Origin of the sequence: Uliginosibacterium silvisoli (genome assembly GCF_036017035.1) — a bacterium.
GTDB classification, from domain to species: domain Bacteria; phylum Pseudomonadota; class Gammaproteobacteria; order Burkholderiales; family Rhodocyclaceae; genus Viridibacterium; species Viridibacterium silvisoli.
This window is the reverse complement of the sequence record NZ_JAYXHS010000001.1, coordinates 477,915-535,256: the sequence shown is the minus strand read 5'-3', so window position 1 is coordinate 535,256 and position 57,342 is coordinate 477,915. Positions and strand designations below refer to the sequence as shown.

Here is a 57,342-nt window from a genome sequence, read left to right as displayed (position 1 = left end):
GCTGGAACCGGCGGCCGGCGCAAGCATTCGCGGGGCAGGGGCCATGCCGCCGGGACCTGCCATGCCAAGTGACTGCTTTCCGCGTGATCAGTCCCAGCGGACGCGGCCCATCTGGCGACGGTCCCGCTTGGTGGGGCGCCCGCGCATATCGTCGGCAGGTTCGTATTCGACCTTGCGGGCTTCGATACGCGCCAAGCGTGCCGCGATGCTCTCGGCGGTTTCTTCATAAAGCGTGCGCGCGATGGTGGCGGAGCCGCGCCTTTCGGCGAGCGCCTGCACGATCAATTCCCAGCGTTGCTCGCCAAGCACGAGATGGATGCGGTCACCGGGCCGGACATTGCGTGCCGGCTTGATGCGCGTGCCATTGACCTGGACGTGGCCGCCATCGACTGCGTCAGTGGCCAGCGTGCGCGTCTTGAAGAAACGCGCGGCCCACAGCCACTTGTCAATGCGGACGCCTTCGCCATCCTTTGCGTGCTCGTGCATAAGTCTTCAGGGCAGGACTGATTCGAGCGCGTAGAGGCTCTCGATGCTTTCGCGCTGGCGCACGAGGTGCATCTTGTCGCCATCGACCATCACCTCGGCGCAACGGCCACGCGTGTTGTAGTTCGAGCTCATGGCCATGCCGTAGGCGCCGGCTGAAAGGATGGCGATGAGATCGCCCTCGGCAAGCGCCAGCTGACGGTCGTGGCCAAGGAAGTCGCCGCTTTCGCAGATCGGGCCGACGATCTCGTAGCTTTGCGCCGTGGCCGTGCCAGGCTTGACCGCAACCATCTCGTGATAAGCGTTGTAGAGGGCAGGGCGGGCGAGATCGTTCATGGCCGCGTCGACGATCGCAAAATTCTTCGTCGGGCTGTGCTTGAGGTATTCCACCTGGGTAAGCAACAGGCCGGCATTGCCGACCAGCGAGCGGCCTGGTTCGAAGCACAGCTGTTCCTTGCGGCCTTCCATGGCGGCCAGCAGGGGTGCGGTGTAGTCGCTCATGCCGGGCGGTTGCTCGTCGTCGTAGCGGATGCCGAGGCCGCCGCCGAGATCGATGTGTTCCAGCGTGATGCCCTCGGACTCAAGCTTCTCCACGAGGCCACGGATCTTTGCTGCAGCTTCCGCCATGGGAGCCGGATCGAGCAGCTGCGAGCCGATGTGGCAGGCGATGCCGCTGATCTTCACATGCCTGGACGCGGCGGCCTTGCGATACAGCGCCAGCGCTTCATCGAAAGCCACGCCGAACTTGTTGTCGCGCAGGCCGGTGGAAATATAGGGGTGCGTTTTCGGATCGACGTCGGGATTGACGCGGAAGGCGATGGGCGCACGCACGCCGATTTCGGCCGCTACGGATTCGATGCGGTCCAACTCGGCAGGCGATTCCAGATTGAAGCAGCGCACGCCGGCGCGTAAAGCTTGCTGCATCTCTGCACGACTCTTGCCAACGCCAGAGAACACGACTTTGTCCGCCGCACCCCCTGCAGCCAGGACGCGCGACAACTCGCCACCGGAGACGATGTCGAAGCCGGCGCCAAGGCGCGCGAAAACATTCAGGATGCCGAGATTGCTGTTGGCCTTGACGGCATAGCAGACCAGCGTGTCGCGGCCGACGAGCGCCTTGGCCCAGTTCTGCCAGGCCATTTCAAGCGCGGCGCGCGAGTACACATAAGTGGGGGTGCCGAAGCGGGCGGCGATGTCAGCCAGCGCAACAGCTTCAAGTTGCAGGCCGGAGCTGCCTTGCGTGAGCGTGGCGACAGGAAAGGCGGAAGAACGGGTCATGGCAGGATTCGGAAACAAGTAGAAATGTCGGGGCCGGATCAGGGCTGGGATTTCGGAGCGGACTGTGCCGTGAGCGGGGCCGGTTGCACGCTTGCAGCGGTAGGTACCGTAGTGGCCGTGCTGGTACTGCCTGCTTTGCTATTATCAGGGGCCGTCGCAGGCGTTGCGGCAGCCGGGGGCAGTGGTTTTGGCAGATACAAACCACCTTTGATGCCGCAGCCGGCCAGCGCAAGGGCGCACACCGTTGCGAAGCAGGCGGATGCGATGGACGGAATCAGGCGGGAAAAGCGGTGAGTCAGGCGCATGGCTGGCCAGTCAAAGTAAAACACAATGGTAGCAAGGACTCAGACCAGCATGGATGAGAACACATTCCTGGACCTGGCCGACGCCGAAATGGCGAGGCTTGAGGCGGCAATCGAAAGAGCCTGCGACGCCGCTGACGTCGATATGGACATGGAGTCCAAACCGGGCGGCATTCTCGAGCTCGAGTTCGAGGACGGCAGCAAGATCATCATCAATCGCCACGCGGCGGCCCGTGAAATCTGGGTAGCGGCGCGTTCCGGCGGCTTTCATTACAAGCCCGATCCCAGGCCGGAGGGCACGCGCTGGGTCAATACGCGCGACGGTGAGGATCTTTACGTCGCGCTGGCACGTGTCATCGGGCAGCAGTCTGGCGCAGCCGTCAGCCTGAGCTAGTTGGCGGCGGGGGCGCTGGCCTCGCCAGCCTGCTCGCCGGGCAGGTTCTCCTCGTAGACAAAATCATCTGCGCCCTTGTCGGTCTTGACCCGAACGAGACCTGGCGGCGCTGTCATGCCTTGCTCCGGCACGCCCTTGAGCGCCTTTTCCATGTAATTGATCCAGATTGGCAGCGCCAGGACGCCGCCTGTTTCGCCTGAGCCGAGACGCTTGGGCTGATCGTAGCCAACCCATGCAATGCCGACCAGATTGGGTTGGTAGCCGCTGAACCAGGCGTCGAGGAAGTCGTTGGTGGTGCCGGTCTTGCCGGCCAGGTCGCTGCGCCCCAGCGACATGGCCTTGGCAGCGGTGCCGCGTCGTACGACGTCCTGCATCATCGAGTTCATGAGATAGACGTTGCGCGCATCCAGTACGCGCTCAGACTGCTTGCCCGCGACTATCGGATCTACACGGGCCACCACGCGGTCTTTCTCATCTCGGATCTCTTTCACCACATAGGGCTGGATACGGTAGCCGCCATTGGCAAAGATGGCATAGGCACTTGCCATCTGCCACGGTGTCACGGCGCCGGAGCCAAGCGCGAGGGTCAGGTAAGGCGGATTCTTGGCTGGATCGAAACCGAAGCGGCTGGTGACGTAGTCTTGCCCATAGGCGGGATCGATGGCTTGCAGCAGGCGTATCGCAACCAGATTCTTGGACTTTGTCAGCGCCGTGCGCAAGCTCATGGGCCCGTCATACTTGCCATCGTAGTTCTGCGGCGACCAGGCCTGACTGCCGGTGGCGGTGGCTGAGAAACTCAGCGGTGCATCGTCAAAAATGCTTTCCGGAGTGAAGCCCTTTTCCAGCGCTGCGGAATAGATGAAAGGTTTGAAGCTGGAACCAGGCTGGCGCCAGGCTTGCGTCACGTGGTTGTATTTATTGCGATTGAAGTCGAAACCGCCAATGAGCGAACGGATCGCACCCGTGTTCGGATCCAGCGAAATGAAAGCGGCCTCGACTTCCGGCGGCTGGGTGATCGCCCAGCCCTTGCCTGTTTTCACGACGCGAATCAGCGAGCCGCGCCGCACCTGTTTCTGCGCCGGTGCGTTGGCCGCCAGCATGGCGGCTGCAAACTTGAGGCTGTCACCACTTACGTCGGCCAGTTCGCCGCCACGCAGATAGATGCGCACTGTTTGCGGAGAGACGGCGAGCACAATGGCCGCCCTGATCTCGTCCTGGTCTGCATAGTTGTCCAGCAGGTCCTCGAGCTGCTCATCCTGCTCCGACTTGATGTCGGCAACATCCAGCTGCGCTTCGGCGCCCCGGTATCCATGACGTCGTTCGTAGTCGAGCACGCCACGGCGCAAAGCCTGATAAGCCGCAGCCTGATCAAGCTTGGTAATGGTTGTGATGACTTTGATGCCGCGTGTGTAAGCCTCGTCCTTGAACTGGTCTACAGCCATTTGTCGTGCCATTTCCGCCACATATTCGGCATGCAGCGAGATCAGCGGCTGCACGGACTGTTGCGTCTTGCTGATCGCCAGCTTGATGGGCTCGGCGACGGCTTTGTCGTGTCTCGCCGCATCAATATAGGCAAGCTGTTGCATACGCCGCAAAACATAATGCTGACGTTGCTTTGCGCGTTCCAGATTGACCACCGGGTTATATGCGGAAGGGGCTTTCGGCAGGCCGGCGAGCATCGCGCATTCGCCAACAGTCAAGTCTTTCAGATTCTTCCCGTAATAGATCTGAGCGGCAGCGCCAAAGCCATAAGCGCGTTGCCCGAGATAGATCTGATTGAGATAAACCTCAAGAATCTGGTCCTTTGACAGGTTTTTTTCGATCTTCAACGCAAGAAGTATTTCGTAGAGTTTACGACTGACGGTTTTCTCGCGGCTGAGGTAGAAATTGCGCGCCACCTGCATGGTTATCGTGCTCCCGCCCTGCCGACGAGCGCCGCCTAGCAGGTTGAGCGCGGTGGCACGGGTGAGTCCGGCAAAATCCACGCCACTGTGCTCATAGAAACGGTCGTCTTCTGCAGCAAGAATGGCGTGTTTAAGGTCGGCAGGCACATCCTTCATGGCAACATAGCTACGACGCTCTTCACCGTATTCGCCGATCAGTTCGCCGTCGGCGGTGTAGATGCGAAGCGGGATGCGCGGTTTGTAGTCGGTGATGGATGCAAGGTCCGGTAGTTTTGGCCACGCAAAAGCGGCGGCGATACCGACCGAGGAAATGGCAAGCAAGAAGAGACCGAGAAGTGCGGCGGCGGCGATAAAGAGTGGTTTGCGCATGGTGGCTCGTATGTTAGCTGGCCGATTATAGGCGGCAGACGCCCCTGATACTCATAAGCAGACCGTTCGGCGTCGGTTTGCTTTACATATCTGATAGCTTACTGCTAGGATTTAAAGTAGATTTGTGGTATTGCGTATAACCGCCTGATTTTAAACGATATTCCACAGGATGGCCTCGCGTGATTGATTTCGCTTCCTTGCTGGGAGGACGTTCCCGACCCTTGATTGGGCTGGATATTTCGTCTTCTGCAGTAAAAATGGTCGAGCTTACAGAAGCCTCGAACCAGTACCGCCTAGAGCGCTACGCCATCGAGCCCTTGCCGCGTGATGCAGTGAGCGACGGGAATATCGCCAGTCTGGATGTGGTGGCTGATGCCATCCGCAAAGCCTGGAAGCGACTCGGCACGAACACCAAGAATGTTGCGCTGGCCTTGCCGGCTGCCGCAGTCATTACCAAGAAGATCTCGCTGCCTGCCGGTTTGCGCGAGCTCGACATGGAAGTTCAGGTCGAATCCGAAGCCAACCAGTACATTCCTTTTGCGATCGAAGAGGTCAATCTGGACTTCCAGGTGCTTGGCCCGATGCCGGGTGGCGCTGATGAAGTTGAAGTCTTGATCGCAGCGTCGCGCAAAGAAAAGGTGGAAGATCGCGTTGCTGCCGCGGAGTCTGCTGGCCTCAAGGCGCTCGTGATGGATGCCGAGTCCTTTGCGGCACAGGCCGCCTTTGAATTGATCCGGCGCAAGCTCGACAAGGATGAGGGCGAGGGCAAGGTGGTTGCCATGGTCGATATCGGCGCGAACGTCATGAAAGTGGCGATCATGCGTGACGAAAATGTGCTGTATGCACGCGAACAGGCTTTCGGTGGTTACCAGCTTACGCAGGACATCATGCGCAATTACGGCATGAGCAGTGAAGAGGCCGAGGCGGCGAAGCGCTCCGGTAGCCTTCCAGAGAATTACGAGCACGAGCTGCTGCGGCCGTTCATGGACAGTCTGGGTCTGGAGGTGTCGCGTGCCCTGCAGTTCTTCTTTACATCCACGCAGTTCAATCAAGTAGACCAGATCGTACTTGCCGGTGGATGCGCGGTCGTTCCGGGGCTCGAGCAGATCGTTGCAGGCCGTACGCAGGTTGCTACCCAGGTTGCCAACCCCTTCGTCGGAATGTCGCTGGCACAGCGTATTCGCCCGAAGAATCTGGCGAGTGACGCGCCTGCACTGATGGTCGCCTGTGGCTTGGCCATGCGGAGGTTCGACGCATGATCCGCATCAATCTTCTGCCTCATCGCGAAGAGGCACGTAAACAACGCCGCACGCAGTTTTATACGTTACTGGGTTTGGTGGCCTTGTTGGGTGGTGTGGTCTGGTTTGTCGGCCATACCTTGATTGGCCAACGTATCGATGCGCAAGAGTCGTCCAATGATTTCGTCAAACGCGAAATCGCTGTGCTCGACAAGGAAATCGCTGAAATCAAGCGTTTGCAAGAGCAGACGCAATCACTTCTGTCACGCAAGCAGGTGATCGAATCCCTGCAAAGCAATCGCGCAGAAACGGTCCACATCTTCAATGAACTGGGCAAGCAGGTGCCTGAAGGTGTATTCATCCGCTCGGTCAAGCAAAGTGGTGTCCGCATCAACTTGCTGGGATATGCCCAATCCAATGCGCGCGTGTCGCAGCTCATGCGAAATCTCGATGCTTCTCCGATTTTCGAAAAACCGGAATTGGTAGAAATCAAGGCTGCGGATTTCAATCGGCGTCGTGTCGGGGACTTCAATCTGTTCGTGTCGATCGAGAGAGCGCCGATAGAAGATTCTGACCAGAACAAGTCCGCAGCCAAGGAGCCTGCCAAATGAACGCTCCCAAGGCATTTCAGTCCATGCGCGGCTTGAATTTCGAGCAGATCGTCAATGATTTCCGGCAGATCGACCCGAATGACCCGGGCGTCTGGCCGGTAGCCCCTCGTGTGGTGGTTCTGGCTGTTGTATTCATTGTGACCATCGGATGTGCTTGGTGGTTTGACTGGAGTACGCAGTTGGAAACACTTGATCAGCGCAAGGAAGAAGAGGTCAAACTGAAGGATGAATGGCTGGGCAAGAAGCGCCAGGCAGTCAACCTTGACGAGTACAAGCGACAACTGGCCGATATTGATCGACAGTTTGGCGCGCTGCTCAAGCAACTGCCTAATCGTTCGGAGATGGAGGCGCTGCTTGTTGATGTGAATCAGGCCGGGCGTGGGCGTGGGTTGCAGTTCGAGTTGTGGAAACCCGGCACCGAGTCGGTCAGGGAGTTTTACGCCGAGTTGCCCATCGCGTTGCGTGTGACGGGGACATATAGCGACTTGGGGAATTTTGCCGCGGACGTCGCCAAGCTGCCGCGCATTGTGACTTTGCGGGATATCGTGGTTGAGTCAGCCGGGGCTAATGGTCTGAAGATGGATGCAAGTGCCGTGACCTATCGTTACCTCGATGACGAAGAGGTCGCAAAGCAAAAACGCGAAAAATCTGCGGCGGTGAAGAAATGAGGACGGTGATGCTCAAGTGTCACTCAAGCTTTGGGGGCGGCCTTGCTGTCCTGACGCTGGCGCTACTCCTGTCCGCTTGTGGCGCTGACGAACATCAGGACATCAAGAACTGGATGCAGGCGGAGCAGGCGAATATGCGTGGTCGGGTGCCGCCGCTGCCGCAGCTGAAAACCTTTGCGGTTGTAGATTTTGATTCTGCAACAGTGGGAGATCCCTTCCTAGCATCAAAGCTGGATCCGGAAAAGCGTGGTGCAGGCGCTAACCGCCCAGACACGAATCGTCGTCGTGAGCCGCTTGAGGCATATCCGCTCGAGTCGCTCAAGCTGGTGGGGATGATGATTTCGAAAGACGGTAAGCCTGTTGCCCTGGTTCAGGCCGACAAGACTATCTACCAGATACGCACTGGTAACTATATCGGGCAGAACTTCGGGCTCGTGACCAAAATTTCTGAAACCGAATTAGCCCTTAAGGAATTGATCGAAGACGCCAATGGCGACTGGGTCGAACGGATGGGTACTATGCAACTGCAGGAGCAGGAGGCAAAGCGATGAAAACTTCTCAAAAAATCCAGGCGCTAGCTGTAGTTGCCATCCTTTCCCTGTTTGCAGGGGTGTCGAGTGCACAGCAGCCCGCATCTGCGGCTACTGTGTCTGGCAAGAACTCGATCGAAACGGTCAAGGCAAGCCAGGTCAGCGGCAATCTCGTGGTGCGGGTGACGCTCAAAGAGCCGCTTGGGGCGCAGGTCGGCAGCTTCAGTGTTTCCAATCCGTCGCGAGTGGCTATCGATTTTCCCGGCACATTGAACGGGACTGGCCGTACTGCTATTTCATTGAATGAAGGCGATCTGCGGAGCGCCAATCTGGTTCAGGTGGCGGATCGCACGCGGCTCGTGCTCAATCTGGCGCGTACCCTCAGCTATTCCACCAGCATTGAAGGCCGCGATCTCGTGATTACGCTGGCGGCAGCAACCGCGAAATCACCGGAAGCCACAACGACTGCGCGTTTTGCCGAGCAACAAGGAGGTCCGGATGCGCATAAGGTTCGGGATGTAAATTTCCGTCGCGGTAAGGACGGTGAAGGTCGAGTCGTGGTCGATCTGTCGGATGCCAATACCGGCATCGATATCCGCCAACAAGGTGGCAACCTTGTTGTTGAATTCCTCAAGACGGCTTTGCCCGACAATCTCCGCCGCAGTCTTGATGTGACTGATTTTGCTACGCCGGTAAATACGGTGGTCACGACGCAGAACGGCACCGCGGTACGTATGGTGATCAGTCCGAAAGGTCTGTGGGAGCACAATGCGTATCAGACGGACAGCCAGTTCGTAATTGAAGTCAAGGCTGTCAAAGAGGATCCGAACAAGCTGGTGCAAGGCAGCGGCCGGACGCCGAAGTATGCGGGCGAGAAGCTGTCGCTGAATTTCCAGAACATCGATGTGCGCTCTGTGCTGCAAGTGATTGCGGACTTCACGAACTTCAACATCATCACCAGCGATTCGGTGAGTGGTGCGCTGACGCTTCGTCTCAAGGATGTGCCTTGGGATCAGGCTCTGGAAATCATCCTCCAGGCCAAGGGGCTGGATATGCGCAAGAACGGCAATGTAATCTGGATTGCGCCGCGTGACGAACTGGCTGCCCGTGAGAAGCTGGAGCTCGATTCGAAGGCTCAGATTGCGGACCTGGAACCGCTGCGTACAGAGAACTTCCAGATCAATTACCACAAGGCTACAGCGATCTTCGACTTCTTGACCAAGAAGGAAAACACCATGCTGTCAAAGCGTGGCGTTGTGATCGTTGATGAGCGCAGCAATAAACTGTTCGTCACGGACGTAGCTGCGCGCCTCGAAGAATTGCGCCGCATTATCGGTGAGATCGACGTACCGGTGAAGCAGGTGTTGATCGAAGCTCAGATCGTCGAAGCTTCAGATAGCTTTGCCCGCAATCTGGGTGTGCGTCTCAGCTTCCTGGGCTTGCTGGGCAATACATATAACGGTCTGCCCAAAACTACTGTAGGTGCAGGTATCGGTTCTACGTCCTATCAAGCAGGTATCGTCGAAACCAAACCTAATTTCTTGACTGATGGTCAGGCTGTGAATTTACCCGCACCGGCAATTGCGGGGAAGGCTGCGGGTCAGATCTCATCGATTCTCTATAATGCTGCGGGAACGCGATACTTGGGCTTGGAGATTTCCGCGTTGGAGGCTGATGGCCGCGGCAAGATTGTTTCCCGACCCCGTGTCATGACATCTGACCAGATGGAAGCCTTGATTGAGCAGGGTGTTGAATTGCCTTACCAGTTGGCGACAAGTTCGGGTGCGACCGCGGTCTCTTTCCGCAAAGCCAATCTGTCGCTCAAGGTGAAACCACAAGTGACGCCTGACGGAAGAATCGCTCTGACCGTCGATGTGAACAAGGATTCGCCAAATACCTTGCTCTCCACCAGTTCAGGGATCGCAATCGATACCAAGCACGTGAGCACCCAAGTTCTGGTTGAAAACGGCGGCACGGTTGTGCTGGGCGGTATCTACCAACAGGATACGAAGAACATTACGAACAAGATCCCGTTGCTCGGAGACCTTCCGATCCTGGGCTATCTGTTCCGTGAAAATGAACGTTCTGACACCAAGACTGAGTTGCTGGTGTTCATCACGCCACGCATCCTGACCGAGCAGACAGCATTGCGCTAAGCGAGGTTGCCCTCGTAGAGCCGCTTCAGGCGTGAGCCTGCAGCGGCTTTATTTTTTGCCCGATCAGCGCGGACTGCTAGAATCGCGTCGTGAATATCCAGTCTGGCAACATCTACCTGGTAGGACTCATGGGTTCGGGCAAGACCACGATTGGTCGTGCCTTGGCGCGCCGCTTGGGCCGCCGCTTCATCGATTCTGACCATGAGATCGAGCATCGGACGGGCGTGCGCATCCCGGTAATCTTCGAGATGGAAGGCGAAGAGGGCTTTCGCAAGCGCGAAGCCTCCGTGATCGAAGAGCTGTCTCAGCATGCGGGCATCGTCCTGGCCACTGGTGGTGGGGCCATTCTGGACTCTGGTACTCGCAAGGTGCTGATGAGCACCGGCTGGGTGATCTATCTCGATGTGCCTACGCATGTCCTGCTGGATCGTACTCGGCACGATACCAATCGTCCTTTGCTGCAGGTGGCGGATCCACGAGCCAAGCTGGATGGTTTGCGGGAACAGCGGGATGCGCTGTATCGGGAAGTCGCGGACATCATCATTGATGGCGCACGCAACAATTCACAAGCGGCAGTTGGCCGCATCCTCAGAGAATGGGAAAAGCAGTGCGCACACTCGACGTAGCGCTGGGTAGCCGCGCGTATCCGATCCGTATTGGCCACGGTTTGCTATCGCAGGCAGAGTTGATCGTGCCGTATCTCAAGCGCCCGCGTGTGGCGATCGTCACGAACGACGTGGTTGGCCCAATCTATCTTGAAGCCTTGTCTGCGTCCTTGCGTGATGCGGGCGTGGCAGTCACTCCCATCGTCTTGCCGGATGGTGAGGCGAATAAAAACTGGGAGACGCTCAACCTGATTTTCACCGGGCTGCTTGAGGCCCGGTGTGAGCGTTCGGTGACGATGGTTGCCTTGGGGGGCGGCGTCATTGGAGACATGACCGGCTTTGCGGCGGCAGCTTACCAGCGTGGCGTGCCTTTCATTCAGGTGCCGACGACCTTGCTGTCGCAGGTCGATTCGTCGGTCGGTGGCAAGACGGCCATTAATCACCCGCTTGGCAAGAACATGATTGGCGCGTTCTACCAGCCCAAGCTGGTGCTCGCGGATGTTGGTACCTTGCGCACGCTGCCGATTCGCGAGTTACGCGCAGGTCTGGCAGAGGTCATCAAGCACGCTTTGATTCGCGATGCAGCGCGCGTGGATTGGCTGGAAGCGAACATGGACGGGCTTCTGGCCTGTGATGTGGATTTGCTGGCCGAGGCGGTTGAGTGGAATTGCCGCATCAAGGCAACGGTCGTGATTGCAGATGAGACCGAGCAAGGCGAGCGCGCGCATCTCAATCTGGGTCACACCTTCGGGCATGCCATCGAGACGGGCATGGGCTATGGCGCCTGGTTACACGGCGAAGCCGTTGCCGCCGGCACGATCATGGCGGCCGAGCTGTCCGCACGGCTTGGCATGCTCAGTGCGGCAGATGTTGAACGTGTGCGTCGCTTGTTTGCGCGAGCAGGCCTGCCAGTGGCCGGGCCTGCACTGGGTGTTGATCGCTATGTCGATTTGATGCGCCACGACAAGAAGGTCGAAGACGGACGCATGCGGCTGATCCTGCTGGAGCAGATCGGCCGTGCCGTGATTCGCGACGATGCGTCTCTTGCAGATATCAAGGCAGCTATTGCTGCATGCAGTGACTGAGATGAGTAACGGACTGCTCGCGCCCTACGCCGTGTCCGACGACAATAGTCATGGTCGTGCGGTGAACGAGCCGTCGCCTTCGTCCCGTAGTCAGTTCCAGCGCGATCGTGATCGCGTCATCCATTGCACGGCTTTCAGGCGCCTCGAGTACAAGACGCAGGTTTTCGTCAATCACGAAGGTGATCTGTTCCGTACGCGCCTCACGCACAGCATCGAGGTTGCGCAGATCGCGCGCTCGCTCGCGCGGGCGCTCCGGCTCAACGAAGATCTGGTCGAAGCGATTTCCCTATCGCACGATCTTGGCCACACGCCATTCGGCCATGCTGGCCAAGATGCCTTGAATGACTGCATGCGCGAGTACGGGGGCTTTGAGCACAACCTGCAGTCCTTGCGTATCGTCGATCTCCTCGAAGAGCGCTACGCAGAGTTTGACGGCCTCAATCTGACCTTCGAAACGCGTGAGGGCATCCTCAAGCACTGCTCGCTGAAGAATGCGGCGCTCCTCGGCGATGTCGGTCAGCGCTTTCTGGACAAGACGCAGCCTTCGCTCGAGGCACAGCTGTGCAATCTGGCCGACGCGGTGGCCTACAACAATCACGACGTGGATGATGGCTTGCGCGCAGGCTTGATTACGCTCGAGCAGCTCGAACAGGTGGAGCCGTTCGCGCGTCACAGCATGGCACTCAAGGCGCAATATCCGGGGCTTGCCGGGCGACGTCTGATTCATGAGACCGTACGGCGCATGATCAACGACTTCGCGCTGGATCTCATCAGTCAGACGACGCAGAACATTGCCGCTGCGGGCATAGAGACCATCGCTGATGTGCGTGCGGCGGCCCCGCTTGTAGCCTTCTCCGGCGCCATGCGTGAGGAGCTGTTGCAGCTACAGCGCTTCCTGCGAGAGAACCTCTACTGGCACTTCCAGGTCCTGCGTGAAATGAGCAAGGCCAAGCGCGTCATTACAGAGCTGTTCGAGGCCTTCATGGGTGATGTGCGCTTGCTGCCGCCGAAGTTCCAGCAGCGAGCCCGCGAAGACAAGGCGCGCGCCATTGCCGACTACATTGCCGGCATGACGGATCGCTATGCAATGAAAGAGCATCAGCGCTTGTTTGCCATCGGCTAGATCCGCCACCTGTGTTCGTTCCGTGTGGCACAGACCCTGGCCTGATCCGGGCTAACATCCCGCCATGAGTCGCCTCTCCCGCCTTCATGTTCCTGGTTTGCCGCAGCTGCTGCTCCAGCGCGGCAACAATGGCATCGGCATTTTCTCGGACGAAGCCGACTATGCTTGCTATCGCGATTTCCTGCGGAATGCAGCGCGCGAAGTAGGGCTGCCCGTGCATGCCTATGTGCTGATGCCCAATCATGTCCATTTGCTGGTTGCCGCAGGTGAGGAGGGGGCGGCGGGCAGCTTGATGCAGCGCCTGGGGCGACGCTATGTGCGCTACTTCAATGATCGCCATGGGCGTACCGGCACCCTGTGGGAAGGGCGTTATCGTTCGACCGTGATCGAGCCGAAGCAATATGTGCTGGCTTGCTATCGTTACATCGAACTCAATCCTGTGCGCAGCGGTCTGGTCACTGCGGCGGAGCATTACCCCTGGTCGAGCTGTCGCCATCACTTCGGTCTGACATCCGAGCCTCTTGTGACCGACCACGAGCGCTATTGGGCGCTCGGCAATACACCTTTCGAGCGACAGGCGACCTATCGCGCCATGCTTGAGGCGGGCGAACCGAACGATGAGCTGACTGCCATCCGCTATGCAGCCCACCGTGGCTGGATGCTGGGCGAGTCGGATCTGGTCAGCGAAGCCAGCGCCAACCGTCGCACGGCTCCCCTTCCCAAGGGGCGTCCCCGGCGCAGCGTTATTTCCTGAGTCTTTCCCGCGAGTGCGGATCAGAGGCTCTCCTCGAGTACATCGTGGCGTGCCGCCGTAGTGGTGGATCGGGTACGGTCGTCCTTTCTCCCTCAGCAAGCGCAATTTGCGCACCGTTAGAGCGCAAAATAATCTGTCCCTATTTAAAAACCGCACTGTCTTTGTGCTTTGTATATTTACACTCTGACCCCTATTAATAATCCTTGGAATGCATAGCGTCAGGTCTTATATTTCAAGCCTGTGTCAGTTGGTGCCCTTAGCGGCCCCGGCTGTTGAATCCGGCAAGGAGTAGCGAAATGACGATGGAAGCTCAGGGTCTTTACGATCCAGCCAATGAACATGATGCCTGTGGCGTAGGCTTTGTTGCCCATATCAAGGGCAAGAAGAGCCACGAGATCGTACAGGGCGGCCTGAAGATTCTGGAAAACATTGACCACCGTGGTGCGGTTGGTGCCGACCCGTTGATGGGCGACGGCGCCGGTATCCTGATCCAGATTCCGGACAGCTTCTACCGCGAAGAGATGGCCAAGCAGGGCGTGAAGCTGCCGCCGGCTGGCGAGTACGGTGTCGGCATGATCTTCCTGCCGAAGGAACAGGCATCGCGTCTGGCTTGCGAGCAGGAGCTCGAACGCGCTGTGCGTGCCGAGAAACAGGTCGTTCTGGGCTGGCGCGACGTGCCGGTCGACGCCGAGATGCCCATGTCGCCGCGCGTGCGTGCCAAGGAGCCCGCGATCCGCCAGATCTTCATCGGTCGCGGTCCGGACGTCATGGTCACCGAAGCCCTTGAGCGCAAGCTGTACGTCATCCGCAAGCTGGCCAGCCACGCCATCCAGCGTCTCGCGCTGAAGCACGGCGCCGAGTACTTCGTGCCGTCGATGTCGGCACGTACCGTCGTCTACAAAGGCCTGCTGCTGGCCACGCAGGTCGGCGTCTACTACAAGGACCTCGCCGACCCGCGCTGCGTGTCCGCGCTGGCGCTGGTTCACCAACGTTTCTCGACCAACACCTTCCCGGAATGGCCGCTTGCTCACCCGTATCGCATGATCGCCCACAACGGCGAAATCAACACGGTGAAGGGCAACTTCAACTGGCTGCGCGCACGTGAAGGCGTGATGAAGTCCGCCGTCCTCGGCGATGATCTGAAAAAGCTCTACCCGCTGGTATATGAAGGCCAATCGGACACGGCGACTTTCGACAACTGTGTCGAGTTGCTGACCATGGCGGGCTACCCGCTGGCCCAGGCAGCGATGATGATGATCCCCGAGGCCTGGGAGCAGCACTCGCTGATGGACGAGAACCGTCGCGCGTTCTACGAATACCACGCTGCCATGATGGAGCCGTGGGATGGTCCCGCAGCCATCGCATTCACCGACGGCCGCCAGATCGGCGCCACGCTGGACCGCAACGGTCTGCGTCCTGCGCGTTACCTCGTCACCGAAGATGACCTGGTTGTCATGGCCTCCGAATCCGGCGTGCTGCCGATTCCGGAAAGCAAGATCGTCAAGAAGTGGCGCCTGCAGCCGGGCAAGATGTTCCTCATCGACATGGAAGCCGGCCGGATCATCGACGACAAGGAACTCAAGGACGCTCTGGCCAACGCCAAGCCTTACCGTGAGTGGATCTCGCGCATCCAGGTCAAGCTCGACGAAGTCGACGGCCCGGAGCCGAAGATCGAAGAACGCGCTTCGTTGCTCGACCGCCAGCAGGCGTTCGGCTACACGCAGGAAGACACCAAGTTCCTGATGGCGCCGATGGCTCTGAACGGTGAAGAAGCGATTGGCTCGATGGGCAATGACTCGCCGCTGGCCGTCATGTCCAACAAGCTCAAGCCGCTCTACAACTACTTCAAGCAATTGTTCGCACAGGTCACGAACCCGCCGATCGATCCGATCCGCGAACAGATCGTCATGTCGCTCGTCTCCTTTATCGGACCGAAGCCGAACCTGCTCGACCTGAACAACATCAATCCGCCGATGCGCCTCGAAGTCTCGCAGCCCGTGCTCGACTTCAAGGACATGGCCAAGCTGCGCGACATCGGTACCTACACCGACAACAAGTTCAAGTCCTTCGAACTGAACATCTGCTACCCCGTTGCATGGGGCAAGGAAGGTGTTGAGGCGCGTATCGCCTCGCTGTGCGCGGAAGCTGAAGACGCAGTGAAGTCGGGCTACACCATCCTGATCATTTCTGATCGAAAGATGGATGCAGAGAACGTTGCCATCCCGGCACTGCTCGCCACGTCCGCCATCCACCAGCACCTGGTGAAGAAGGGCATGCGCACCAGCACCGGTCTCGTCGTCGAAACCGGATCGGCGCGCGAAGTGCACCACTTCGCGCTGCTCGCTGGCTACGGCGCCGAAGCGGTCCACCCCTACCTCGCCATGGAAACCATGCGCGACATGGCCAAGGGCATGCCTGCCGACATCGGTCCGGACAAGGTCGTCAAGAACTACGTCAAGGCCATCGGCAAGGGCTTGCAGAAGGTCATGTCGAAGATGGGTATCTCGACCTACATGTCCTATTGCGGCGCGCAGATTTTCGAAGCCATCGGCCTCAACAAGGAGCTGGTCGACAAGTACTTCCGCGGCACGCCGTCGAATGTCGAAGGCATCGGCATCTTCGAAGTGGCAGAAGAAGCCATCCGTCTGCACAACGAAGCTTTCGGCCTGTCGCCAGTGCTGTCCAACGCGCTCGATGCTGGCGGCGAATATGCCTTCCGCATTCGTGGTGAAGAGCACATGTGGACGCCTGACTCGATCGCCAAGCTGCAACACTCGACGCGCTCCGGCAGCTTCCAGTCGTATAAGGAATACGCTCAGCTCATCAACGACCAGAGCAAGCGCCACATGACCTTGCGCGGCCTGTTCGAGTTCAAGCTCGATCCGAGCAAGGCCATCTCCATCGACGAAGTCGAATCCGCCAAGGAAATCGTCAAGCGTTTCGCTACCGGCGCCATGTCGCTCGGCTCGATCAGCACGGAAGCGCACGCTACGCTGGCTATCGCCATGAACCGCATCGGCGGCAAGTCGAACACCGGTGAAGGCGGTGAGGATCCGAAGCGTTACATCAACGAGATGAAGGGTGTCTTCATCAAGAAGGGTGAGTCGCTGGCCAGCGTGCTGGGCAAGGACGTCATCGAGCGTGACGTCCCACTGGAAGAGGGTGATTCGCTGCGTTCGCGCATCAAGCAGGTCGCGTCCGGTCGCTTCGGCGTCACGGCCGAGTACCTGTCGTCCGCCGACCAGATCCAGATCAAGATGGCGCAGGGCGCAAAGCCTGGCGAAGGTGGTCAGCTGCCGGGTGGCAAGGTTTCCGAATACATCGGCAAGCTGCGCTTCTCCGTGCCGGGCGTGGGCCTTATCTCGCCACCTCCGCATCACGACATCTACTCCATCGAGGATCTGGCGCAGCTCATCCACGATCTGAAGAACGTCAATCCGAAGGCTGACATCTCGGTCAAGCTGGTGTCCGAAGTCGGCGTTGGCACGGTTGCCGCAGGCGTTGCCAAGTGCAAGGCCGATCACGTCGTGATCGCCGGTCACGATGGCGGTACTGGCGCATCGCCGCTGTCGTCGATCAAGCATGCGGGTTCGCCGTGGGAGCTGGGTCTGGCTGAAACGCAACAGACGCTGGTGCTCAACGGCCTGCGTGACCGCATCATCGTCCAGGCTGACGGTCAGATGAAGACCGGCCGCGACGTCATCATCGGCGCCATGCTGGGCGCCGAAGAGTTCGGCTTCGCGACTGCACCGCTGGTGGTCGAAGGCTGCATCATGATGCGTAAATGCCATCTGAATACCTGCCCGGTCGGCGTTGCCACGCAAGATCCAGAGCTGCGCAAGAAATTCAGCGGCAAGCCTGAGCACGTCGTTAATTTCTTCTTCTTCATCGCTGAAGAAGTGCGCGAGCTGATGGCGCAACTGGGTATCCGCAAGTTCACCGACCTGATCGGCCGCACGGACCTGCTCGACAAGAAGAAGGCCATCGAGCACTGGAAAGCCAAGGGTCTGGACTTCAGCAAGATCTTCCATCAGCCGGATGTGCCTGCCGATGCCGCGCGCTTTGCCGTCATCAAGCAAGACCACCTGCTGGAGAAGGCGCTCGATCTCAAGCTCATCGAGAAGGCCAAGCCGGCGCTGGACAAGGCTGAGCGCGTGTCCTTCATCTCGCCCATCATCAACGTCAACCGCTCGGTCGGCGCGATGCTCTCCGGCGAAGTGGCGAAGAAGTACGGTCATGCCGGCCTGCCGGACGACACCATCCACATCCAGCTCAACGGTACGGCGGGTCAGAGCTTCGCAGCTTTCCTCGCTCACGGCGTGACGCTCGACCTGGTTGGCGAAGGCAACGACTACGTTGGTAAGGGGATGGCTGGTGGCCGCGTCATCGTGCGCTGCCCGAACGACTTCCGCGGCTTCGGTCCGGAGCACATCATCGTTGGCAACACCGTGCTGTTCGGCGCCACCGGTGGTGAAGCGCACTTCAACGGCGTTGCTGGCGAACGCTTCGCAGTGCGCAATTCCGGTGCTGCGGCTGTCGTCGAAGGCACGGGCGACCATGGTTGTGAATACATGACGGGTGGCACGGTTGTTGTCCTCGGCGATACGGGGCGCAACTTTGCGGCCGGTATGTCTGGCGGCGTCGCGTACATCTACGACCCGCAAGGCATGTTCGAAGGCCGTTGCAATCTGGCGATGGTTGATCTGGAGCGCGTGCTGCCGACGGCTGAACAGACCGACAAGATGGAAAAGGCTATCTGGCACAGCCAGAAGCGCGGTAGCGCTCAAGAAGCCGACGAAGTCATCCTGCGCCGCATGATCGAAAGCCACTTCCGCTACACCGGCAGCTTCCGTGCGAAGACCCTGCTGGAGAACTGGCCAGAGTCGCGCGCTGCCTTCGTCAAGGTCATGCCGAAGGAATATCGTCGCGCACTCAAGGAAATCAACGCGGCTGCAACGCAGCCGGTTTCAGCTTGATCGGGGAAAACTGAAATGGGAAAAATTACAGGCTTCATGGAGTTTGAGCGTCAGGACGAAGGCTACGAAGCCGTCGAGACGCGCAAGAAGCATTACAAGGAATTCGTCATCGCATTGACGGACGATCAGGCGAAGGTTCAGGGCGCGCGTTGCATGGACTGCGGCATTCCGTTCTGCAATAACGGTTGCCCGGTGAACAACATCATCCCGGACTTCAATGACCTCGTTTACACGCAGAACTGGCGCGAGGCGATCGACGTCCTGCACTCGACCAACAACTTCCCCGAGTTTACCGGCCGCATCTGTCCGGCGCCTTGCGAAGCGGCATGCACATTGGGTATTCACGAACTGCCCGTCGGCATCAAGTCGATCGAGCACGCCATCATCGACAAGGCCTGGGCTAGCGGCTGGGTTGTGCCACAGCCTGCTACGGCGAAGACCGGCAAGAAGATCGCCGTCATCGGCTCCGGCCCTGCCGGCATGGCCGCTGCACAGCAACTCGCACGCGTCGGCCACGATGTGACCGTGTTCGAGAAGCGCGACCGCATCGGCGGCCTGCTGCGTTACGGCATCCCCGACTTCAAGATGGAAAAGTCGCACATCGACAAACGCGTCGAGCAGATGAAGGCTGAAGGCGTGACCTTCAAGACCAGCGTCTATGTGGGCGACAAGGATCTGCCCGGCGGCATCGGCAACGACGCCAAGGAAAAGATCACGCCGAAGCAACTCCTCAAGGACTTCGACGCGGTGATCCTCTCCGCCGGTTCCGAAGTGCCACGCGATCTGCCGATCCCCGGTCGCGAACTCGAAGGCGTGCACTTCGCCATGGAATTCCTGCCCCAGCAGAACAAGGTCAACGCCGGGGACAAGCTCAAGGATCAGATCAAGGTCACGGGAAAAAATGTCGTCGTCATCGGCGGTGGTGACACCGGTTCTGACTGCGTTGGCACCTCGAACCGCCAAGGTGCCAAGAGCGTGCTGCAGTTCGAACTGATGCCGCAACCTCCCGAGCAGGAGAACAAGATGATGGTGTGGCCTTACTGGCCGCTTAAGCTGCGCACCTCTTCTTCGCACGAAGAAGGCTGCGACCGTGCTTGGGCCATCACCACCAAGGAATTCCGCGGAGAGAAGGGCAAGCTCAAGGCCGTCGTTACCGCTGAAGTCGAGTGGAAGAAGGACGAGAAGACCGGCCAGATGAAGATGAGCGAAGTCGCGGGTTCCGAAAAGGAAATCCCGGCCGAAGCTGTCTTCCTCGCCATGGGCTTCACCAACCCGGTTGCTGGCCTGCTCGAAGGCTTCGGCGTCGACAAGGACGCACGCGGCAACGCCAAGGCCACCACGGACGGCGTCGGTTGCTACGCGACCAATGTGCCGAAGGTGTTTGCTGCAGGCGATACGCGCCGTGGCCAGTCGCTGGTGGTGTGGGCGATCCGCGAAGGCCGTCAGGCTGCGCGCGAGGTCGATGCATTCCTGATGGGTGACAGCGTTCTGCCGCGTTGATTCGTTCTCGAGGTTGTAGAAAACAAAGGGCACCAACGGTGCCCTTTGTCTTTTTCAGGTCAGATCAACCTTGTCACCTTTCTGCGGGAGGGTGATCTGCTCGTCGAGCTTCCGTCTGAGCAGAAGGATTTTTGGCCTCGCTTGACGTCTTGCACGCCACCTCGGTCAGGTCGTCGATGCGTTGAAACAGAAGATCTTTCTCCTTCATGTGCATTTTCCTGGCAATCGCTTCTTCCGGTGGACGCTTATAGGGCTGGGCAAGGCGGGCACCAATGCCAGTCAAGCCATCCTGGTCCGGTATCCACCCCCGCCGTCCGCAACTAGTCCACTCGAATCTGGCCGAGATATGCGTGGTCTCACCTTCTTGGGACGAATCGCGCTTGATCGAGCCCGGTTTCATTTTCATTGAGCCCGGAGCCACTCTTTCGAGCAAGATCAACTTGTCGTAGAGATCTGCGCTCACACCCGCGCGTTCGAAGATTTCCCGAAGATCGCGGCGGAAGGCCGCCAGTTGTTTTCGCATGGCTACGGCATATTCATTTGTAGCCGCATCACTTCCAAAAAATTGCTCTGCCTGTTCACGCGTCAGATTGCTGAAAGCAATGTCCTGCGGAGAGGCGTGGAAGGCGAGAAAAGCGTCGTCAGGCAGCACGCGCTCCTTCGCTGCAAGGAACAGGAATGCGCACGCCGACGCACAGTAATCCTTTACCTGGACCGTTATCCCGCGCTCCTGCACGATGTGCGCAACATCGATGAACTCTTCCGCTACGCCGCCTGGCGAGGTGATGATCAGGCGGCGCGTATCGGGGCCGAGTTTCTGGCGCAGCTTCTGCGCATCTCCCGGGGTAAAGCCCCCATACCAGTGGATGTCCGTGCCGCGTTTGCTGATCAACGTGCCGCATCCGCTGAGCATCAGAGGCAGCAAAATGAAAATGGCAAAAAGGGTTTTCATTCTTGTGGGTTCGAAATGTTGAGCGGAGCAAGTCGCCCCATCAGAACTGTATCCTGCGACAGTTCAACTTACTCGCCAAGTGGGGAGGCGGCCCCCTGCGTGGCGATGAGGGATCGAGCGCATCTTTGGCCGCGCGCTCGCGATGATGTTGCACATTGGCAGCGCATACGAGGGTGCCACGCCTTTAACTCATGAACAATTTCAACCCAAACCGTCCAGAATAGTCCTTCCTCCCAGCTGGAGCTTCGGCATGCGCCGCATCTTTGTTGCCTTGTTCTGCGTTCTTTCGACGTTTGCCAACGCAGCCTCCTGGCAGGTCGACGAAGCGACACGTGTGCGGCTCATCCAATCACTCGATGGCCGCTACGCGCGTCTGTTCGATCACGGCGAACTGCGCAAAGGACAGACCTCCATCGACACCGCAGCCTTCGCGCTCGACGCGGTTGCGGTGAATTACGACGCGCAGAAAATCACGCAGGCTTTGAACGCACTCGTTGCGATGCAGGACGCCGATGCGACGAGCCGCAGCTACGGCAATATGCACTGGTACCAAGGCGACCAGAAGCTTGTTGACCGCAATGGCGTCGAGTTCGTCATGCGTCGCCTCGCGCTCATCCCTTTACTTTTTCCGGACCGTCTCAACACCGTGCAAAGCGATGCCTTGAACAAGGTGATGACGCTCGCGAAAACTGGCATCACGAAACACGATGTGCGCATCAGCTATACAAATATCTTCCTCATGAAGACTTGGAACCTGATCGCCATGGGCGAGGCGCTGAAGGACGACGCACTCGCCACGCAGGGCCGCAGCATGTTGCGTGACTGGCTGACCTACACCGCGCGCACCGGCATCAACGAATTCCTCAGTCCGGCCTATTTCGAAGTCGACCTCGACAACCTATCGCTCATCGCCAACCTGTCTAACGATGCCGCCACGCGCCAGATGGCGAACGATGGTCTGGCCTTCTTCTGGCACGACATCGCGCTGCACTGGTATTCGCCCGGTATGCGGCTCGGTGGTGCGCACAGCCGCGACTATGACCGTCTGTTCAACGTTGCTGCCCTCAACACCAAGATGGCCGAGACAGGATGGTTCGGCAACGGGCCGATACGCCGCACGACGCAGGGTGGTCCCTACGAGTTTTACGCCTGGGCGCAGCCGCTTGACGCCGCACGCCAATGGCTCAGTGAAACTTTCCCGCGCTTCATCTCTGAACGCTGGGGCGAAGAGCCGGAGAAGCGCTTTGCGCACTACATGGGTCGCAATTTCGGCATCAGCTCCGCCGAGAGTGGTTACACCGCAGGCCACGACAACGCACCGCTGGTGATCAATATGGGCGGCGGCGCAGACGTGCCCATCATCGACTTCTTCGTGGACGGCCGCCGCGATCACTACGGCACCAACAAGACGCTCGAGACTGGCTCCGGCCACATGAAGGCCCTGCATCTCAAGCCCTTCCTGAGTAGCGTGCAGAACGACGGGGAAGTGCTGTTTGTCGCCTCCATCCAGAATGACATCGTCAACAACGCTGTACTCGAATCCATCATCACCCTGCCAGCCGATGCCGAAATGTGGCTCGACGACAAACCGCTGAAACTCTTCAGCGCCTCCAGCAAGTGGAACTACGACATCGCACCGAATGGCGACAGCACGCAGATTAGGATTGTGGAAAATGAGAGCGAAAAGAGCGGGCGCCCCGAAGTGTTGCTGAGCGACAAGGACGACAAGCTTGGTGTAGGCCTCTCGCGTCAGTTCGATGTCACACCCGGCAAGGACTATCGCATCGCCGCCTCCATGCAGGGCGGTGACGTCTTCCTCTACCTCAACTTCTACGACGCCGAGCGACATCTCATCGGCGGCGAGCATGCGCAGAAGGTCAGCGCGGGTGCGATCGACTTCGCCGAGCGCACCTACAGCTACACCGCGCCGCCCGGGGCCGTCTCGTGCAAGGCCTGGCTGTATTCCACCACTGGCAACAAGACCAGCTTGCGCATCAACGATCTGCGCTTCGAAGAGATGAGCAAGAGTGGGCTGGTGGCAAAACTGCTCGGCGGCTTTGACTTCCGAGAGTACAAGGCCGAGCAAGTCAGCGTGCCCATCGGCGCCACGCTCACGCTGCGCCGCGAAGATGTCGCTGTCGCGTTACGTCTCATCAATGCCTGGAATGTGCAAGGCCGCAACGTGCCTTTCACGCTCTACAACGACGGCCTGCAATACCACGCGATGCGACTCACCGCGCAGCATGCGGAAGGTGGCATGGCAGGTCGCGGCTCGATTGCGGTATGGGCGTATGCGGAGGAAGGCATTGGCAGCGACGCGGCCTTCGAGGCGTTCCGTCGCAAGGCTGCGGCGGTAAGTGCCAACTCGAAACTCGACGGTGATCAGATGGACGTCAGCGTGCGTGGCATTACGGGTTCATCACGCATCGTTGCGGATGTGGTGACGGGGCGACGTATCCTGCGCGAAGGCATGAAAGCCGTGCCAGCAGATGCGGTGATGTGGGTGAACGGGCGGGACGTGGGGCGCGAGATCTTGCGTGATCATGTGAGGCCATGAAAATGGTCCGCACTGTGTGCGGACTTGTCATTCATTGGCCTGCCCACGTTTCAAGTCCAGGCCTGCTCTTCCGCAGGAATCGCGCTATCAGAACGGCAGCGAGATTCCCAGCAGCGCTTCGGCTTGTCCCAGGCTGTTGCCCTGGATGGAGACGACGCAGCCGCCAGAGCAGAACATGCCGCCGCTGCCCTTGAGCAGGTTGCCATAGACGCGCCCTTCAAGCCGCACGGCCAGGTGCCGGGCAAACATCCACTGGTAGCCGAGGCCGAGATTGATCGAGGGGAATACTTCCTGGCCGTAACCAGGGCCGTCGAGCTGGAATATCGAGGCGCCGATGCCGCCAACGACGTAGGGGCCGGTGCCGATCGTGCCTTCGTAGAAATAGGTGCCCCCCACATGCAGATAGTCTACCGTCAGCGGCAGGCGCGATTCACCCAACGCACTGCTCTTGGGGGCGGCCACCTTGCTGAAATCCATGTGGGTGCTCTGGTGCGAGAGGAAAATCTGAACCTGGCGTTGCGGGTCGATGCCGATATCGACGGCCAGCGATGCTGCGCCGGAGTCCTTCACGTCAATCGTGTTGCCTGTGTCCTGCTCGGAAAAACTCCCGCCAGCACGGTAGCCGCCGTAAAGCGTGATCGCGTTGCGTGGCGCAGCGCTGGAAGGAGCTGCAGAGGGCGCCTGGGCGTGAGATGCACTACTCAGGATCATTGCAAGAATGCTGAATGAAAAATGACGCATGTGTTGTCTCCCGCGTGTTCTCGTCCCGGAATCCTAGCCCAAGCAGTTACAGACAGGCAGCCCCGTCGGTCTGAGCGCAGGCCCGTGATACACAATCAGGCTGGTTTGCCGCGAGCCGGCGTGTGCAGATCACCCCAGAGGGGAACGGGTCAGCACCAGCAAGGCCGCATTGCTGATGGCGTGCCCTGCGATGGCCCAGCGCAGGCCACCATGTTCATGGAGTGCGCCATACAGCACGCCAGCGAGCCCTGCGCCGATGGCAAAGCCCAGACCCCAAGGGGCGTGCACCGCTGCAAAAAGTAGCGCAACGAACGCGATGGCCGGCCATGGACCACATGCCCATCGTGCTTGCAGCCAGTGGCCGAGGCGCTGTTGTAGCAGGCCTCTGAAAAACACCTCTTCCGCGACGATCGTAAGGAACAGATTGCCGAGCAGCCACATTGCGGAGCCCGACAACCAGCGTGGGTCGAGTGTGGCGATGCCGCCGAGCAGTGCGGCTGATGTGAGCACGGCAGGGCACAGCATCAGCATGGCGATCAAGCGACGGTAGTCGCGGGTGCGCGGGGAGTTGGCGCATGCCATCAGCAACAGCAAGCCACCGATGCCCTTGTCGGCATGCCATGTGAGCGTGTGCGCAGCATCCCGGCCGAAGTCATTCATCAGCACCTGCGGCTTGAAGCCAGGCACTGCATGAAAACCGAGTGCAAGCGCAAGTAGCGCCAGCAGCACGATGCACGGCGTGCGCCATGATCTGGCTGATGGCCTGACGGCAAGGTGGTGCGACAGTGCGGCGAGAAGCAAGCCCGCAAGGGCGAGTGCTGCGCCGGGTGTCGTGACAATCCCTGCCGCGCAGCCGGCAATCAGGGTGATGAAAAATGAGGTGGCGATGAATCGCCATGGCATGCCGCTTAGAGCGCTGAGCTGCGAGACGAAAAGGCCGAGAAAGGTGATGGCACTGGCTGTCGTGAGCATGCAGCGAAGATTAGCAGGGAGGGGCTTTGCAACTTACCCTTGTTCCGCTGCTGGTGTTGCAGTGACCGAGGTCTGTCTGATCTCTATCCAAAAAATGATCTACGTGCTTGATGCCCCCCGGACTCCGTCATTCCCACCCCTCGACAAGCTCAGGACAGACTGACCTGCGGTCGAGCGGGAGCCGAGCGGCTTTGGGGAGTGGGTGAGCGGCGCTGGATGGGAATGACGACGGCTTGGGCATGACCAGGGCCTCAGCATCAAGCCCGGGGACTCAAGTATGCAATTCCAAAAAAAAGGCGCCGCGATGCGGCGCCTTCTGGCGAGAGTTGCTGCCCGCTCAGGCGCTGCGGCGACGGGCGATGAAACCGCACAGGCCCAGACCTGCCAACAGCATGGCGTAGGTTGATGGCTCGGGCACCGCCGCGATCGTCCAGCCCAGGTCCTGCAGCTGGCCGAAGGTCAGCGCGTCGGCCGAGCGGCTCACGCCTCGGAGCGGGCCGTAGGACATCAGGGTTTGCTCGACGGGATCTGCCCAGACTTCGGCATTCGGGTCGATCGTCTTGTCCGCTTTCAATGGCAGCGTGTTGAGTTTCAGGAAGTCGCCACCATTGGCCGCTTTCGCATTGGTGCCCATCCAGTAGAGATTGCTGCCGGTCAGGGCCGACACGCGCTGTGTGTCAGTCATCGCGGTCAGATACAGGAAGCTGTTATCCGCTTGTTTCTCTGCCACGAGACGATCGTAGGCCGACGGAATGCCGCCGAGGAAAGCGCCCTGGCTCGCGAGGCCGGTGGTGATCCGGCTTTCAAGGCCGAGAATATGGGCCACGTAGCGCTTGGAGTAAGTCAGCATGTCGAACTGGTCTGGCGGTGGATTGCCATCTGTTCCGAGGTAAGTCTGGCTTGTCATGCCGGCGGTGAAGTTGTAGATCAGTCGGGCATCAGCACCGGTCCCCGCGGAGTTTGTTGCATCAGCCGCAGTGGTCAGATTGACGCCGAGCTTGTGCTGCGCCATAGCTGCGTCGTACTGCGTGCCGTTGATCGTGTAGTAGGCCAGCGAAGCATTGGCCGAGCCGGGGCTGCTGGAGGTGGAAGCAGGGTCGCTGCCAGCGTTGAGAGAGATCGTTTCGCCCGCGTAGCCGGCGACCAGCAGATTGCTCCAGTAGCTGACGGCTGTTTCCAGCACGGCCTTGCGTTGCACACCGTAGGTGGCGTCGTTGAAGCCGACGCCAGGTGCATCGACATAGTTGATGACGAAGCTGACATTGGCAGCTTGCGAAGCTGCGGTCGCGCAGAGCAGGGCTGCGGCGGCAGCCAGCGTCTTGAACTTCATATTGATTCCCCCGGGCCTTTGAATTTGGTTATGGCGCGATGATGCGCGGCGAGTATAAGGGATCTCGCCGAATGTAAATCCGTGCAAATTTATCGCTTGCGGCCATTTCGCGATCGAGCTGCCCGGAAGGGCAGTGCGATGTGCCGCAGGTCGAAACGGATTGCTTGATGCGGCCACTCCCGGCCATTCAGGCCATGCCGTTGTCGCGCATCCGTATGCCTTCCTTCCGCTCCAGCTGATCGTAGAAATCGCTGAGTCGCCGGCCTTTCTGGTCGGGAAAAATCGCGGGCTGCACAGCAACGGTCTGCACGCGGTCGACGCGGAAGTGACGGAAGTCGCCGCGCAGTTCGCACCAGCCCACGAGGGTCCAGTTGTGCCCCCAGAAGAACAGACCCAATGGCCAGAGCTCACGCTGCGAGGGTGTGCCATCTTCTTTCTGATAGTCGATCTGGATGATGTTGCGGCGACGTACGGCGTGGCGTAGCTGGCCGAGCCAGGGTGGGCGGCCGCGCGGATAGTTCGGGACGAAGAGGCGTGCCAGCGAGGCTTCGCGCCTGCGGGCTTCCGGCAATACATTCTGGATCTTCGCCATGGCAGCGAGCGCAGCCCGTTCGAGTTCCGGATCGGCCCAGGCCTGGACCATGCGCGTACCAACGAGCAAGGCTTCGATCTCGTCGATGTCGAAGGTAAGCGGCGGGATGTCGATGCGGTGCTTCAGGCGATAGCCAACGCCGGCCTCTCCCTCGATGGGCACGCCGGACAAGCTCAGATCAGTGATGTCGCGGTACAGCGTGCGCAATGACACCTGTAGCTGGTCGGCGAGCCAGGCCCCAGTGCAGGACGAGCGGCTGCGCAGGAGTTCAACAAGGCGGAAGAGGCGGTCGGCGCGGCGCATGGCGATGGTGGCGTGGGAGGCTGACTATTCTAGGCGCACCGTACTTCTGGAAACAGGGCGCACTGCGGGTGGGGTGCCATCACTGGCTGGGCGAACGAGGTGTCGTCCGCATCTGCGACATCGGGAATCACGACATGCATCTGCGTGGCGATGATCTCGAAGTCCTCACGCGAAATCTCGATGTGACCGAAACGGAAGGCATAACCCCAGCGTGATTTGTCCCGGATGAAGTCGAGTCGCGGAATGAGCGGTCGGATGTCGGCTTCCTGCGCTTCATGAAAGCGCGCCTTGCGACGATGCGGCACGAACCAATGGCTGATCGCATGAGCATAGACGTCGCCCGCTTGCACTTCGCCGATGGCGGTGAAGCGCTGACAGGGCGTACTACCGCTCATTTCCTCCCTGGGCGAGTAATAGATGATCCAGTCGCCTGCTGACATGCGCCGCAGGGGTTGGGCCTTGCCGTGACAGAGCTGGCAGAAGCCGCCTGTGATGCCGCGTGCAACATGGTCGCGCGAGGCGACGCCGATCCAGTAGCGCATGGGTATTCCTTCGTGTGGCGGTGGCGAGGAGCGTCATCCCGGCGAGCGCCGGAATGACTGCAGGCTGACGGGCTCAGTTCGGGGAATGGAGCCCGATGACATTGCCTTCGCTGTCCGAGAACATGCCGATATGGCCGATGTCCTCGCGCAGGAATGTCTTCGGCATGACGACGCTGCCGCCTGCTGCGGGCACACGCTGCAGGATCGCGTCGAGATCGGCGCCTGCGTTGAGGTAGATGCGCGTGCCGTCTGCGTGGGGGCGCGCTTGCGGCATCTCCACGACGGCACCACCGATGCCTTCTCCCTGCGTGTAGGGAAAGACGGCGAGTTTGGTCCCCATGCTGCCGTCGATGTGAAGCGGCGCCGCGAGGATCTGCTCATAGAAACGCGTGGCACGTGCGAAATCGGTAGCGGGAATTTCGAACCAGTTGATGGCATTCATGACCTTATCTCCTTCGGGTTTCCGGCTGAGGTAGCGCCGGCGTGGTGGGTTGGAGCGCTCATGATGGAGAGGGGCTACTGACAACGTGGTGTCAGCAGGGATGGCAGCAGCCACGCTGTGGTGCCTCCCGCTGTCGGAATTCATCCGGCTTATGCCTTATTCATCTGGCGGAGCAGTTCTTGCTGCGCGAGGGCTCCGTCCGTGCCGCAAGTTTCCAGGAGGCCACCATGAAGCTGCATTCCCGACTCATTGCTGCCGTGCTTGCGGCGGGCTTCTCATTTGTCGTGCAGAGGGCTGACGCGGTGCTCATCTCCGGGTCATTCACCGGCAACGCGGTGCGTGTGAGCGGCCTGAATCCACCCTTTCTGTCCGTGCGCGCAGGCGACGTGGTGACAGGATCCTTCTCGCTCGACACGAGCCCTTTCGAGTTGATTGGCGGAGATGGCAGCACCAGCGCGGGCTTCTGGTACAGGGACCTTTCTTTCCCGCCACGCGTACCGCAACCACTGCACATCGTCTTTGAGGTGCCTGCGAGAGCGGGGTCGTATGAACTCGCCGGGCCGGCGGCTGACGTGACGCTGACGCAGACCTCGTCCGGGCAAGGGCTTGAACTTCTTACCGGCTACGGCGGCAATACGCCCTGGCTCGCCTTGACCTTGTTCGGTGGCCCGGCAGCCTTCTTCCCTGCGCTCGATCTGTCCGGCCTGCACGGCGGCGACGTGGACCTGAGTCGCTCGTATGGCGCCTTTGGCTCCAGAGCGTTGAGCTTTGATGTGGTTTTTTCCAGCTTCAGCTTCGACCCCCTCTCTGTGCCGGAGCCCGAAAGCCTGCCTCTCGCAGCAACGGCTATCGCCGCGTTGATCCTGGCCTGGCGTCGGCGTGCACGCGTGTAGCTGCCGGTCCTTCGCCGGGCAGTGCCTTTGCGTTTCAGGTGCGCGATACTCTCCGTCTCTTTCAATCGCAAACGGATCCCGCATGCGCACGGAGCACAACGAACTCGGACAGCCGATCGGTCGAAGACTGGAAGAATGGGCAGCCTGCCAGCTACCGCCGCACGTTACGTTGAACGGGCGATATTGCCGCCTGGAGCCGCTCCAGGCCGGTCATGCAGAAGCGTTGCATGCCGCCAACAGCCTGGATGCGGAGGGGCGCAGCTGGACGTATCTGCCTTACGGCCCATTTGCGTCCTTCGATGAGTATGCGGCCTGGATCGAGTCGCAACGGCAGAAGAAGGGTGTGCTGTTGTATGCCATCGTCGATCTGGCGACAGAGAAAGCTGTCGGTCTCGCCGGCTATCTGCGACCCGACCCGGACAACGGCGTGATCGAGATTGGTCATCTCAATTTCTCACCCCTGCTACAGCAAACACGCGCAGCAACCGAAGCGCTCTATCTGCTGGCCGCATACGTGTTCCGTTGCGGCTATCGTCGTTGTGAATGGAAATGCAACGATCTGAACGAAGCGTCGCGTCGCGCGGCGTTGCGCCTCGGTTTCCAGTTCGAGGGCATCTTCAGGCAATTGCTGGTGGTGAAGGGGCGCAATCGTGACACCGCCTGGTTCTCCATTCTCGATGGCGAATGGCCCGCGTTGAACGAGGCCTTCGAGACCTGGCTGGCCGCGGACAATTTTGACGACAGAGGGCGGCAGAAGCTGGCGCTGTCGGTCCTTACCGCCAACGCCCGCAGCGTGCTGGCGTAGTCAGGCTTCTTCGAGGTCGCGCAGCGCGCCACGCGCGCGCATGCCGACCATGGCGGCGCTGACGCCGACAATGCACAGCGCGAAGGGCAGGCCCGTGGCCTGCGCCAGCAAACCGATCAGTACAGGGCCGCACAACAGCCCCATGTAGGCGATACGTGCCATGGCCGCGATGGCTTCGGACGGCGGAATGCCTTTGGCATTTGCCGAGGCGGCGAACAGTACCGGCATCATGTTCGAAGCGCCGAGGCCGATCAGTCCGCAACCAATTGCCGCCGGCAAGGGCAGGGGTAGCAGCAGGGCCAGCGCGATGCCGGCCACGCACAGGCCAGCACTCCATTGCAGGATGCGTACGCTGCCCAGTGCGCCGCGAATGGCGTCGCCCGCGAAACGGCCGCCGGCCATGCCGGCCGAGAATGCCGCATAACCGGCATTGACCCAGGCCGCCGACGCGTGTGCATGGTCGCGCATATAGACGGCGCTCCAGTCGTACATGGCACCTTCGGCAACCAGCCCGAGGAAAGCCAGCATGCCGAGGCGTCGCAGATGGCGGCCGACCTGGCGCTTGTCGCTCGCTGATTCATGCGACTCATGAGGTGGGTCTGTGCGCAGCGCCGGGCGAGCCAGAACGCAGCTGATGGCTGTGATCACGGCGACGAGGAGCATATGACTCGTGACGCCCGCGCCCAGCCCGAACCAGATCGCACCGAGCAGTGCCCCGGCGAAGCCACCGAGACTGAACAGGCCGTGCATCGACGACATGATGGGACGCGCGTAGAGATTCTCGACGATCGCCGCCTGCGAGTTCATGGCGACATCCAGCGCGGCATTTGCCGCACCGAACAGCAGCAGCCAGATGACGAGCAGGGTGTAGTCGGGCATGACGAGGATCAGCCCGGCGCTGACGGCGAGCAACAGGCCGCTATAGAGGCTCGTTCGTGCGCTGCCGAGCTGTGCGCTGAGCGAGCCGATGCGACGCATGGCCAGCACGGCACCTAAGGCCACGGAGAGCATGGCGATGGACAGCGCGCCCTCGCCGAGCGCGAACTTGTCCTTGATGGTCGGGATGTGCACGCCCCATGAAGCGAACACGAAACCGCTGCAGAAGAACAACGCCATCGTGGCGATGCGGCTGCTGCGCAAGCTGGCAGTGAAATTCATCGGGTGGGTTTCGTAGCGATGGCTGGTCGGGATCAGAGTTCGCCGATCTCTTCCAGTTCCGCCTGGATTTCCAGCCAGCGCTCCTCGCCTTCGTCGATGCCTTGTGAGAGCTCGCCCTGGCGCTTGATCAGCTCTGGCACCTGCTTGCTGTCAGGGCCGTTGTACAGCTCTGGATCGCCAAGCTTCGCATCGAGTTGCTTCTTCTCTTCCTGCAGTTTCGCCAGCTTGCCTTCGAGCTTCTCCAGCTCTTTCACCAGCGGGCGGCGGCGCAGCAGCTTGGCCTGCCGGTCGGCGGCAGTATCGGCGCGTGCTTGCAGGCGGCTGGCCTTGTCGCTCGCGGCTTGCGTGTCGACGTTGGCAGTCGCTTCGCGTGCGCGACGGGCGCTGAGCCATTCGAGGTAGTCGTCGAGATCGCCATCGAAGGGCTGGGCCTTGCCGTCGGCGACCAGCAGGAAGTCGTCGCAGACGGTGCGTAGCAGTGAGCGGTCGTGACTGACGAGGACCATGCTGCCGTCGTACTCGGCGAGCGCCTTGGTCAGCGCGTGACGCATGTCGAGGTCGAGGTGATTGGTCGGTTCGTCGAGCAGTAGCAGGTTTGGTTTGTGGCGGATCAGCAAGGCCAGCGCGAGGCGCGATTTCTCGCCGCCTGAGAATGGGCCGATCGGCGTGTCGGCCATGCCACCACGGAAGTCGAAGCCGCCGAGGTAGTCGCGCAAGTCCTGCTCACGCGTCATCGGCTCCTGACGCACGAGGTGTTGCAGCGGGCTTTCCGCAGGGCGTAGCTGTTCGAGTTGGTGCTGGGCGAAGTAGCCGAGCACGACGCCCTTGCCGAAGAGCGATTGGCCGCCCTGGGCGGCGAGGTCGCCCGCAAGCAGCTTGATCAGCGTCGACTTGCCCGCACCATTCGGGCCGAGCAGGCCGAGGCGTGCGCCGGGGCGCAGTTCCAGTTTTACGTTCTGCAGGATCGTCTTGTCGCCGTAGCCGAGTGTGATGTCGCGCAGCGTGACCATCGGGTCGGGCGCGCGGTCGGGCTCCGGGAATGAGAAATCGAATGGCGTGTCGACATGCGCGGCGGTGACCTTTTCCATGCGCGCCAGTGCCTTGATGCGGCTCTGCGCCTGACGGGCTTTCGTGGCCTGCGCGCGGAAGCGGTCGATGTACTTCTGCAGGTGCGCCGCTTCACGCTGCTGCTTCACGAACATCGCCTGCTGTTGCGCCAGTTGCTCAGCGTGTTGATCCTCGAAGGAATCGTAATTGCCGCTGTAGAGCGTCAGTTTCTGGCTGTCGAGGTAGGCGATATGCGTGACACATGCGTTGATGAAATCGCGGTCATGCGAAATCAGCAGCAGGGTGCCGCGATAGCCGGCCAGCCATTTCTCGAGCCAGACGACGGCGTCGAGATCCAGGTGGTTGGTCGGCTCGTCGAGCAGCATCAGGTCGGAGCGGCACATCAGCGCCTGGGCGAGGTTGAGGCGCATGCGCCAGCCGCCGGAGAAGTCCGACACCGGGCGTTGCAGGTCTTCCATGGAGAAGCCCAGCCCGGCGAGCAGGGCGCTGGCACGGGCGCGCGCGCCGTAGCCGTCGATCTCCTGCAGGCGCGCATGCAACTCGCCGACGCGATGGCCGTCGACATGTTCGGCTTCGAGCTTCGCAAGCTCGCGTTCGATGGCGATCAGCTCGGCGTCGCCTTCGAGTGCGTAGTCGAGTGCGGGTATGGCGAGTGCGGGCGTTTCCTGCGCAACCTGCGCAATCACCCAGTTCGCCGGGATGTCGAGATCGCCCTGATCTTGATGCAGTTCGCCGCGCAACAGGGCGAACAGGCTGGATTTGCCGCTGCCATTGGCACCGACAACACCGATGCGCCAGCCGGGATGGATCTGCAGGGAGAGGTTCTCGATCAGGCGGCGGGCGCCGCGGGCGAGCGTGAGTGCACGAAACTGGATCAAAACTGGATCACTTTATCGGGAGCTGGGACAATGCCGGCGAATCCGACATTTTACGTGGGGTGTGATGACACGCGCTCCGGAGACACGAATACATGCAAAGAAAACTGATGGGCTTGTTGATGTTCGTGGCAGTCAGTGCGTATGCCCAGAACTCTGCGCCGCTGACAGAAGACGATCCGGCGGTGTGGGAAGCCCGTGCGGCGCGTGCCAAGAGCCTGCGCCAGGAAGCAGGCGAGTTGCGCCACGCGGCCGACGCACAGCGCGCGCAGGACGATATCGTGTGCCGCAAACGCTTTTTCGAGAATGCCTGCAAGGATTCGGCCCGCGAACGCTGGATCGAGCGTATCAACAAGGTCCGCACGCTGGAGATCGAGGCTGTTGGGCTCGAACGCAACCAACGGGCGCATGAGATCGCCATCAAGGAGAAGGAACGGGCAGCCAATCCGCCGCGGCCTCCCCTGATCCTGCCGGAAACTTCCGCGCCGCTGGCTGCGCCGGAGGCGTCGCCCCGCCCGGCGAAAGCCATGACCCCGGCCCAGTCTGAAGCCATTGAAAAGCCCAAGCCAGCGGGCAAGCCGATCGACAAGCGCAAGCAGGCCGAGCACGATGCCGAGCTCAAGAGCCGGCGTGCGCAGCAGTCCAGTGAAGCGGCCGTTCGCGCCGAACAGGCCAGAAAAGATGCCGCACGCTACGACGAGCGCGCCGCAGAGCACGCGCGGAAGCAAGCCGAGAAAAAGGCAAAACAGGACGCTTCGGCGCCTGCGGCACAATCGGCGCCCGCCAGATAGATCGTCCAGTGCTGAGAATGCAGGCGTAAAAAAACGGGAAGTCAGTGATGACTTCCCGTTCCCAATTCAGGAAACCCGAAACCGGATTTCCCTCCCCCTAAACCCCGTTGGTCTGTTCAGACCCTCTGTAAAACACGCCTGATCGCACGATGGCGTTTGCGGGCGCTGCGTCGATACTGCTATGGGACGAGTTTTACAGAAGACCTGCTGCGGGTGCTCATGCTGCAGGGGTGCTACTAGCCGGGCCTGAGGGGCCCGGCTTGCTACAGCGAAAGCTACTCAAATATCGCTTTGGTCGCTGATTCCGGGCGTTGGTCCCGGTAGCGGCTCAGTCGGCTCACTGTCTTGCAGCGGCCTTTGTTGTCTCCTACATCCTCGCGGTGTGCCTGGCGCATTGCGCGGAGCTCAGTCCGTGGATGCGAATTCTCACATATCACGAGAATTTATGTGCGGATTAAGTAGGTTTTTTTATTAAAAGTTTTTGATGGTGCACTGCAAGTAAGGGTAATCCCTTATTCCCGTCAGCATTGGCTTTGCGGCGTGTTGCGGTGCATCTGCAAGCTGCTCCGCGAGCTGTGCTGGAGCCCGCTCAAGGCTGCTTTTTGGGGGCCATCAGGCGCGTCGTGATGGTGCGCCACTCTTCGGCATCGACGGGAGTGATGGAGAGGCGGTTGGCTTTCTGCAGGACGCGCATGCCGGCAAGCGTTTCCTGTTCTTTCAGCGTGGCCAGATCGACAAAGGGGGTTTTCTCGACAAGGCGCACATCCACGTTGTGCCAGCGCGGCTCTTCCTGAGAAGACTTCGGGTCGAAGAAACGGCTCTTCTCATCGAATTGCGTAGCGTCCGGGTAGGGGGGGCTGGCAACGCAGACAATGCCGGCGATACCCGGGCGCGGGCAGGAGGAGTGATAGAAAAACGCGAGATCGCCTACCTTCATCATGTCGCGCATGAAGTTGCGTGCCTGGTAGTTGCGGACGCCATACCAGGCAACCGTCTGATTTGGCATGGCAGCAAGATCGTCGATGGAGCAGTCCGAGGGTTCGGACTTCATGAGCCAGTAGCGCATCTGTCAGTTTCGGGGGCGAGGGTGATTCAAGATTGACCGCGCGGCAAAATGCAGTCAACTGACTTTTAGGGCAAGGCGATGACACGACTTGCCAGAAATACGCCTCTGAAAACACAAACGCGGCCGTAGCCGCGTTTGTGTGTGCTGGGTTCCCCCGCCTGTGCCGTTAGGTCATGGTCCTGAACCTGGGTTCAGGGGGTCGCATCCGGAACCGCATCAGGTGCACCCGGCTTAGGGGCGCTCACAACAGCGGCTTGTTCGGTAGCAACCATGTCGCTAGACATTGGTTCAAGGAGTTAATGACCTTGACGAACACTGCAGGGGAAAACTTTTCCGGACGTCATTGCCTTGCATGCAATGGCAACGCCATCCGATTGAATCTCTGGATCAGAACAACTTTTCCTGCTTGGCCAGCGCTTGTTCGAAACGCTCTCCAAGTGAATTTATTCTACGCCGGTAGTCTGGCAGATCAAGGCCTCCGGCACGCTGATGTGTAACAAATTCGTTCGCGATATCCAGCGCCGTCATCAGCGCAAGGGCTTCGCCACCGCTGGACGATTTTCCTGCCAGCTTGCGCAGGCGATCATCTACCAGGGCCACTGCTGCAAGCAGCGTCTCTTTTTCTTCGGGTTTGACGGACACGCTGTACTGGCGCCCCATCAAATCGATGTCGATCTTGTCCTGGTCAGGCACGCTATCAGGCATCTTCGCGCTCCGGTAGGCGGGCGATGAGGGCCTCGACGCGCGCGATGCATTGCGCGAGTTTGTCGCGCAGACGCGTGTTGTCGGCCTCGAGCGCATCGAGACGCGTATGCAGGCCGCGATTCTCGTCGCGCAAGCTCTGGTACTCGTTGAGGAGGCGCGCAGCGCGTTCTTCGAGTTGGCTGATTTCCTTGTCCATGAGAGTGATGGTAGGCCCGCGCCGGAAATCCGGTCAAGGTTTCAGCCGTGCGGTGTGTGCGATTGCGCAGGCGCAACCCGTAAAGTGGCTAAGGGGGCTGGCCTCCGGTAAGATGCCAACGCGCTTCAGGTGCTTCAGACGGCATTCGCCGCGAGGAGTGAAACGGGAAGTCGGTGCGGGACGTCCTCTTCAGGACAGATCAATGCCGACGCTGCCCCCGCAACGGTAAGCGAGTCGTTTGCAGCAGGAGTCCTTGTACTCCAGCCACTGTACCCCCGGTATGGGAAGGTGCTGCATCAGGATGGTTGTCGTCGACAACTACCGCTCGTGAGCCCGGAGACCGGCCTGGCGTTCAACGTGGTGCATTGCGGTGGGCGATGCGGACCTTGCATGCCTTGCCGGTTTTGCTCTGTCTCCTCCCACTCCTTGCGCGCTGCCCATTTGTCATATTCCGTGCGGGCGGCACGGACGGAGTCAATCTTGAAGAAATACAATCTCCTGCCTGCAGCCTTGCTGCTGGGCGCATCCCCTGTGCTGTTCGCACAACAACAGGCCGAGCCTGAAGCGCCGACGACTGTGGTGACGGCCAATCGCGTGGCACGTACCGTCGATGAAACGCTGGCGCCAGTCACCGTCATCACGCGCAAGGACATCGAGCGCTTGCAGGCGCAGTCCGTTCCGGACGTGTTGCGCGGCATGCCCGGCGTGACTTTCGTTAACAACGGTGGCCCGGGCAAGCAGACCTCCCTGTTTGTGCGCGGCACGAATTCGGATCATGTGCTGGTGCTGATCGACGGCTTCAAGGTCGGCTCGGCCACCAGTGGCGGTGCTTCGTTGCAGGACATCCCGATCGATCAGGTCGAGCGAATCGAACTGGTGCGCGGCCCGCGCGCGAGCGTATGGGGTTCCGAGGCAATCGGCGGCGTGCTGCAGATCTTCACGCGCAAGGGCGCACAGGCGCCTGGCTTCGCCGTGACGGGGGGTAGCCGGCATACCTTTGGCGCCTCTGCGCAAGCGGGTGTCGGTGACAAGGATCTGTGGGCTTATGCAGGGGTGCAGCGAAACAACACCCGCGGCATCAATGCCTGCGAGGGCAACAAGTCCAAGGGGTGTTTCAACGATGAGCCGGACCGCGACGGTTACGAGAACACGGCATTCAATCTGCATGCAGGCATGCGTGCCGGCGAGATGTTCAGCGGTGAGCTGATTGCCCTGCAGGCGGATACCCGCAACGAGTTCGATGGCTCGTCGCAGAACATCACGGACGGCCGTCAGCAGTTGTTTGGCGGGGTGGTTAACTTCACGCCTGTGGATGCCTGGCTGTCCAGTCTGCGCCTCGGCCAGACGACCGACGATTCGCGCAACTATCTGGGTGAGGTATTCAAGTCGCGGTTCACGACACGTCGCAACATGGCGACCTGGCAGAACGACATTACGATTGCCAAGGGCAATCAGATCGTTGCCGGCGTCGACCTGATGCGTGACGAAGTGCTGTCAAACACCATCTACTCGGTCACCAAGCGCTCCAACAATGCCGTCTTCGGGCAGTACCTGCTCGATGCAGGCGGGTTCAATGCGGAGCTGTCCGGCCGCTATGACGACAACGAGCAGTTCGGTTCGCACAACACAGGTGGCATCGCCGCCGGGTATGCCTTCTCGCGCTGGTTCCGCGTCAGCGCTTCGTACGCCACGGCCTTCAAGGCTCCGACCTTCAACCAGCTGTATTTTCCCAACTACGGCACGCCTGGCTTGAACCCCGAGACGTCGCGCAATCGCGAGCTGGATCTCAAGGGCGAGGTGGGCAACGGGTCGTGGCAGATCAGCATGTTCGATAACCACGTTGACAACCTGATCGCCAGCAACCCGTCGACCTTCCTGGCGGAGAACATTTCGCGTGCGGTCATTCGCGGCGTCGAACTTTCCGCTTCGCAGAAGTGGGGCCAGACCAGCGTAGCCGCCAACGCGACGATCCAGAATCCGGAGGATCGTTCCGGCACGGCAACAGACGGCAATGTGCTGGCACGCCGTCCGCGCCAGACTGCCCGCGTAGACGTGGATCAGGATATCGGTGCCTGGAGCGTGGGTACGTCGTGGGTTGGTGTGGGCGAGCGCTTCGATGACGCCGCCAACAAGACGCATCTGGGCGGCTATAGCACCTGGGATCTGCGCGCTGATTATCGCTTTGCCAAGGACTGGCGTGTGCAGGTGCGTGGCGAGAATGTCTTCGACAAGCAGTACCAGACGGCCTATCTCTACAATCAACCGGGTGCGGGCGTCTTCCTGACGTTGCGCTATCAGCCCAAGTAACCGGGCTTTGCGCACGGACGTTCACGCGTCTGTGCGCAGCTCGTCTTGAAGGAGGTCGGGATGTCCAGCGATATGTCCAGTAACGTGGAGCGCGAAGCGCGACACAAGGCGCGCATGCAGCGCAAGAAGGCAGTCATCGACAAATCCATTGAGGCCGCCAGCGAAGAGCGCGGCCTGTTCCTGATCAACACCGGTACTGGCAAGGGCAAGAGCAGCGCGGCGTTTGGCGTCTTGGCGCGCGCGTTGGGGCATGGCATGCAGTGCGCGGTGATCCAGTTCATCAAGAATCGCTCGGACACGGGCGAGGAAGCTTTCTTCCGCACCCATCCCGACGTGCGCTGGCACGTGATGGGCGATGGTTTTACGTGGGAGACGCAGGACGATGCCAAGGACAAGGCGACGGCCCGCGCAGCCTGGGACCAGGCCAGCGCCTACCTGCGAGATGAAAAGATCGATCTGCTGATCCTCGACGAATTCACCTACACATTGAAGTACGGCTGGCTGACGCTGGAGGAGGTTGTACCGGTGTTTGGCGAGCGGCCGTGGATGCAGCACGTGATCGTGACCGGTCGTGCCGCACCGGATGGTCTGATTGAGGAGGCCGACACCGTTACGGACATGAGCCTGAAGAAGCATGCCTATCACGCCGGCGTGAAGGCGATGCCGGGCATCGAGTGGTAGAGGGCGTCGTCACAATGCTTATGGCATCATCGTACTTCCTCGCAATGTGCGCGCAGTCCGCTCTGGAGCGATTCGCCTGGCGCCTGACGCAGTGCGTCCTTCAATGAGCGGGCTCTCCGACAGCAAGCAGAACGCTTGTCGCGCGGTGTTGATTGCCGCGCCGGCTTCAGGCCAGGGCAAGACCACGGTCACTGCAGCGCTGGCGCGGCAGGCACGGGCGCGTGGCGAACGCGTACGTGTGTTCAAGACAGGCCCGGACTTTCTCGACCCCACGATTCTTGCGCAGGCCAGCGGGGCGCCGGTGTATCAGCTCGATCTGTTCATGGGAGGGGAGGCGCATTGCCGGGCTCTGCTCGCCCAGGCTGCGCGCGAGGCCGACCTGATTCTTGTCGAAGGCGTAATGGGCCTGTTCGATGGCGCGCCGTCGAGCGCCGATCTCGCGCAACGCCTGGGTCTGCCTGTGCTGGCCGTGATGGATGGCAGCGCGATGGCACAGACCTTCGGTGCGCTCGCGCATGGGCTCAAGCACTTCCGTGCAGGCTTGTCTTTTGCAGGCGTGATCGCCAATCGCGTTGGCAGCCAGCGGCACGCAGACATGCTTTTCGAGTCCCTGCCTGCCGATATCCCTGCCGTGGGATGGCTGCCACGTGACGCAGCGCTATCACTGCCCGAACGTCATCTTGGACTCGTTGCGGCGAGCGAGCTGGCCGACATCGGAGTGCGCCTCGACCGCGCTGCTGCCGCGCTTCAATGGTTCGGCACTGAGCTGCCCGTGGTCGCATTCGAGAGCCTGGCTGCCGCGCAAGTGCCCGCAGCTTCGTTACATGGCAGGACGATTGCCATCGCACGCGATGAAGCCTTCGCGTTCACCTATCCGGCGAATCTCGACACGCTGGCAGCACTCGGTGCGCAATGCGTGTTCTTCTCGCCGCTGAACGACGTCGTGCTTCCCGCGTGTGATGCGGTGTGGTTGCCCGGCGGCTACCCCGAGTTGCATGTGTCAAAGCTGGCCAGCAATGCAGCCATGCGAAATGCATTGCACGCACATCACGCTTCCGGCAAACCCTTGCTGGCCGAGTGTGGCGGCATGATGAGTCTGTTCGAGGATGTCGAGCTGACGGATGGGACCCGGCATGCAGGCTTTGGCTTGCTCCCCGGCCATGTGCGCATGCAGAAGCGTTTTGCGGCCTTGGGCATGCAGGCAATCGACTTGCCGGAAGGCACGCTGCGCGGGCACAGTTTTCACTACTCGACGCTGGACACGGCGCTGCAACCGATTGCGCGTGCCACCAATCCAAACGATGGCCCGACCCGCGAGCCCGTGTATCGACAAGGAAGGCTGACGGCCAGCTACATCCATCTCTACTTCGCGTCGAACCCGTCGGCCGTCGCAGCATTGTTCGGTGCATGACTGCCGCAGTCGCGCTCATTCTCGGTTGTCTGCTCGATGCCGTACTGGGTGAGCCGCGCCGTGCGCATCCGCTGGTGTTTTTCGGGAAATATGCAGCCGGGCTGGAGCGCAGGTTGAATCGCGTCGTGCGACCACTGCTGGCGCGCGCGTGTGGCGTACTGGCCTTGCTGCTGGCCATTGCGCCTTTCGTGGCGATGGCCTGGTGGCTGGCGCGTGTGCCGCTGGGGTGGCTGGCGGATGCGGTGTTGCTGTATGTAGCGCTGGGTGCTCGCAGCCTGGGAGAACATGCGCGGGCCATCGCAATCCCGCTGGCGTCGGGCGAGCTTGCTGCGGCGCGTGCGGCGCTGTCACGCATTGTCAGTCGCGATACAAGCGGGCTCGACACACAGGGGGTGGCTGCGGCGACGCTGGAGTCGGTGCTGGAGAATGGCAACGATGCGGTCTTCGGCGCATTGTTCTGGTTTGCGCTCCTTGGGGGGCCGGGGGCTGTGCTGTTCCGCCTTGCCAACACGCTGGACGCGATGTGGGGCTACCGTACGCCGCGTTTCCTGTATTTCGGTTGGGCGGCGGCGCGCTTCGACGATGCGCTCAACTATGTGCCGGCGCGCCTGACGGCCTTGTCATACGCTCTGCTGGGGGAGTTTCGCCAGGCGCTCGGATGTTGGCGTAGCCAGGCAGCCGCATGGGATAGCCCGAACGCCGGCCCCGTCATGGCGGCGGGCGCCGGCGCGCTTGGTGTGCGGCTCGGCGGGCCGGCTCGCTATCACGGCGCATGGGAGGCGCGCCCGTTGCTGGGCTGTGGCGCGCGACCCGTGGCGAGCGATATCGAGCGCGCGATTCGCCTGGTGCGGTCTACCCAGTTGCTCTGGTGCGTGCTCATATGCGCAGCGCTCGGTCTGAAAGTTATTTGAAAGCGGCTCATGTCTGACAATTCACCTTATCCAGCAGGACATCAGCATGGTGGGCGCGTACGTGCCGTTGCGCACGAATACCGCATCGCCGCACGGCACTGGCTCGACCTGTCGACCGGCATCAACCCCCAGGGCTGGCCGGTGCCCGCCATCCCGGTGGAAGTGTGGCAGCGCTTGCCTGAAGATGAGGATGGCCTGTACATGGCGATGGTCGCGAGTTTTGGCACGACTGCCGTGCTGCCGGTTGCGGGTACGCAAGCTGCGATACAGCTCTTGCCACGCCTGCGTCCTGCCTGTCGCGTTGGCGTCGTGTCACCGACCTATGCTGAGCATGTGCATGCCTGGCTCGCTGCCGGCCACAAGGTGCGCGAGATCGCGCTTGCCGACGTGGAAACCGCGCTCGACGAGGTCGATGTGCTGGTGGTGGTGAATCCGAATAATCCGACCGGTGATCTGATGGCTCCCGAGCGCCTGTTCGACTGGAACAAGCGTCTGGCTGCGCGTGATGGCTGGTTGGTCGTGGACGAGGCGTTCATCGAGGCGACGCCGGCATCCAGCATTGCGGGTGCGGTGCCTAGGGCGGGGCTCATCGTCTTGCGGTCGCTCGGAAAATTCTGGGGGCTGGCCGGCTTGCGCATGGGTTTCGTGTTGGCCGAGCAAAGCCTGCTGGATGCCCTGCGCGTGGAGCTGGGCCCATGGCATGTCAGCCATCCGGCACGCTGGATCGCGCAACGTGCTCTGGTCGATCTGCCCTGGCGCGAGGCGACGGTGCAGCGCTTGCAGCGAGACAGTGCACGGCTGACTGCCTTGCTGGACAAGCACGGGTGGCATACGCCGACGGGTTGTGCGCTGTTTCGCTGGGTGCCGACCGTGCATGCCGCGAGCTTGTACGACGCACTGGCAAAACAGGCTGTGCTGGTCAGAGGCTTTGGCGAGGGTGTGCGTTTTGGCCTGCCTGGTAGCGAGGCCGCATGGATCAAGCTGGACAAGGCGCTCGAGCAGGCAGGGAGTTTGTCATGAGTCAGACGACGCAAAGACCATCGCAGTCGGCAAAGGTCCTGATGGTGCAGGGCTGCACCTCGGATGCGGGCAAGAGCACGCTGGTGACGGCAATATGTCGCTGGCTTGTGCGCCAGGGCGGCAGTGTCGCACCGTTCAAGCCGCAGAACATGGCACTGAACTCTGCCGTCACGAGCGACGGCGGCGAGATCGGCCGTGCGCAAGCCGCACAAGCCATGGCCTGTCGCATCGCGCCCCATACCGACATGAATCCGGTGTTGCTCAAGCCGAATACCGATGTCGGTGCGCAGGTCATCATCCAGGGCCATGCCATCGGCAATATGGATGCGCTCGACTATCACGCCTACAAGGCGACGGCGAAGGCCGCCGTGCTCGAGTCTTTCGCGCGTCTGGGCGAGCAGTACGAGTACGTGATCGTCGAAGGGGCGGGTTCGCCGGCGGAGATCAATCTGCGCAGCAATGACATTGCCAATATGGGCTTCGCGGAGGCTGTCGATTGCCCGGTGATCATCGTTGCCGATATCGATCGTGGCGGCGTCTTCGCGCACCTCGTCGGCACGCTGGCCTTGCTCAGCGAAAGCGAGCAGGCGCGCGTGAAGGGCTTCGTGATCAATCGCTTCCGTGGTGATATTGCGTTGCTGCAGAGCGGCCTCGACTGGCTGGAGGCGCGCACCGGCAAGCCGGTGCTGGGCGTGTTGCCGTACCTGTACGGCCTGCAGCTCGAGGCCGAGGACGGAATCAGTCGCGAAGCGGTGCGCGACGTCGCGGGGGCCGCGCGCGCGGGTACGCGCTTGCGTGTGATCGCGCCGGTCACTCCGCGCATCTCGAATCACACCGACTTCGACACGCTGCGCCAGCACCCGCAGGTGGACTTCCGCTTCATCGGGCCGGACGAAGACATTCCGCCCGCCGACCTCATCATCCTGCCTGGTTCGAAAGCCGTGCGTGCCGATCTGGCCTTCCTCAAGCAGCAGGGCTGGGACGCAGCGATTGCGCGCCATCTGCGCTACGGCGGAAAGCTGATCGGTATCTGCGGCGGCTTCCAGATGCTGGGGCGCGAGATCAGCGATCCTCTGGGGCTGGAAGGCACGCCCGGCACCGCAGTGGGCCTGGGCTGGCTCGACGTGACCACCGAGCTGCAAGCCGGGAAGCAGTTGCGCAACGTGCAAGGCGTGCTGAGCCAGCATCTGGCACATGGCCGGCCGGATCCCTTGCTCCTGCCCCTGGCGCCGATGGGTGAGGGCACGACGCCGCAAGACCTGTACGACGACATTCCCGTTGCAGGCTACGAGATTCACGCAGGTGTGACCCAAGGCGCGGCGCTGGACAACCCGGCCCTGCATCTCGATGGCGTGCCGGATGGCGCCATCAGCGCTGACAACCTGGTGCTCGGCACCTATCTGCATGGCCTGTTCGATTCACCGGCCGCTTGTGATGCCTTGCTGGCCTGGGCGGGCCTGGCAGCGCCACGCTCACCGGACATCGCGTTGATGCGCGAGCGCAGCATCGAGTGCCTTGCTGACATGGTGGGCGAACACATGGACACGCAGAAGCTGATGGCCATCCTGGAGAAGAGAGTGGAGCGCAGCGCGTGAGGCTCAAGCCGCCTCCGCTCGCGCTGGCCGGTTTGCTTGCCGCACTGCTCGTCCCCGCTGCCATCCTGATCGGCCTGCTCAGCGGCTCTTCGGGCTGGGGCTGGCCGAAGGGCGACATCCTGTGGCTGATCCGCGTGCCGCGCGTGCTGGCCGCATTTGGCACGGGCGCCGCACTGGCCCTGTCTGGTGCACTGATCCAGCTGGTGACGCGCAACCCGCTGGGTGATCCGCATGTGCTGGGCGTGACCAGCGGGGCGTCAGTAGGTGCCTTGCTTGCCTTGTTGCTCCTGCCCGCTGGCTTCTGGCTGGGGCCGGAGGTCGGCGCGATGTTCGGCGCACTTGCCAGCATGACGCTGGTCTTCTCGCTGACCTGGCGCAGCATGGGGCGCGGGCTGTCGCCGAGCGCACAGCCGGGCACGGTGGTCGTGCTGCTGGTCGGCGTGATGATAGGTGCAGCCTGCGGCGCTTGCGTCTCCTTCATGTTGGCGATGGCCAATGACGCACAGCTGCGCAACATCGTCTTCTGGCTGCTCGGCGATCTGAATGGTGCCTCGATGTGGTGGCCGGTGTGGGGCGCGCTGGCGATCACGTTCGCGATCTCCTGGCCGCAGGCCCGGCAGCTGGACTGGCTGGCGCGCGGCGATGCCTGGGCGTGGACGCTAGGCGTACCCGTGGCGAAGCGGCGTCGCCTGGCGATTCTTGCCGCCTGCATTGCGACCGGCGTGGCCGTCGCGACGGCGGGCAGCATCGGTTTCGTCGGCCTGGTCGGGCCACACGTGGTGCGTCTGACGGGGCTGCGCAATGCGCGCATGCTGTTGCCATTCTCGGCGCTGTTTGGTGGCGTCTTCCTGGTGCTGGCCGATACCTTCGCACGCGTTGTCATTGCGCCCGCACAGTTGCCGGTAGGGGTTGTGTCGGCAGGCTTTGGCGTGCCCTTGTTTCTGATGCTCTTGTTGCGGAGGCGAGCATGAACGCCTTGCCTGTGCAGCTACAGAATCTCTCCTTGCGTGCGGGCGCCAGCCCCGACGGACGCGTGCTGTGCCGCGATCTCGATCTGACGATTGCAGCTGGCGAGCGCTGGGTTCTGCTCGGCCCGAATGGTGCGGGCAAGTCGACCTTGCTGATGAGCATTGCCGGGCTGGTCCAGCCCGCCACCGGCAGCATCAGACTCGGTGGTTCGGTACTGTCTGAATGGCGGAGCGAGGCGCTGGCGAAGACGCGCGCCTGGTGCCCGCAGTTCTGGCTCGACCCCTTTCCGGTGAGTGCTTGGGAAACCGTGGCGTGTTCCGTGCTCGCGACGCAGCCCGAGCTTGCCGCGGACAAGGTTGAGCAGATTGCCCGTACGTGGTTGGGCAAGCTGGATGTCGCGCATCTCGCCGACACCGATGTGCGTACGCTGTCGGGTGGCGAGCGCCAGCGCGTGGCGTTGGCGACGGCGTGTGCGCAGGCTGCGCCGCTGTTACTGCTCGATGAGCCGACTTCGCATCTGGACTGGTCGCATCAAGCTGTCTTGCAGCGACTGCTGAAGACATGGTCGCAGGATGGCGGCACCGTGCTGGCTGCGGTGCACGATCTGAATCTTGCATGGACGCTGGCGACGCATGCGCTGCTGCTTGACGGCAGGGGCGGTGCGAAGTGGGGCAGGCGTGAAGAGGTGCTGACAGTGGATGCGCTGACGGCGGCTTATGGCGTGCCGGTGAGCATCATTGAAGAGGGTGTGGCGCGGTGGTTCAGGATTGATCTGGGGGACGGGGTGTGAGGGGTGTTGTGAATTGTGGCATCTCTCCTCTCCCGGCCCTGACGAGCCACCCTCTCTCCGGGAAGAGGGAATGGCTGAGGCCTGCCGGTTTTCGTTGCACCGGCACGTCTCGCTCGCGTAATGCACGTTGCAGTTCGCTCCCCTGAGAGGGGCGAGCCCGGTCGGGCGGGAGAGGGGAAATGGTAGCGCCCGACCAAACTTTCGAATATCAGATTCATCAGGAGAACCTCTTGCAACAAAAAGCATTTCACGTCTTCTTGACCGTCGTCTGTGTGTTCTTCACAAGCGCCGCATACGCCGCCCCCGTCAAGGACGACGCCGGCCGCACGCTCGACCTGCCGCGTCCAGCCATGCGCGTGATGACACTCGCGCCCAGCCTCACGGAAATGCTTTACGAAGCAGGTGGCGGTGACAAGCTGATCGGTACCGTGGAGTACAGCAACTATCCGCCAGCCGCCCAGAAGGTGGAGCGTGTCGGCAGCAACCAGAAGCTCGATCTGGAGCGCATCGCCGCGCTCAAGCCCGACGTGGTGCTGGTCTGGTATCACGGCAATGCGCTGCGCGAGATCGAGCGTGTTGGCGCGCTCGGCATCCCGCTGTTCTACGTCGAGCCGCATACCATCGCCGACATCCCCGGCGTGCTGGAGCGTCTTGGCCAACTCGTTGGCACTGACAAGGTCGCGCAGGAGGCTGCACAGCGCTTCCGCAATCGGCATGCGGCCCTGCGCACGCAGTACAGCAATCGCGGACCGATCAATGTGTTCTACCAGATCTCCGGCAAACCGCTGATGACCATGAATGACGAGCAGATCATCTCTGACGTGATCCGCCTGTGCGGGGGGCGCAATGTGTTCGGCAAGGAGCCGATGCTGGTGCCGCGCCTGTCGACAGAGAGTGTCGTGGCGATCGACCCGGACGTCATCATGGCCTCGCGCCTTGGGTATGGTGATGGGGGCGCAGTGCGCGACCCGGACGCCGTCAACGTGAAGTCGTGGAACGAATTCACAGGCATGAAGGCGGTGCGCAACAAGCAGATCTGGCTGATCCCGGGCGACCAGATCAGCCGCCATGGGCCGCGTATTCTTGATGCGGCGCAGGCGGTCTGTACGGCGCTGGACGAAGCGCGGAAGTTCAAGTGAGCGCGCACCTCGTCATTGGTGGCGCGCGCTCGGGGAAGAGCCGATTCGCACAAGGGCTGGCCGAAGCGCATGCCGGTGATGTCACGCTGATCGTCACCGCAGAGATCTTCGATGCCGAGATGGCGGCGCGCGTCGCCCTGCATCGCGCGGAGCGGCCTTCCCATTGGCAAGTCATCGAGGCGGCCTCGGATCTGCCCGAGGCAATCATCAAGGCCTGCACGGCGGGCCGCTTCGTGCTCGTTGATTGCCTGACCTTGTGGCTGTCGAATGTCTTGTGCACCCAAGCTGAGCAGCTGGAGCGTCGCGTGCATGCGCTGTGCGATGCCATCAGTACGGCGCAGGGTGATCTGGTGATGGTGTCGAACGAGGTGGGCTGGAGCATCGTGCCGGAGAATGCGCTGGCACGCAGCTTCCGCGACGAGCAGGGGCGGCTGAATCAGCGCGTGGCGATGCTTGCCCAACGCGTGACGCTGGTAGCGGCTGGACTGCCTCTGAAGTTGAAGGACGCAGCATGCAGCTGAAGCAACGCGATCCGCGCATCGAGGCCTATCTTGATGCCTCCGACATTATTGATTTTCACGACTCTGCCATTCAGGACCTGGCGGCTCAGTTGCGTCGTGACCACGCAGACAGCCATCAACTGATAGCTGCGAGCTTTGAATGGGTGCGCGACCGGATTGCACACAGCTGGGACGCACGGCAGGGGCCGCTGACGTTGCGGGCATCCGAAGTGCTGAGAAGTGGCTATGGCTACTGCTATGCCAAGAGTCACCTGCTTGCCGCACTCCTGCGTGCCAATGGCATTCCGACCGGCTTGTGCTACCAACGCCTCTCCAGCGGTGAGCAAGGCGAACCGTACTGCCTGCATGGGCTCAATGCAGTCTTGTTGCCTCGGCACGGCTGGTTCCGTGTCGACGCGCGCGGCAACAAGCCAGGCGTCCACGCGGTGTTCGCGCCGCCCATCGAGCAACTGGCTTTCGCGTTGCAGGATGCGCACGAAAGAGACTTTCCGGATGTGCTGGCCGATCCTTTGTCTGTCGTGGTTGACGCATTGCGTACGCAATCGGATATATTCGCGCTCCACGATAATCTGCCGGATGCCATAGGAATATAAGCGCATGAGTGAGAACGCTGTAATCGAAACCCTGCTGACGGCGCGCCTTGTCCTGCGAAGCCTGCGGCGGGAGGATGCCAGCGTATTTCGCGATTACGAACTGCGTAACCGCGAGCGCTTTGCCCCGCATGGGCCGCTGCGTACAGACGAGGACTTCCTGCCCGCAGCGTTTGACGCGCGTGTCGAGACGATGTTGCGCGACGTCGACAGCGGTGCCTCCTGTCGCTGGGTGATGCGCCTGCGCGACGAGCCGCAGGCAGTGATTGGTCATGTCGTGATATCAGCCATCCAGCGCGGTGTGCGGCATGCCGGATTCCTGGGCTACGGGCTCGACGCTGCACACGAAGGTCAGGGCCTCATGAGCGAGGCCCTGGTGGCAGCACTGGCTCACGCATTCGACGTGCTCAACCTGCATCGTGTGGAGGCGACGCACCGCCCGGAGAACATGGCCAGTGCGCGGGTACTGGCAAAGCAGGGCTTCGTGCGCGAGGGGCTGGCGCGCGACTACATCTGCCTGGATGGCGTCTGGCAGGACTCCGTGCTGAATGGATTGTGCAACCCGCGCTGGCGTTCATCGCCCGTGGTGAATCAGGAGAAATGACGTTGAAATTTTCGATCCATCCCTTGGACCGCACGCTCGCCGCGACGGTACAGGCCCGTCTCGATAGCCGGACCAAACCGCAGGGCAGTCTTGGTCGGCTCGAGAGGCTGGCCTTGCAGGTCGCCCTGATCCAGCGACGCGAACGGCCCGAATTGAAGTCGCCGCGCATCGTTGTTTTCGCTGGCGATCACGGGGCGGCGAATGCGGGCGTGTCGGCTTTTCCGCAGGCAGTGACGGTACAGATGGTGGCGAACTTCCGTGCCGGCGGCGCGGCGATCAATGTGTTGGCGCACCAGTCCGGACTGGCAATGAGCGTGGTCGATGCAGGGGTGGCCAGCAGTTGCTTCGGCCCCGACCGTAGCGAGGTCGAGTTCATCGACGCAAAAGTCGCGCGCGGCACGGCAAACTTCATCGAAGAGGCCGCGATGACGGCGACGCAGCGTGAAGCGGCCATCTCCGCGGGCGCCGAACTGGTCCACAAGTGGCACGGGGCAGGGTGCAATGCCATCGGCTTCGGCGAGATGGGGATCGGCAATACCGCGTCCGCCAGTCTGATCACGCACGCACTGGCCGATATTCCGCTGGCCGATGTCGTAGGGCCCGGTACGGGGCTGGACGATGCAGGCGTCGCGCGCAAGCGCGAACTCCTGTCGCAGGCGGTTGCGCGCGTTGCCGGGCGCTCACTGTCGCCGCTCGATGTACTGGCCGAGTTCGGCGGATTCGAGATCGCCATGATGACGGGCGCCTTTCTCGCTGCAGCCGAACTGGGCATGCTGATCGTGGTGGATGGATTCATCACCAATGCGGCCTTGCTGGTCGCGCACGCCCTGCACCCTGCCGTGCTGGATTACTGCGTGTTCGCGCATTGCTCTGCCGAGCCGGGTCATCGCAGGCAAATGGCATATCTCGGCGTGCAGCCCCTGCTCGAGCTCGAGCTGCGTCTGGGCGAAGGCACGGGCGCCGCTCTGGCCTTCCCCCTGATTCGTTCTGCGCTGGCGCTGATGAACGAGATGGCGGGCTTCGCCGATGCAGGCGTGAGCAACAAGTCGACCTGATGTCGTGACCGAACTGCGCCGCTTCTTCCTCGCGCTGGGCTACTTCACACGCATTCCGGTACCTGCGTGGGTGGGGTGGGCGCCGGACGAGCTGAATCGCGCCGCGCGTTACTTCCCGCTCGCAGGGCTTGTCGTGGCAGGCATCTCGGCGCTGGTGCTGTGGCTGGCGATGGCGGCGCTGCCAGCTTCGCTCGCCGTCCTGCTGTCGATGGCGGCTTCACTGCGACTGACGGGTGCCTTCCATGAAGACGGGCTGGCCGACTCGGCAGACGGCCTGGGGGGCGGCTGGCAGCGCGAGGATGTGCTGCGCATCATGAAGGACTCGCGCATCGGTACCTATGGCGCCGTCGTGCTCGGTATGGCGCTGCTGACCAAGTTCGTCGCGCTGGATGTGTTGGCGACACAGGGCTGGCTTGCGTGCGTCGCGTTGCTGGTTGCACACCCGCTGTCGCGTGTGGCGGCGCTCGTCGTGATGTGCGCGCTGCCTTACGTGCGGGATGACGAAGGGAGTCGCGCCAAGCCGGTGGCACAAGGTGTCGGCGCGACGGAGCTGCTGGTGGGGGCGCTGACTGGGCTGGCTCCGCTGGCGCTGGCAGTGGCGGGGGGCGTGCTGAGCCTTCCTCGCGCCGGAGTCTTGTTGCTGGCCGCGCTGCTTGTCACGGCCTGGTGGGCCCGCTTGTTACGTCGCCGGCTGGGCGGTTACACCGGGGACACATTGGGCGCCACGCAGCAGTTCGCCGAGCTGGCTTGCTATCTCGTGTTGTGCGCGCACCTGCCAGTGCGATGAGTCGCAAGATTTACCTCGTGCGCCACGCGGCGGTCGCAGTGCCGGCGGGCGTCTGCTATGGCCGCAGCGACGTGGCGCTGTCCGGGCCGGTGATGCCGTACGCGTCGTGGCTGGCGGCAGTGTTGCCGCAGCAGTTGCCGGTCTTCGCCAGCCCCTTGTCTCGTTGCCTGTTGCTGGCGCAGGCCCTCGCAACGTCTCCGGTGATCGATCCCCGACTGGCCGAGATGGACTTCGGCGAATGGGAAATGCGCCGCTTTGACGATATTCCGCGTCAGCAGCTCGACGCATGGGGAGCCGATCCACTCGGTTTCCGCGCGCCGGGTGGCGAGTCCGGCAACGAGGTGTTTGCGCGCGTACTGGCGGCGCTGAGGGATATTCTTGATGGCGGCCGTGACGCCATCATCGTGTCGCATGGCGGCCCCTTGCGAGCCATCCGCGGCAGTCTGTTGGGGCTGCCGCGCGAGGCCTGGCTGGGGCAGGTGCTGGCGCAGGGCAGCCTGAGCGTGTTGCGCGAGGAGGGTGGGCGCTGGCTCGCCGAGGGCGTGCAGTGCTTTGATGCGCGCTTCGACGTGAAATCGTAGACAATCCGGCTCACACGTTCCGAGCCCGCTTTCCGATACATGCCTGTTGAGTCCCAGAGCTACCTGCCAGACGCCATCGATCCCGCTGCGCTGAAGCGCGCGCTGGTCATCAAACTGCGCCATCACGGCGACGTGCTGCTGGCCTCGCCGGTGCTGTCGGCGCTCAAGGCAGCGGCGCCTCAATGCGAAATTGACGCGCTGGTGTTTGCCGACACGGCGGCGATGCTGTCGGAGCATGCCGCGCTGGCCCAACTGCATACGTTGGACCGCAACTGGAAAAAACAGGGCGTCGCCGCCCAGCTCGCTGGTGAGTGGGGCGCGTTCTCGAAGTTGCGCGCGCGCAAGTACGACATCGTCATTCACCTGACGGACCACCCGCGCGGTGCCTGGCTGGCGCGTCTGCTTGGTCCGCGCTGGTCGGTGGCGCCCCAGCGCAGCAAGCCTGCCAAGTGGTGGAAGAAGTCGTTTACGCATCTCTACAAGACGGTGGGCGGTGGTCGTCGCCACACAGTTGACACGCATCTCGACGCCTTGCGCCGCCTGGGCATCCAGCCCGAGCAGGAGGCACGCAGACTCAGCCTCGTGCCGGGCGTTGCGGCGCAAACCCGCGTCGATGCACGCCTTGCCGAGCTGGGCCTGAGCGCGGGTAATTTCATCCAGTTCCATCCGGCCTCGCGCTGGTTCTTCAAGTGCTGGCCGATCGAGCAGTGCGCGCAGTTGCTGGCCGCGCTGGCGGCCCGTGGCGAGACCATCGTGTTGACGGCTGCGCCGGACGAGCGCGAGAAGAAGATGGTCGACGCCATCCTCACGCAGGCGAATGTGGGCGAGCGTGCGGTCAATCTTTCCGGCCAGTTTTCGCTCAAGGAACTGGCTGCGCTGACCATGCGTGCGAAGATCTTTATCGGCGTGGATTCGGCGCCGATGCATATCTCAGCTGCAGTCGGCACACCTTGCGTGGCCTTGTTCGGCCCTTCCGGTGACAAGGAGTGGGGGCCGTGGATGGTGCCCTCCGAAATTGTCACCAGTAACCATCCCTGTCGCCCCTGCGGTCAGGATGGCTGTGGCGGCGGCAAGGTGTCGGAGTGCCTGACGACGTTACCGGCGGATCGCGTGCTCGCCGCCGTCGATCGCGTACTCGCGGGGCGTGCATGAGCGGCGCTGCACAGCCGGTCGTCAAACTCAAGGCGAAGAAGATCCGCCTGGCCATCGTGCGCAGTCGCTACAACCCCTTCGGTGGCGCCGAGCGTTTCGTTGAACGCACGCTTGCCGCGCTCGAAGGCAACGAGATCGACGTGACCTTGATCGCGCGCGAGTGGGCTGCGGGCAAGGAAAATGAGACTCAGGCGTCAGGCAAGAAATGGCGCCTGCTCACCTGCAACCCGTTTCACATCGGTCGTCTATGGCGCGACAAGGCCTTCGCGCAGGGCGTGCAGCAACTCATGCTGCGCGAGAAGTTCGACCTCGTGCAAAGTCATGAGCGCATACCGGGTTGCGATATTTTCCGCGCGGGTGATGGCGTGCATGCCACCTGGCTGTCGTTGCGCGCGCGCACGCTCGGCGCGCTGGCGCGCTGGGGACAGTCGATATCGCCATGGCATCGCTACACGCTGGCGGCCGAGGACGAGATGTTCCGCAGCAAGAAGCTGCGCGCGGTGATCTGCAATTCCGTGATGGTGCGCGAGGATCTGGCGCGGCGTTACCCGAAGCTCGCCAGCCGCCTGCATGTGCTGCACAACGGCGTCGACCTGGAGCGCTTCCATCTCGGCCTGCGTGCGCGTAACCGAGCAGCGCTGCGCGGCGAACTGGGGCTGGCGGACAGCGTGCCCATCATCCTCTTCGTGGGGTCGGGTTATGAGCGCAAGGGCGTCGGCCCGCTGCTGCATGCGCTGGCGCGCCCCGAGCTTGCCAGCGCGCACCTGGTGATCGTCGGGAAGGACAAGGCGGAGAAGAAATTCCAGGGGCTCGCGCAGAGACTGGGTGTCGCTGCGCGTGCTCACTTTCAGGGGCCGCAGCAGGACGTTGCGCGCTATCTCGGCGCTGCCGACGTGTTCGCCCTGCCAACGCTTTACGACCCGATGCCGAATGCCGCCATGGAGGCGCTGGCGAGCGGCTTGCCCCTGCTGACTTCGACGAGCTGCGGCGCGGCAGAACTGATCCGTCGTCGCGATTGTGGTGTGGCCGTCGATGCGCTGGATGTCAGCAGCATTGCCGATGGCCTGGCCCATCTGCTGTCACAAGCCTGCGATGCTAAGCAGGTTGAGGCATTGCGTGCCTCGGCGCGCGAGGCCGTCAATCATCTGTCACTGGAGGAGATGGCGAACAAGCAGCTGGCTTTGTACAGGCAGTTGCTGGAGTAGGGCGGAACGTCCGAAGGAGTTCCGCCCTACGCCGATTTGCCAAGCGGGATCAGCCGTCCACCGCAGGCGGAACGCGATCCACCAGCAAGGTATGCACGCGGCGGCTGTCCGCGCGCAGCACCTGGAAGCGCAGGTCGTCCATCTGCACGATCTCTCCACGCTTGGGGAGGCGTCCGAGATGCTGGAGGATCAGCCCGCCAACGGTGTCTGCTTCCTCGCTGCTGAATGCCGCTCCGAAAGCTGCATTGAAGTCCTCGATTTCGGTGATCGCCTTGACGCGGAAACGCCCGGCCTGATCGGCGAGTATGTTGTCGGCATCTTCATCGAAATCGTATTCGTCTTCGATGTCGCCGACGAGTTGTTCCAGCACGTCTTCAATGGTCACCAGCCCGGCGACGCCACCGTATTCGTCCACGATGATTGCCATGTGATTGCGGCTGACGCGGAATTCGCGCAACAAGACATTCAGGCGCTTGGATTCCGGGATGAAAACCGCCGGACGCAACATGCTGCGCAGATTGAAGCCGTCCTGCGGTGCGCGCAGCAGATCCTTGGCGAGGAGGATGCCAAGGACGTCGTCCTTGTTCTCCCCGATGACGGGAAAGCGCGAGTGGGATGTTTCGACAGAGAAAGCGAGGATGTCGTTGATGTCGGCATCGACATCGATGACGTCCATTTGCGCGCGCGGCACCATGACATCGCGCACCGGGATGTCTGCCGCGGTGATGGCCCCTTCGATGATGGACAGGGCGTCGGCATCGAAAAGGTTGCGCTCGTAAGCGGCGTGCAGGAGCTCGATCAGCTCCTCGCGATCTTCCGGCTCACGGGTGAGCAGGGCTGAGAGACGTTCAAGAAAGCTCGGGCGACTACTGGAGGGGTCCATGAATACAGGGTTGAAACGAGAAACGTCAGCACCAATCGGTCGACAATACCTGCAGCTCGCCGGCTGCTGGCAAGGCGCTCACGTTTCGCCTCTCGTCCCGTACGCCGTTGAGGATAACCGAGTTTGCAGATTTCTTCTTGCGCGGCGCCATGCATTCGATGAGAGCGCCATGCGTCAAATGGCTGTGCGTGTTGTAGGAAATGCGCTGACGTAGCACTAATCGAAAACCGCTTCTTCGATTGGAAAATGTCATCGTGAAGAGCGTCCCTTGCTGCGGAGCGGAAAAATGGCTCTTCCGGTCTTGTCGCTGAAACGCGGCTGGCTGCAAAGTCTCTCGAGGCGAAACGCCCGTGTGGAAAGGGGCTACTCACCGCCTTTATGCCCACAAAAATTTGCTTTCTGCACGCGGATTCGGGATGTTGCGTCGCAGCGCGTTCTGTGTGTTGGAATGGCGCTTTTGGTGAAAATAACGGCCTTGTCAGACTGCCAGGAAGGGGTCGGAAAATCGTCCTTGATTTGAGATTTTTCGTGAACCAAATTCCAGATTCGTCATCTCGCGTGACGAGCGTTTGTCGGAAATGGGTAGTCAGGTTTGTAAGAAAAAATCTTACATCGCACGCTTTTGCATTTCTGGTGTGCAGGCAGACCTCGGCGTTCATTTCTGCGTTCCAGCACAAAATCCAATGACAGGAGACACACAATGCTGCGCTTTGCTTTGACCGGGGTTACCTTGGCGATGATCGCCACGGGAGCCTTTGCTGCAACCGACTACCCTTCTGGCTATACGAAGTGCGCGCAGAACACCGGCGCAACCTGTTCCATGAGCGGCACGCACAGTGTCGCGCTCGGCAAGTCCGGTTCGTTCGTCTATGCCACCAAGACGGGCAACTTCGCCTGTATCGGCTCGGCCTTTCCGTCGAACAGCTATCCGGCCTCGGCCTGGTGCTCGGTAGGTGGTTCGAGCACGCCAACTCCTACGCCGACACCCACCCCAACGCCGACGCCAACCCCCACACCAACGCCCACTCCGACACCCACGCCAACCCCGAGTACATGCAAGGCTGGCGCAACCATCTCCGGCACGGTGGATTGCGGCGGCGCGACGGTGGGGACCTCCTGCGACGGCGGCAGCGAAAGCCAGTCGCCCGTGTTCAGCATCGCCGCTGGCGGGCATCTGAAGAACGTGCACCTGAAGGCCGGTGCCGCAGCAGATGGGATCCACTGCCTGTCAGGCTCCTGCACGCTGACCAATGTGTACTGGGACGAAGTCTGCGAGGACGCCGCCACACTGATGCCGGGCGCAGGCAGCCTGACCATCAATGGTGGCTCGGCGAAGAATGCTGACGACAAGGTGTTCCAGCACAACGCTGCGAACGGGACGATCACGGTGAATAATTTCACCACCACGGGTTCGATCGGCAAACTGGTGCGTTCTTGCGGCGACTGCACGGCCAACGGCAAGAACAAGCACATCGTGATCAATGGCGCCAAGATCGAAAAAGCCGGCTCCATCGTCGGTGTGAACAGCAACTACGGTGATACGGCGAAGATCCGGAACCTGCAGATCAAGGGCTACAAGTCTGGCAGCCCGAAGGTTTGCGTGACTTACAAGGGCGTGACCGACCACAACGGCAGCTCGTCGAGCATCGGCGAAGAGTGGAACACGGCATCTTGCGATGTGAGCAAATCGGACGTAACCGCTTATTGATCGGAGCCCTCTGACCCGCCGCAGGTGGCACCGCTGTCGGTGCCGGCGGGGCAGATCCGGTTTGAGGCCCTGTCAGCTAACGCTGGCGGGGCTTTTTCATGGGGCTGCGTGGAGCGCTTCCCCCTCAATGCTCATCTGCATAAGGATCGGCATAACCCAGGCGCGCCATGACTTCGCGCTCGATGGACTCCATCTCCTCGGCTTGCGCTTCTCCCTCTTCATGGTCGTGGCCGCAGAGGTGCAGCAGGCCGTGCACGACCAGGTGGGCCGTGTGCTCTTCCACGCTCTTGCCCTGTTCCGCGGCTTCTTTCCGGACCACTGGCCAGCACAGCATCAGGTCTCCCATCAGGACGGGCTCTGTCTCATAAGCGAACGACAAGACATTGGTTGCGTAGTCACGACCGCGCCAGGATGCGTTCGTGGCACGGCCTTCCTCTGCGTCCACGAAGCGCAAGGTCAGCACTGCCGGGCCGTTGCCGACAGCGCGGATCCAGCGGACCAGCTGCTGGCGCGACGGCAAATCCGATGCGCGGATTGCGCGCTGGATGGTCAGATCAAGGTTCGTGGAGGCAGTTGTCTTCATTCTATTAAATGCTCGTCGCGCAACGCTGGTAGCGGGGCGGGGTAATTTGAAAGCCGCGCATGTTCAGTCAAAGCCGCAGGGGCGTCAATGACGGAGGGGCCGTCAGGAGGGTGTCAAATGTCACGAAACATACTTATTTTTTGAAAGCAACTAAAAAATTTTCACTGACGGAATGTTGCGTTGCGATGCGCCAGAGGCTTTGGAGTTTGTGAGCGGAAAATATTCAGAAAGCGTATCAATACCCCTTGAGTCAGTTGCTTTCGAATCCATACAAACGACCGAAAGCCTGTAAACGTCCGGCTTTGGGCTGAGACCAGTCACCCGCCCGGCTTTTCTGCTGGCGAAATGACTGATTTGATAAAGCAAAAACCTGCAGTGTTGTTAATGTTGTTTTTGACAAATCACCTTGCGCTGCACTGTTTTTGGCCCTCCAGAGCGTGTGGAAATTCGCTTGATTTCGTTTTCTCAATCATGGAAATTGCGCACCTCGCTACCGGATTTCTGTAGGCGGTGGTGAAAGGGGCTGTAGGAGTTCGTCCTACAACAATCAAAAGTAAAGACGCTGCAGCCCTGTGGCACACGAGTAGTTAAGAAGATTCATTTACAAGTTCAGGAGACAAACAATGATTCGCAACGTTCTTACCGGTGTAGCCCTCGCAATGATTGCCAGCGGCGTCTATGCAGCTACCGACTATCCTTCCGGCTACACCAAGTGCGTGCAGAACACCGGCGCAACCTGTTCGATGAGCGGCACGCATAGCGTTGCCCTGGGCAAGTCAGGCTCCTTCGTGTACGCCACCAAGACCGGTAACTTCGCATGTATCGGTTCGGCCTTCCCGTCGAACAGCTACACCGAGTCGGCATGGTGCTCGGTTGGTCCGTCCAG

Annotated in this window: 53 protein-coding genes, 1 other RNA gene and 1 riboswitch; of the genes, 35 read left to right on the top strand and 19 right to left on the bottom strand. The window is 61.3% G+C overall.

Translation table 11 applies throughout. The features are described from left to right. Positions 1-87 precede the first annotated feature (87 nt). Genes VVD49_RS02505 through lptM form a run of 3 tightly spaced genes read right to left on the bottom strand, consistent with a single transcriptional unit; the run spans position 88 to position 2,066 of the window. Positions 88-486 (bottom strand): RNA-binding S4 domain-containing protein, encoded by a 399-nt coding sequence (locus tag VVD49_RS02505; RefSeq protein ID WP_327597547.1) that lies wholly within the window; start codon positions 484-486, stop codon positions 88-90. A gap of 6 nt (positions 487-492) precedes the next feature. Then, a complete protein-coding gene (lysA, locus tag VVD49_RS02500) occupies positions 493-1,761 on the bottom strand; it encodes a diaminopimelate decarboxylase (protein ID WP_327597546.1) in 1,269 nt (422 codons plus the stop codon). Between the two features lie 38 nt (positions 1,762-1,799). Next, complete coding sequence (gene lptM / locus VVD49_RS21790) at positions 1,800-2,066, bottom strand: LPS translocon maturation chaperone LptM (RefSeq protein WP_416384878.1); 267 nt, start codon at positions 2,064-2,066, stop codon at positions 1,800-1,802. A 49-nt stretch (positions 2,067-2,115) separates the two neighbouring features. Between lptM and cyaY the strand changes: the two genes are divergently transcribed. Next, a complete protein-coding gene (cyaY, locus tag VVD49_RS02495) occupies positions 2,116-2,457 on the top strand; it encodes an iron donor protein CyaY (protein WP_327597545.1) in 342 nt (113 codons plus the stop codon). Here the strand turns inward: cyaY and VVD49_RS02490 are convergent. Beyond that, a complete protein-coding gene (locus VVD49_RS02490) occupies positions 2,454-4,730 on the bottom strand; it encodes a penicillin-binding protein 1A (protein WP_327597544.1) in 2,277 nt (758 codons plus the stop codon). The two genes, cyaY and VVD49_RS02490, sit on opposite strands and share 4 nt — an antisense overlap. A gap of 179 nt (positions 4,731-4,909) precedes the next feature. On the opposite strand from VVD49_RS02490, the gene VVD49_RS02485 reads away from it, so the two are divergent. From VVD49_RS02485 to VVD49_RS02435, 11 genes are all read left to right on the top strand, one after another. Further along, on the top strand, positions 4,910-5,989 hold the full coding sequence (locus tag VVD49_RS02485; RefSeq protein WP_327597543.1) for a pilus assembly protein PilM: 1,080 nt from the start codon (positions 4,910-4,912) through the stop codon (positions 5,987-5,989). Continuing rightward, positions 5,986-6,579, top strand: coding sequence for a PilN domain-containing protein (locus VVD49_RS02480; RefSeq protein WP_327597542.1), 594 nt, complete (start codon positions 5,986-5,988; stop codon positions 6,577-6,579). Before VVD49_RS02485 ends, VVD49_RS02480 begins: the two co-directional genes overlap by 4 nt. Continuing rightward, positions 6,576-7,247, top strand: coding sequence for a type IV pilus inner membrane component PilO (locus VVD49_RS02475; protein WP_327597541.1), 672 nt, complete (start codon positions 6,576-6,578; stop codon positions 7,245-7,247). Before VVD49_RS02480 ends, VVD49_RS02475 begins: the two co-directional genes overlap by 4 nt. Before the next feature lie 8 nt (positions 7,248-7,255). Continuing rightward, a complete protein-coding gene (locus tag VVD49_RS02470; RefSeq protein ID WP_327597540.1) occupies positions 7,256-7,798 on the top strand; it encodes a pilus assembly protein PilP in 543 nt (180 codons plus the stop codon). Further along, complete coding sequence (gene pilQ, locus VVD49_RS02465) at positions 7,795-9,933, top strand: type IV pilus secretin PilQ (RefSeq protein WP_327597539.1); 2,139 nt, start codon at positions 7,795-7,797, stop codon at positions 9,931-9,933. The genes VVD49_RS02470 and pilQ overlap by 4 nt, the downstream gene beginning before the upstream one ends. Before the next feature lie 116 nt (positions 9,934-10,049). Beyond that, positions 10,050-10,559, top strand: coding sequence for a shikimate kinase (locus tag VVD49_RS02460; RefSeq protein WP_416384890.1), 510 nt, complete (start codon positions 10,050-10,052; stop codon positions 10,557-10,559). Continuing rightward, positions 10,541-11,623 carry a 3-dehydroquinate synthase gene (gene aroB, locus VVD49_RS02455; RefSeq protein WP_327598933.1) on the top strand — a complete coding sequence of 361 codons (1,083 nt, stop codon included), beginning with the start codon at positions 10,541-10,543 and terminating at the stop codon, positions 11,621-11,623. Before VVD49_RS02460 ends, aroB begins: the two co-directional genes overlap by 19 nt. Before the next feature lies 1 nt (position 11,624). Beyond that, positions 11,625-12,746, top strand: coding sequence for a deoxyguanosinetriphosphate triphosphohydrolase (locus VVD49_RS02450; RefSeq protein WP_327597537.1), 1,122 nt, complete (start codon positions 11,625-11,627; stop codon positions 12,744-12,746). 64 nt (positions 12,747-12,810) lie between these two features. Then, the gene (locus VVD49_RS02445) at positions 12,811-13,500 is read left to right on the top strand and encodes a transposase (RefSeq protein WP_327597536.1); all 690 of its coding nucleotides are present in this window, start codon (positions 12,811-12,813) and stop codon (positions 13,498-13,500) included. Between the two features lie 296 nt (positions 13,501-13,796). Next, a complete protein-coding gene (locus tag VVD49_RS02440; RefSeq protein ID WP_327597535.1) occupies positions 13,797-18,476 on the top strand; it encodes a glutamate synthase-related protein in 4,680 nt (1,559 codons plus the stop codon). Positions 18,477-18,491: 15 nt separating this feature from the next. Continuing rightward, the gene (locus tag VVD49_RS02435; RefSeq protein WP_327597534.1) at positions 18,492-19,976 is read left to right on the top strand and encodes a glutamate synthase subunit beta; all 1,485 of its coding nucleotides are present in this window, start codon (positions 18,492-18,494) and stop codon (positions 19,974-19,976) included. Positions 19,977-20,049: 73 nt separating this feature from the next. On the opposite strand, the gene VVD49_RS02430 is transcribed toward VVD49_RS02435, so the two are convergent. Further along, on the bottom strand, positions 20,050-20,928 hold the full coding sequence (locus tag VVD49_RS02430) for a hypothetical protein (RefSeq protein ID WP_327597533.1): 879 nt from the start codon (positions 20,926-20,928) through the stop codon (positions 20,050-20,052). A 250-nt stretch (positions 20,929-21,178) separates the two neighbouring features. On the opposite strand from VVD49_RS02430, the gene VVD49_RS02425 reads away from it, so the two are divergent. Next, complete coding sequence (locus tag VVD49_RS02425; protein WP_327597532.1) at positions 21,179-23,485, top strand: hypothetical protein; 2,307 nt, start codon at positions 21,179-21,181, stop codon at positions 23,483-23,485. 87 nt (positions 23,486-23,572) lie between these two features. Here VVD49_RS02425 and VVD49_RS02420 read toward each other — a convergent pair whose 3' ends face one another. The 6 genes from VVD49_RS02420 to VVD49_RS02395 form a co-directional block, all read right to left on the bottom strand. Beyond that, a complete protein-coding gene (locus VVD49_RS02420) occupies positions 23,573-24,226 on the bottom strand; it encodes a hypothetical protein (RefSeq protein ID WP_327597531.1) in 654 nt (217 codons plus the stop codon). 129 nt (positions 24,227-24,355) lie between these two features. Beyond that, a complete protein-coding gene (locus VVD49_RS02415) occupies positions 24,356-25,198 on the bottom strand; it encodes a CPBP family intramembrane glutamic endopeptidase (RefSeq protein WP_327597530.1) in 843 nt (280 codons plus the stop codon). Between the two features lie 337 nt (positions 25,199-25,535). Continuing rightward, complete coding sequence (locus tag VVD49_RS02410; protein ID WP_327597529.1) at positions 25,536-26,528, bottom strand: PEP-CTERM sorting domain-containing protein; 993 nt, start codon at positions 26,526-26,528, stop codon at positions 25,536-25,538. Between the two features lie 187 nt (positions 26,529-26,715). Next, positions 26,716-27,423, bottom strand: a complete 708-nt coding sequence (locus VVD49_RS02405) for a helix-turn-helix transcriptional regulator (RefSeq protein WP_327597528.1) — start codon at positions 27,421-27,423, stop codon at positions 26,716-26,718. Between the two features lie 29 nt (positions 27,424-27,452). Further along, entirely contained in the window at positions 27,453-27,965 is a 513-nt protein-coding gene (locus VVD49_RS02400) for an EVE domain-containing protein (RefSeq protein WP_327597527.1), read from the bottom strand. Between the two features lie 73 nt (positions 27,966-28,038). Further along, positions 28,039-28,407, bottom strand: coding sequence for a VOC family protein (locus VVD49_RS02395; RefSeq protein ID WP_327597526.1), 369 nt, complete (start codon positions 28,405-28,407; stop codon positions 28,039-28,041). A 227-nt stretch (positions 28,408-28,634) separates the two neighbouring features. Here VVD49_RS02395 and VVD49_RS02390 point away from each other — a divergent pair, with 227 nt between their 5' ends. Together VVD49_RS02390 and VVD49_RS02385 are read left to right on the top strand one after the other, a co-directional pair. Further along, on the top strand, positions 28,635-29,300 hold the full coding sequence (locus VVD49_RS02390; protein WP_327597525.1) for a PEP-CTERM sorting domain-containing protein: 666 nt from the start codon (positions 28,635-28,637) through the stop codon (positions 29,298-29,300). 82 nt (positions 29,301-29,382) lie between these two features. Beyond that, positions 29,383-30,105 (top strand): GNAT family N-acetyltransferase, encoded by a 723-nt coding sequence (locus tag VVD49_RS02385; protein WP_327597524.1) that lies wholly within the window; start codon positions 29,383-29,385, stop codon positions 30,103-30,105. Here the strand turns inward: VVD49_RS02385 and VVD49_RS02380 are convergent, their stop codons facing one another. Together VVD49_RS02380 and VVD49_RS02375 are read right to left on the bottom strand one after the other, a co-directional pair. Next, positions 30,106-31,263 (bottom strand): MFS transporter, encoded by a 1,158-nt coding sequence (locus tag VVD49_RS02380; RefSeq protein ID WP_327597523.1) that lies wholly within the window; start codon positions 31,261-31,263, stop codon positions 30,106-30,108. 32 nt (positions 31,264-31,295) lie between these two features. After that, positions 31,296-33,209 (bottom strand): ATP-binding cassette domain-containing protein, encoded by a 1,914-nt coding sequence (locus tag VVD49_RS02375; RefSeq protein ID WP_327597522.1) that lies wholly within the window; start codon positions 33,207-33,209, stop codon positions 31,296-31,298. Between the two features lie 92 nt (positions 33,210-33,301). Here VVD49_RS02375 and VVD49_RS02370 point away from each other — a divergent pair, with 92 nt between their 5' ends. Then, on the top strand, positions 33,302-33,997 hold the full coding sequence (locus VVD49_RS02370; protein WP_327597521.1) for a hypothetical protein: 696 nt from the start codon (positions 33,302-33,304) through the stop codon (positions 33,995-33,997). A gap of 589 nt (positions 33,998-34,586) precedes the next feature. Here VVD49_RS02370 and VVD49_RS02365 read toward each other — a convergent pair. The 4 genes from VVD49_RS02365 to VVD49_RS02350 form a co-directional block, all read right to left on the bottom strand. Then, positions 34,587-35,063, bottom strand: a complete 477-nt coding sequence (locus VVD49_RS02365; protein ID WP_327597520.1) for an EVE domain-containing protein — start codon at positions 35,061-35,063, stop codon at positions 34,587-34,589. A gap of 147 nt (positions 35,064-35,210) precedes the next feature. Next, positions 35,211-35,390, bottom strand: a non-coding RNA gene (gene ssrS / locus VVD49_RS02360) — 6S RNA. A gap of 60 nt (positions 35,391-35,450) precedes the next feature. Continuing rightward, positions 35,451-35,768 (bottom strand): cell division protein ZapA, encoded by a 318-nt coding sequence (locus tag VVD49_RS02355; protein WP_327597519.1) that lies wholly within the window; start codon positions 35,766-35,768, stop codon positions 35,451-35,453. Beyond that, the gene (locus VVD49_RS02350) at positions 35,761-35,964 is read right to left on the bottom strand and encodes a hypothetical protein (protein WP_327597518.1); all 204 of its coding nucleotides are present in this window, start codon (positions 35,962-35,964) and stop codon (positions 35,761-35,763) included. The genes VVD49_RS02355 and VVD49_RS02350 overlap by 8 nt, the downstream gene beginning before the upstream one ends. Positions 35,965-36,074: 110 nt before the next feature. Beyond that, positions 36,075-36,327: riboswitch (cobalamin riboswitch) on the top strand. A gap of 117 nt (positions 36,328-36,444) precedes the next feature. On the opposite strand from VVD49_RS02350, the gene btuB reads away from it, so the two are divergent. The 17 genes from btuB (at position 36,445) to VVD49_RS02265 (ending at position 53,282) form a co-directional block, all read left to right on the top strand. Further along, the gene (btuB, locus tag VVD49_RS02345) at positions 36,445-38,271 is read left to right on the top strand and encodes a TonB-dependent vitamin B12 receptor (protein ID WP_327597517.1); all 1,827 of its coding nucleotides are present in this window, start codon (positions 36,445-36,447) and stop codon (positions 38,269-38,271) included. Positions 38,272-38,331: 60 nt separating this feature from the next. Continuing rightward, positions 38,332-38,952, top strand: a complete 621-nt coding sequence (gene cobO / locus VVD49_RS02340; RefSeq protein WP_327597516.1) for a cob(I)yrinic acid a,c-diamide adenosyltransferase — start codon at positions 38,332-38,334, stop codon at positions 38,950-38,952. A gap of 103 nt (positions 38,953-39,055) precedes the next feature. After that, positions 39,056-40,363, top strand: a complete 1,308-nt coding sequence (locus tag VVD49_RS02335; protein ID WP_327597515.1) for a cobyrinate a,c-diamide synthase — start codon at positions 39,056-39,058, stop codon at positions 40,361-40,363. Then, a complete protein-coding gene (cbiB, locus tag VVD49_RS02330) occupies positions 40,360-41,274 on the top strand; it encodes an adenosylcobinamide-phosphate synthase CbiB (protein ID WP_327597514.1) in 915 nt (304 codons plus the stop codon). The genes VVD49_RS02335 and cbiB overlap by 4 nt, the downstream gene beginning before the upstream one ends. A 9-nt stretch (positions 41,275-41,283) precedes the next feature. Further along, complete coding sequence (gene cobD / locus VVD49_RS02325; protein WP_327597513.1) at positions 41,284-42,294, top strand: threonine-phosphate decarboxylase CobD; 1,011 nt, start codon at positions 41,284-41,286, stop codon at positions 42,292-42,294. Further along, a complete protein-coding gene (locus tag VVD49_RS02320; protein ID WP_327597512.1) occupies positions 42,291-43,889 on the top strand; it encodes a cobyric acid synthase in 1,599 nt (532 codons plus the stop codon). Before cobD ends, VVD49_RS02320 begins: the two co-directional genes overlap by 4 nt. Then, positions 43,886-44,860: a FecCD family ABC transporter permease gene (locus tag VVD49_RS02315; RefSeq protein ID WP_327597511.1), complete on the top strand. Its 975-nt coding sequence runs from the start codon at positions 43,886-43,888 to the stop codon at positions 44,858-44,860. The genes VVD49_RS02320 and VVD49_RS02315 overlap by 4 nt, the downstream gene beginning before the upstream one ends. After that, positions 44,857-45,648: an ABC transporter ATP-binding protein gene (locus tag VVD49_RS02310; protein ID WP_327597510.1), complete on the top strand. Its 792-nt coding sequence runs from the start codon at positions 44,857-44,859 to the stop codon at positions 45,646-45,648. The genes VVD49_RS02315 and VVD49_RS02310 overlap by 4 nt, the downstream gene beginning before the upstream one ends. 230 nt (positions 45,649-45,878) lie before the next feature. After that, a complete protein-coding gene (locus tag VVD49_RS02305) occupies positions 45,879-46,787 on the top strand; it encodes a cobalamin-binding protein (RefSeq protein ID WP_327597509.1) in 909 nt (302 codons plus the stop codon). Further along, on the top strand, positions 46,784-47,308 hold the full coding sequence (gene cobU, locus VVD49_RS02300) for a bifunctional adenosylcobinamide kinase/adenosylcobinamide-phosphate guanylyltransferase (protein WP_327597508.1): 525 nt from the start codon (positions 46,784-46,786) through the stop codon (positions 47,306-47,308). Before VVD49_RS02305 ends, cobU begins: the two co-directional genes overlap by 4 nt. Then, positions 47,299-47,901: a transglutaminase-like domain-containing protein gene (locus VVD49_RS02295; protein ID WP_327597507.1), complete on the top strand. Its 603-nt coding sequence runs from the start codon at positions 47,299-47,301 to the stop codon at positions 47,899-47,901. Before cobU ends, VVD49_RS02295 begins: the two co-directional genes overlap by 10 nt. 4 nt (positions 47,902-47,905) lie before the next feature. After that, positions 47,906-48,502 (top strand): GNAT family N-acetyltransferase, encoded by a 597-nt coding sequence (locus VVD49_RS02290; protein ID WP_327597506.1) that lies wholly within the window; start codon positions 47,906-47,908, stop codon positions 48,500-48,502. A gap of 2 nt (positions 48,503-48,504) precedes the next feature. Next, entirely contained in the window at positions 48,505-49,557 is a 1,053-nt protein-coding gene (cobT, locus tag VVD49_RS02285; RefSeq protein WP_416384889.1) for a nicotinate-nucleotide--dimethylbenzimidazole phosphoribosyltransferase, read from the top strand. Between the two features lie 4 nt (positions 49,558-49,561). Beyond that, positions 49,562-50,344: an adenosylcobinamide-GDP ribazoletransferase gene (locus VVD49_RS02280; protein WP_327597504.1), complete on the top strand. Its 783-nt coding sequence runs from the start codon at positions 49,562-49,564 to the stop codon at positions 50,342-50,344. Then, positions 50,341-50,925 carry an alpha-ribazole phosphatase family protein gene (gene cobC / locus VVD49_RS02275; protein ID WP_327597503.1) on the top strand — a complete coding sequence of 195 codons (585 nt, stop codon included), beginning with the start codon at positions 50,341-50,343 and terminating at the stop codon, positions 50,923-50,925. Before VVD49_RS02280 ends, cobC begins: the two co-directional genes overlap by 4 nt. Before the next feature lie 39 nt (positions 50,926-50,964). Beyond that, entirely contained in the window at positions 50,965-52,077 is a 1,113-nt protein-coding gene (gene rfaQ, locus VVD49_RS02270; protein WP_327597502.1) for a putative lipopolysaccharide heptosyltransferase III, read from the top strand. Further along, entirely contained in the window at positions 52,074-53,282 is a 1,209-nt protein-coding gene (locus tag VVD49_RS02265; RefSeq protein ID WP_327597501.1) for a glycosyltransferase family 4 protein, read from the top strand. Before rfaQ ends, VVD49_RS02265 begins: the two co-directional genes overlap by 4 nt. Before the next feature lie 49 nt (positions 53,283-53,331). On the opposite strand, the gene VVD49_RS02260 is transcribed toward VVD49_RS02265, so the two are convergent. Beyond that, the gene (locus VVD49_RS02260; RefSeq protein WP_327597500.1) at positions 53,332-54,165 is read right to left on the bottom strand and encodes an HlyC/CorC family transporter; all 834 of its coding nucleotides are present in this window, start codon (positions 54,163-54,165) and stop codon (positions 53,332-53,334) included. Positions 54,166-54,865: 700 nt separating this feature from the next. On the opposite strand from VVD49_RS02260, the gene VVD49_RS02255 reads away from it, so the two are divergent. Next, entirely contained in the window at positions 54,866-55,873 is a 1,008-nt protein-coding gene (locus tag VVD49_RS02255) for a pectate lyase (protein ID WP_327597499.1), read from the top strand. A gap of 124 nt (positions 55,874-55,997) precedes the next feature. Here the strand turns inward: VVD49_RS02255 and ybeY are convergent, their stop codons facing one another. Beyond that, positions 55,998-56,456 (bottom strand): rRNA maturation RNase YbeY, encoded by a 459-nt coding sequence (ybeY, locus tag VVD49_RS02250; protein WP_327597498.1) that lies wholly within the window; start codon positions 56,454-56,456, stop codon positions 55,998-56,000. Between the two features lie 623 nt (positions 56,457-57,079). On the opposite strand from ybeY, the gene VVD49_RS02245 reads away from it, so the two are divergent. Further along, a partial coding sequence (locus VVD49_RS02245) for a hypothetical protein (RefSeq protein ID WP_327597497.1) occupies positions 57,080-57,342 on the top strand: 263 nt, incomplete at its 3' end.

Bases quoted from the DNA above. Each gene is read 5' to 3' on its own strand.
- cobC (WP_327597503.1), top strand. From the start codon at position 50,341: ATGAGTCGCAAGATTTACCTCGTGCGCCACGCGGCGGTCGCAGTGCCG.
- lptM (WP_416384878.1), bottom strand. From the start codon at position 2,066: ATGCGCCTGACTCACCGCTTTTCCCGCCTGATTCCGTCCATCGCATCC.
- VVD49_RS02290 (WP_327597506.1), top strand. From the start codon at position 47,906: ATGAGTGAGAACGCTGTAATCGAAACCCTGCTGACGGCGCGCCTTGTC.
- cobO (WP_327597516.1), top strand. From the start codon at position 38,332: ATGTCCAGCGATATGTCCAGTAACGTGGAGCGCGAAGCGCGACACAAG.
- VVD49_RS02320 (WP_327597512.1), top strand. From the start codon at position 42,291: ATGAGTCAGACGACGCAAAGACCATCGCAGTCGGCAAAGGTCCTGATG.
- pilQ (WP_327597539.1), top strand. From the start codon at position 7,795: ATGAAAACTTCTCAAAAAATCCAGGCGCTAGCTGTAGTTGCCATCCTT.
- VVD49_RS02425 (WP_327597532.1), top strand. From the start codon at position 21,179: ATGCGCCGCATCTTTGTTGCCTTGTTCTGCGTTCTTTCGACGTTTGCC.
- VVD49_RS02370 (WP_327597521.1), top strand. From the start codon at position 33,302: ATGCAAAGAAAACTGATGGGCTTGTTGATGTTCGTGGCAGTCAGTGCG.
- VVD49_RS02445 (WP_327597536.1), top strand. From the start codon at position 12,811: ATGAGTCGCCTCTCCCGCCTTCATGTTCCTGGTTTGCCGCAGCTGCTG.
- VVD49_RS02435 (WP_327597534.1), top strand. From the start codon at position 18,492: ATGGGAAAAATTACAGGCTTCATGGAGTTTGAGCGTCAGGACGAAGGC.
- VVD49_RS02405 (WP_327597528.1), bottom strand. From the start codon at position 27,423: ATGCGCCGCGCCGACCGCCTCTTCCGCCTTGTTGAACTCCTGCGCAGC.
- VVD49_RS02335 (WP_327597515.1), top strand. From the start codon at position 39,056: ATGAGCGGGCTCTCCGACAGCAAGCAGAACGCTTGTCGCGCGGTGTTG.
- VVD49_RS02295 (WP_327597507.1), top strand. From the start codon at position 47,299: ATGCAGCTGAAGCAACGCGATCCGCGCATCGAGGCCTATCTTGATGCC.
- VVD49_RS02450 (WP_327597537.1), top strand. From the start codon at position 11,625: ATGAGTAACGGACTGCTCGCGCCCTACGCCGTGTCCGACGACAATAGT.
- VVD49_RS02470 (WP_327597540.1), top strand. From the start codon at position 7,256: ATGCTCAAGTGTCACTCAAGCTTTGGGGGCGGCCTTGCTGTCCTGACG.
- VVD49_RS02350 (WP_327597518.1), bottom strand. From the start codon at position 35,964: ATGGACAAGGAAATCAGCCAACTCGAAGAACGCGCTGCGCGCCTCCTC.
- rfaQ (WP_327597502.1), top strand. From the start codon at position 50,965: ATGCCTGTTGAGTCCCAGAGCTACCTGCCAGACGCCATCGATCCCGCT.
- VVD49_RS02390 (WP_327597525.1), top strand. From the start codon at position 28,635: ATGAAGCTGCATTCCCGACTCATTGCTGCCGTGCTTGCGGCGGGCTTC.
- VVD49_RS02490 (WP_327597544.1), bottom strand. From the start codon at position 4,730: ATGCGCAAACCACTCTTTATCGCCGCCGCCGCACTTCTCGGTCTCTTC.
- VVD49_RS02415 (WP_327597530.1), bottom strand. From the start codon at position 25,198: ATGCTCACGACAGCCAGTGCCATCACCTTTCTCGGCCTTTTCGTCTCG.
- VVD49_RS02380 (WP_327597523.1), bottom strand. From the start codon at position 31,263: ATGAATTTCACTGCCAGCTTGCGCAGCAGCCGCATCGCCACGATGGCG.
- VVD49_RS02480 (WP_327597542.1), top strand. From the start codon at position 5,986: ATGATCCGCATCAATCTTCTGCCTCATCGCGAAGAGGCACGTAAACAA.
- VVD49_RS02385 (WP_327597524.1), top strand. From the start codon at position 29,383: ATGCGCACGGAGCACAACGAACTCGGACAGCCGATCGGTCGAAGACTG.
- VVD49_RS02260 (WP_327597500.1), bottom strand. From the start codon at position 54,165: ATGGACCCCTCCAGTAGTCGCCCGAGCTTTCTTGAACGTCTCTCAGCC.
- VVD49_RS02355 (WP_327597519.1), bottom strand. From the start codon at position 35,768: ATGCCTGATAGCGTGCCTGACCAGGACAAGATCGACATCGATTTGATG.
- VVD49_RS02255 (WP_327597499.1), top strand. From the start codon at position 54,866: ATGCTGCGCTTTGCTTTGACCGGGGTTACCTTGGCGATGATCGCCACG.
- VVD49_RS02475 (WP_327597541.1), top strand. From the start codon at position 6,576: ATGAACGCTCCCAAGGCATTTCAGTCCATGCGCGGCTTGAATTTCGAG.
- cbiB (WP_327597514.1), top strand. From the start codon at position 40,360: ATGACTGCCGCAGTCGCGCTCATTCTCGGTTGTCTGCTCGATGCCGTA.
- cobD (WP_327597513.1), top strand. From the start codon at position 41,284: ATGTCTGACAATTCACCTTATCCAGCAGGACATCAGCATGGTGGGCGC.
- lysA (WP_327597546.1), bottom strand. From the start codon at position 1,761: ATGACCCGTTCTTCCGCCTTTCCTGTCGCCACGCTCACGCAAGGCAGC.
- VVD49_RS02395 (WP_327597526.1), bottom strand. From the start codon at position 28,407: ATGAATGCCATCAACTGGTTCGAAATTCCCGCTACCGATTTCGCACGT.
- VVD49_RS02310 (WP_327597510.1), top strand. From the start codon at position 44,857: ATGAACGCCTTGCCTGTGCAGCTACAGAATCTCTCCTTGCGTGCGGGC.
- VVD49_RS02400 (WP_327597527.1), bottom strand. From the start codon at position 27,965: ATGCGCTACTGGATCGGCGTCGCCTCGCGCGACCATGTTGCACGCGGC.
- VVD49_RS02440 (WP_327597535.1), top strand. From the start codon at position 13,797: ATGACGATGGAAGCTCAGGGTCTTTACGATCCAGCCAATGAACATGAT.
- VVD49_RS02420 (WP_327597531.1), bottom strand. From the start codon at position 24,226: ATGCGTCATTTTTCATTCAGCATTCTTGCAATGATCCTGAGTAGTGCA.
- VVD49_RS02430 (WP_327597533.1), bottom strand. From the start codon at position 20,928: ATGAAAACCCTTTTTGCCATTTTCATTTTGCTGCCTCTGATGCTCAGC.
- cyaY (WP_327597545.1), top strand. From the start codon at position 2,116: ATGGATGAGAACACATTCCTGGACCTGGCCGACGCCGAAATGGCGAGG.
- ybeY (WP_327597498.1), bottom strand. From the start codon at position 56,456: ATGAAGACAACTGCCTCCACGAACCTTGATCTGACCATCCAGCGCGCA.
- VVD49_RS02410 (WP_327597529.1), bottom strand. From the start codon at position 26,528: ATGAAGTTCAAGACGCTGGCTGCCGCCGCAGCCCTGCTCTGCGCGACC.
- VVD49_RS02265 (WP_327597501.1), top strand. From the start codon at position 52,074: ATGAGCGGCGCTGCACAGCCGGTCGTCAAACTCAAGGCGAAGAAGATC.
- VVD49_RS02365 (WP_327597520.1), bottom strand. From the start codon at position 35,063: ATGCGCTACTGGCTCATGAAGTCCGAACCCTCGGACTGCTCCATCGAC.
- VVD49_RS02505 (WP_327597547.1), bottom strand. From the start codon at position 486: ATGCACGAGCACGCAAAGGATGGCGAAGGCGTCCGCATTGACAAGTGG.